The organism is Mucilaginibacter sp. PAMC 26640, from assembly GCA_001596135.1.
Classification (GTDB): Bacteria; Bacteroidota; Bacteroidia; order Sphingobacteriales; family Sphingobacteriaceae; genus Mucilaginibacter.
On record CP014773.1, the window covers coordinates 2,710,559 to 2,768,229 of the forward strand.

The following is a 57,671-nucleotide window of genomic DNA, read 5'->3' on the forward strand; positions in this document are numbered from 1 at the left end:
GCTAAAGTGCACCAGTTTGCATTACCTGCGGTAAACGTTATTGGTACCAATACCATCAACGCAGTTATGGAAACAGCAAAGGCTGTTAACTCTCCTGTAATTATCCAGTTATCAAACGGCGGCGCGCAGTTTTATGCTGGTAAAACTTTAGATAACTCTAAGCTGCAGGCCTGTATCCTTGGTGGTGTATCTGCCGCTAAGCACGTGCATTTACTGGCTGAGCATTACGGTGTTGCGGTTATATTACATACCGACCATGCTGCAAAAAAATTATTGCCTTGGATTGACGGTTTGTTAGAGCATGGTGAAAAATTCTTTGCTGAAACCGGCAAGCCTTTGTTTTCATCGCATATGCTGGATCTTTCTGAAGAATCTATAGAAGAAAATATCGAAATCTCGGCGAAGTATCTGGCCCGCATGGCCAAAATGGGTATGACTATAGAGATTGAACTTGGTGTTACAGGCGGCGAAGAAGACGGTGTAGATAACTCTGATGTGGATAGCTCACGCTTATACACCCAGCCGGAAGAAGTTGCTTATGCTTACGAAGAACTTTCTAAAGTTAGCCCACGCTTTACAATTGCTGCTGCATTTGGAAACGTACACGGCGTTTACAAACCGGGCAACGTTAAATTACAACCGGTTATCTTGCATAACTCACAGGTGTATTTAAAAGAGAAACACAGCCTTACTGCCGAGAAACCGATCAACTTTGTTTTCCATGGCGGTTCGGGTTCTAGCCAGGAAGAAATTCGCGAGGCGATCTCTTACGGTGCAATAAAAATGAACATCGATACCGATATGCAGTTTGCATTTTGGGAAGGGATAAAAGATTACTACCAATCTAAAGAGGGTTATTTGCAGACACAAATCGGTAGCCCTGATGGTGAGGATTCTCCGAACAAAAAATATTACGATCCGCGCGTTTGGTTACGCAAAGCTGAGGAAAGTTTTGTAAAACGTTTAACTGTAGCTTTTGGCGATTTAAATTGTATCGACGCTACCAGCAAGATCTAAGTTAAAGAGCATATAGGAATAAAAAGCGCCAGTGTTAATAACATTGGCGCTTTTTTTAGGTTATAGATAAAAATTATACGGGAACATGGCAAAGAAAAACGATAAAAACCTTTTTGAAAAATTCGCAAACTGGGCAACCATGGCAACAGGAAGCTCTGCTGCTTTTATAATTGCCATGCTAACGATTGTTATTTGGCTGATTACCGGCCCGATTTTTAAATATTCCGACACTTGGCAACTGATCATTAACACAGGCACCACTATTGTCACTTTCCTGATGGTGTTCCTCATCCAAAAGTCGCAAAATAAGGATTCTAAAGCCATTCACTTAAAATTGAACGAGTTGCTTGCGGCTCACCAGGGTGCCAGTAACCGGATGGTTAATATTGAAGCGTTGAGTGAAAAAGAGCTTGATCAGTTGCGGAAATTCTATGTAAAATTGTCGCAGCTTGCGGAGAAAGAGGATGATTTAACATGTACGCACTCAATAGACGCTGCAGAAGAAAATCATAATACCAAGATTACAAATTACAAAACGAAAGCTCATTACAATAATGGACTCAAAAATAGAAGTAAAGCAAATTAGTGCTCCTGCTGATCTATCTGAAGCTTTTTTTATCCGCCACGAAGTATTTGTAGAGGAGCAGGGATGTCCTGCTAGCTTAGAGGTTGAAGGTAATGATATCTCCATCCATTTTTTAGCTACGATTGATGGTAAACCCGCAGCTGCGTGCCGATGGAGAAAAACTGATAAAGGAGTTAAACTAGAACGTTTTGCGGTATTAAAAAAATATCGTGGCCGCGGTTTAGGGCAGGAAATGGTAAAAACTGTTTTAGAAAATTTGCCGGCTAATGCACCACTAATTTATTTACACTCCCAGGTAGATGCGGTAAGCTTATATGAGCGCTTCGGTTTCAAGAAAATAGGAAATGAATTTATGGAAGCTGGTATAAGGCATTTTACAATGGAAATTCCCCCCAGCCCCTGAAGGGGAAGCAAAATTAGAAAATCGTTGCATTCATATACATAATTACCCAATCACTCCTATTTGTTTAGGAGTTGGGCGTTGACACTATGCGCCAAATACCCTTCCCGAATAATCCATCGCTTCCTGTAATTTATCCAAATCTAGCCCTGTGTCGCTATTTTGGTGCAAAAGGTAAGCCAGCAGGTTTTCGGTGGCAATGTTGCCTGTCAGCTCGTCTTTAGCCATTGGGCAGCCACCATAACCTTTCAGCGCAGCATCAAACCGGGTGCAGCCGCTTTCATAAGCAGCGGCAATTTTATCCTGCCAGGTATCAGGTGTTGAATGTAAATGTAAACCGAAGCTGGTTATCGGCGATTGTTGAACCAATGCCGGATAGAGCGTAGTGATCTGTTCAGGCGTACCAACACCAATGGTATCGGAGAGGGCAATATAACCGATTCCCTCGTTAATCAGTTGCTGCGCCCAGTGCTGCACAATTTCCGTGCTCCAGTCATCTCCGTAGGGGTTGCCAAATCCCATCGACAAATAAATTAACAGCGTTTTGTTTTTAGCAGTGCACAGCTCGTTCATCCGCTTTACATCATCAAAAGCATTGGCCATTGAGGTATTTGTATTTCGCTGCTGAAATGTTTCTGATAATGAAAACGGGTAGCCTAAGAACGTGATCTCTTCGTGACTGGCGGCTTCCTCCGCACCACGGTAATTGGCAACGATAGCTAAAAGCTTGGATGGAGTGTTGCTCAGGTCGAGTTTACGCAATACTTCTTTTGTATCCCGCATTTGCGGCACCGCTTTCGGCGATACAAAGCTTCCAAAATCAATCGTATCAAAGCCAACCTGCAGCAACAGATTTATATATTCTGCTTTTACGTTAGTGGGTATAAATTCGGTAAGCCCCTGCATAGCATCGCGGGGGCATTCGGTTATTTTGGTATCAGGCATTAATCTGGTTTTGAAACTTGAGCATTCTTATCTACCAGGGCTTCTCGCTTGAAATTGCGGATGATGAGCCTGCTGCCGCCATTATAGGTAATATAGCTGGAAATCCAGTTAATGAATACGATAACCCGGTTTCGGCCACCCATCAACGAAATCAAATGTATAAACATCCAGATGAGCCATGCAAAAAAGCCCTGAAACTTAATTTTGCCCAAATCTGCAATTGCCTTGTTTCTGCCAATGGTGGCCAGCGATCCTTTATCATTATATTTAAAAGCCTCGGTAGGTTCACCACTAATCAGGCGCGCAATATTTTTACCGGTAAGTTCGCCCATTTGTATAGCTACCTGTGCAACACCAGGGTGGCCCTTTGGAGTTTCGGGCGTTATCATAGCAGATACATCGCCAATGGCAAAGATATTTTCGCTGCCTACCATTTTTAATTTTTCATCCACTTTTACCCGGTTGCCTCTTTCAATCGAATCTTTTGAGACACCTTCTGGTATAACACCCATCACGCCAGCAGACCAGATCACATTTTTTGTACGGATACTTTTACCGCCTTCAAATTTTATCTCCTCGCCATTGTAGGTTTCCACTTTTACGTTTAGCAAAACTTCAACGCCCATCTTTACCAGGAAATCTTGCGCGGCAGCAGAACCTTCGTCAGAAAACGGACCAAGCACCTTCGGCAGGAAATCTACCAGGTAAACCTTCATCTCCTCTTTCGCCAGTTCGGGGTAATCTTTATTAAGTACGTGGTTACGTAGTTCTGCCAGTGCCCCTGCAAGCTCCACACCGGTAGGGCCGGCCCCGACCAATACAAATGATAGGAATGGTGCGCGTTCTTCCTTGGTAGGCTTTAAAATGGCTTCCTCCAGGTTTTGCAGTACCATATAGCGCAAGTTTAATGCCTCCGGGATAGATTTCATCGGCATAGCATAATGCTCAATCTCTTTATTGCCAAAAAAGTTGGTGGTAGAACCAGTGGCAATCACCAGGTAATCATATGCGATATCGCCGATACCGGTTTTTACAATATTGGCTGCTGTATCGATACTTTTAACTTCCGTATGCCTGAACTTAAGATTTTTCTGCCCCTCGAAGTTTTTCCGCAAGGAGAAAGCGATAGACTCCGATTCGAGACTACCTGTAGCTACCTGGTAAAGTAGCGGCTGAAAGGTGTGATAGTTATGCTTATCAATTAATATTACTTCAACCGGTTTCTCTGCAAGGCGTTTTACAACTTCGATACCACCGAAGCCCCCGCCTATGACAACCACGACCGGGAATTTTGAAAGATTATTGCTATTCATATAGAGTAGATTTTTATTATATCCTTAGCTTTTATATTCACGAGGATGAAATGAGTGCTTTTGATTAACGGTAAAAGTTAACCCGTTAGCTACTAAACAAAAAAGGCTCCAAATGTTCTTTGGAGCCTTTTAATTAATTGTTATTTTTTATCTGAGGTCTTTTTTTCCAAAGTCGACAATAACCGGGGTTGCAACGCAGATAGACGAGTAGGTACCAAAAAGTACACCGATCAATAAGGCGAAGGAGAACCCACGTAAAACATCACCACCGAACAAGAATAATACAAGTAATATCAATACGACGGTTAATGCCGTGATGATTGTTCTGCTCAGTGTGTTGTTAATAGCATGGTTGATTACTTCTTTAGGATCATCAGTTTTAGCATGGTGCAGGTTCAGGAACTCGCGGATCCTGTCAAATACAACCACGGTGTCGTTAATGGAGTAACCAATCACGGTTAATAATGCAGCGATGAAGGCCTGGTCGATATCTAAAGAGAATGGTAATACATCTTTAAATAATGAGAAGAAGGATAACACCATTAATGCATCATGAACGGTTGCCACCATTGCGCCAAGGCTAAATTGCCATTTGCGGAACCTAACCAAAATATAAGCTGAGATCACCAGGATAGCAATGATGATGGTCCACTTTGCAGAAGCTTTCAGCTCATTTGCTATCGTAGCTTCCACTTTTTCGTGGCTAAGGATATTTTTAGCTGTGATAGTAGTTGCCGGGCTTGATTTCAACGCATTGATAACAGCATTTTCAACTTTCGAATCTGCATCCGGTTCGGTGCTGTCGATCATATAGTTAGTTGTGATGCTGATCCTGTCAGTACCAAATGTTTTAACCTCAGAACCAAAACCTAAGGATTTATCAAGTTCTTTATGAACGTCATCTGGTGTAACGTTCTTACTGTTGAACTGTACGATATAGGTACGTCCGCCACCAAAATCTACACCGTAGTTAAAGCCGCGGGTAACCATCGATACCAAACCTGCAGCGATAAAAATGCCCGAGAAGGCATAGAATTTAAAACGGTTTTTTACGAAACCGTAGTTAGCATTTTTAAAAGTATGTGAGCTCCATGGGTTAGAAAATTTAATATCCCAGCCTTTTTCCAGCATGAATTCAAATAATAATCTGGAAATCAATAATGAGCAGAACAAAGTAGTGATGATACCGATCATCAATGTAGTAGCGAAACCCTGGATAGGGCCCGAACCGAAGACGAAAAGGATAACACCCGTTAGGAAGGTACTGATGTTGGCATCGAGAATAGATGGTAATGCATGTTTAAAACCATCAGCAATTGCAATTCGGATGGATTTGCCTAAACCGAGCTCTTCGCGCACACGTTCATAAACCAATACGTTGGCATCAACTGCCACACCTAGTATCAAAATGATACCCGCGATACCCGGAAGAGTTAATACAGCACGTAGGCTGATCAATACACCCATCAGGAAAAACACGTTGATCAAAACAGCAACTACTGCAACGGTACCTGCGCGGTTGTAGTAAGCGATCATAAAGATCAGGATAACCACTAAACCAAGAATACATGATAGTAAACCTGCGCTGATAGCCTCCTGGCCTAACGACGGACCTACCACGGCCTCTGTCATGATACGTGCAGGAGCGGGTAAACGCCCTGCTTTGAGGATGTTTGCCAAATCCTTTGTATCTTCAACTTTAAAGTTACCAGAGATAGAGGATACACCGCCTGAGATTTCATTCTGAACGGTAGGTGCAGAATAAACATTATCATCGAGTACGATAGCAATAGATCTTTTATTAGCGCCTGCAGATGCTTCTGCCGTGATATTTTTCCATTTCTGGGCACCTTGTGAAGTCATGTTCATGATAACTTCGTAGCCACCTTTAACAGGATCAACATCGCTGCGTGCATCGCTGATCACGTCGCCTGATAGTACAGGGCCGTTTTCAGCACCGCTCAGTTTGATAGCATACAATTCAAACACCTTTGTGTTTTCAATAGGCTTAACGCTCCACAGGAATTTCATATTCTGTGGAATCACGGATTTTACTTCAGGTGAACGCATTACCTTGTTAACCTTTGCCGTGTCATTAACAGCTGCCCGGCCAACAGTTGGGCCCGGGTATAATTGGCCCTGACCGTTTGCACCCTGGCCAACCATTGGTGCCAATATAGCAAACAAAGGATTTTGAGCAGCCAGCTGGGCTTTGTTATTTAATGACGATGAATCTTTATTGGTGTTATTTTTCAACTTAGCCAATAAGGAGTTTGCAGAATCTTTTAAGCTCGTTGGACTTTTAGCAGTGGCAGCATTTTTTGCGGTGTCTTTTTTAGCAGTAGCTGCTTTATCTTTTGCAGCCAGCAGGCTGTTGATATTACCCAGTAATTGGTAAACCTCACTGTTATCATAGGTTTGGTAAAATTCCAGTTTGGCCGAGCCAGATAATAATTTTCTAACACGTTCCGGTTCTTTAACACCAGGCAACTCAATCAATATCCGGTTGGTGCTTTTTTGCAGCTGGATGTTTGGCTGGGTAACACCAAACTGATCGATACGTGTGTGAAGAACGGTGTAGGACTGCTGAACTGCAGTGCTCGCCTGATCTTTAAGATAGGTTTTAACATCGCCGTTCGACGCATTGAACTTTAAATGGTCCTGGTTGTTGCTGTTTGCGAAGATAGCTGCAAGTTTGCCGTTAGGTGCAATCTTTTCGTAGGCATCAACAAATAGGGTGATGTAATCTTTTTGAGGATAAATTACAGCATCTTTTTGAGCCTGTACCAAGGCCTGTTTAAAAGCAGGGTCCTGGTTGTTGTTGGATAACGACTGTACCAGCTCGCGTAACGAGATTTGCATCGTTACGTTCATGCCACCTTTTAAATCCAAACCAAGCGCAAGCTCGCGGTCTAAACAATATTGATAGGTGTGGCCGAATAGCGGATATACCGGCTGAGTGGAAATAGAATCTAAATAGGCAGTTTCCTTTTCAGCATTTCCCTTTGCGTGTACCTTGGCATCGTTCTCAACTTTATGGGCCACCCATGTAAATGAAAGCTGGTATAAGCATACCACAGCCAGCAGAATGGCGAAAAATTTAATAACCCCTTTACCTTGCATCTCGAATTTATATGTAATTAATTAGTTTATAAGCTTTTTAAAAATAGACGGCAAATCTAATAAAATTTCACAAGCATGAAATTTTTAATTCAAACAAAATAATCGATGTTTTTGTTATCGGCGCTCAAGTTCAATGAATGCGTAAGGGATGGGGTTTTTCTCATCGGCATCAAAATTTTCCCGGTTCACCTCGTTCCATTGGCTGTGGTCAATTTCAGGGAAAAAAGTATCAGCCTCAAAGTCTTTGTGGATAATGGTTAGATAGATGCGGTCGGTCTTTTCCATGGCCTGCCGGTAAATTTCGGCTCCGCCAATAATAAACACTTCTTCGTCCTGCGCACAAAGCTTAAGGCCTTCGTCGATAGATTTGACCACCTCGCAGCCGGTGATTTCAATATCCTGCCGGGTAACTACAATGTTCCTTCGTTTTGGCAAAGGCTTACCCACAGAATCGAATGTTTTTCGCCCCATGATAACGGTGTGTCCCGATGTGATCTCTTTAAAATGTTTCAGATCGTTCGGCATGTGCCAAAGCAACTGGTTGTTTTTACCGATAGCGTAATTTTCGCCAATGGCGACGATTATGGATATGATCATTGGATTTTTATTGAATTTGCCATAATCCAGACTTTTATTTGATCGAAATGGATTTCGCCCATGCTGGCGGCAATTGATATATCATACTTTTCTTTTTGAGATGCAATCATCGTTAAGTTTTCCAGTCGCAAAGTAAGACGCAGCAAAAGATATGCTATCCTTTTATTTCCGTCGACAAAAGGATGATTAATAATGAGGCTCTCGAATATGGCAGCAGCTTTATCCGCAGCAGTTGGATAAAGATCTTGCTGGTCGAATGTCATGAAGGGACGCGCCAACGCCGCTTCTAAACCTGCAATATCCCTGATGCCTTTGCTTCCTCCAAACTGGTCAATTAAGTTGTTGTGGTAAACTTCAACTTCTTGTAAATTTATCATTGCGCAAGCTTTCTGAATACCTCTTCATCTTCCGCAATTATTTCTTTGACATATTCTGCACGCTTCGCTCTCTCTGCAATTTTTGTATTAAGATCTTGGATGTATCCTAATGCTTCTTGCAAGACGATTTCTGGCGCACTGTCCGGAATCAGCTTTACAGCTTTTTCTATTTCTTCTTTTAATTCAGCAGTGCTCATGATTTCAAATTTACGCAATCCTCAATTAAACTGCAACTGCTCCCTTAATGTGCGGCCACGGCTCATAGTTTTCCAAAGTGAAATCTTCGAACTTAAAACCAAAGATATCCTTCACCTCCGGGTTGATTTTCATGGTGGGTAGTGGTTTGGGTTCGCGGCTTAGTTGCAGTTTGGCTTGCTCCAGGTGGTTGTTGTAGATATGGGCATCACCAAAGGTGTGGATGAAGTCGCCATAATCCAGGTCGCATACCTGGGCCATCATCATGGTGAGCAGGGCATAAGATGCAATGTTGAAAGGTACACCCAAAAAGATATCCGCGCTGCGCTGGTATAACTGGCACGACAGCTTGCCCCGGGTTTCGCCTTTGCTTTCATCTGCGGGCTGCACATAGAACTGGAACAGGCTATGGCAGGGGGGGAGGGCCATTTGGTTAACATCAGCCACGTTCCATGCCGATACCATAATGCGGCGCGAATCCGGATTGCTCTTTAGCGTGTTTACCACCTGCGTTATCTGGTCAATGTGCCCGCCATCAGGTTTGGGCCAGCTGCGCCACTGGTAACCATAAACCGGGCCGAGGTTGCCATCGGCGTCTGCCCACTCATCCCAAATGCGTACACCATTATCTTTCAGATATTGGATATTGGTATCACCGCTCAAAAACCAGATCAGTTCATGAATGATTGATTTCAGATGCAGTTTTTTGGTGGTCACCATTGGGAATCCATCCTGAAGGTTAAATCGCATCTGGTAGCCAAACACGCTGAGCGTGCCGGTGCCGGTGCGGTCATGTTTCTGCGCGCCGGTGTCCATCACGTGCTGCATCAGGTCTAGGTATTGTTTCATGGTAATGGGATGTGTAATATGAGTGGGGTGCCCAGTGATGGACAAGTGAACAAATGAACGTTTAAAAAGACAAAGAAAAATAATCTAATTTTGGTATCCTACCGATGTGCAAAAAAACATCGGTTGTTAAACAAATTCTAATGATCGTATTTCCGAACGCAAAGATAAATATTGGCCTCAACATTACCGAACGCCGGTCCGATGGCTTCCACAACCTGGAGACAGTTTTTTACCCCATAAAAATTAATGACGTGCTGGAGGTGATCGTGGCAGAGCGGCTGAGTTTCCACTCTAGCGGTTTAGAAATTCCCGGAGAGGATAACGAAAATCTTTGCATTAAGGGTTACCATTTATTGAAGCGCGATTTTCCGGATTTGCCTGCCGTAAAAATTCACCTTCACAAAAATATTCCTATAGGCGCAGGGCTGGGCGGCGGCTCGTCTGATGCGGCTTTTTTTATCAAACTGATGAACGACAAATTCAGCCTGGGCTTGTCGGTTGATGCCATGATGGATTACGCCCGGGTGCTGGGCGCCGACTGTGCTTTCTTCATCGAAAACAAACCGGTGTTTGCCTTCGAGAAGGGAGATGAGTTTGAGTCGGTAAAATTAGACCTCTCTGCCTATAAAATTGTTTTGGTGATGCCTGATGTCCATGTTTCCACTGGAGAGGCTTACAGAGGCATAAAACCGGCCATGGTTTCCGAATCGTTATACGAGCTGATAAAAACCCCCATTGCGAACTGGAAACGCCATATTAAGAATGATTTTGAAGGGCACATCTTCCGCGACAACCCGGCTATCCGTGGCGTAAAAGCAGAGTTGTACGAATACGGTGCATTATACGCGAGTATGAGCGGGAGCGGAGCATCCGTTTTTGGAATATTTGAACAACTGCCAAACCTTAGCCAAATGGAAGAAAACGGCAACCTGGTTTTCTACAACCTTTAAAAAAAAGAACGCAGTCCAGTTATAACAAACACAATTTATTTAAAATAAAGGCGCGGGTAAAACAGTAAAGTTTTATCCGCTTTTTAATTTAGATAATCGCGGTCATCATCGCTTAGTGTATTGATCTTGGAGTTTCTTGTACTATCGGTCGACGGTTCCTCATCGTAACTCGTGTGACTGAATTTCGACCTGGGTGGACGCCCTGCCAGAAAACCGATGATAAATGCGATAGCCGATACGATAAGCATCACCGTAACTTTTGAGATGTAAATCGTAGCGAACAGGAAGGTGAACTTTACCGCCTCCAAATTTTGCATGAAAATAATGGTAAGCACAATTGTGAAGATAAGGATGATGATAGTTTTAATGCGCATAGTTTTTTTATCGCTAATGATTACTACAAGATGCGATTTTAAAACCTGCTTTTAAAATCGAAGCATAATCCTCTGGCTCTGCAGCAATGCTTCAACTAATAATTTCCTTTCCGCGTTCCGTGATTTTCCGGGACAGCTTTTCTTCCTGCTGCACTCATTAGTTCCTCAAATAAAAGCAGTAGTTGCAGTCTCACTTAGTTTTTTGGTCCAGCAATGAGTTTTGTTTAGGAACGGTTATGGCGCCAACGCGATCATAAATGCAACAGGATTTTTTGCTGCTAACGCCGATAAAAAACTTAGCCCGTATACAAAACTATGCCTGCCGTGATTTTTTGAGCTTGCTTTATTTTTAGTTCGGTACACTTTGTAATTTAATAATCCATTTTCTCTACATTTGTAGTTTATAGTGAGATAAAGCTGTATAGTATGCTCATTAATATAATTATATGCAGTCATTTTTAGACTAAAATTTACCAATGCTAATTAAATTAGTATATCTTAATTTTTTTAAATCAGTTATCTTGAATTTTAACTTTATTTGAAATTTATAAGCTATTGATTATGTGTATTTAGTGTATTTTAGATAAATGTAAAATTTAAAAATTATATTGAATTTAATTGTTTGTAAATGTATTATATTCAAAATGAAACAACCTTAGTGAAGTTTTAATTCAATACACTATCAAAAACGGGGATTTTACCCCTGTTTAAAGTGAAGCTGGTAAGTGATACTAATTGTCGCCCGGGAATCAAGGTGGCTTAAACGAGCTTAAAACGTGTTGTATTATCGCGCGGCGTTACCCCCGCCCTCCTGTTTATTGCAGGGATATTGGCGTGTTGCGGAAAGAAATAAGAGGAGGATTATCTGCTCTTGCGTTTTGCCACTTGTTTTTGGGCAAACGGAAACAGGAAGATAGTGGAGAGAATAATGACGGCGCCGGCCCAAAAACCAGCCGTCATTTTGTTGATGTCGCCAAAGAAAAAGAAAGCCAGTATGATGCCGTATACCGGCTCGAGGTTGGTAATTAGGGCCACACGAAATGCCGAAAGTTCGCGCATTACGGATACCCCCGCAACATAGGCAAGGGAAGTGCACACCGTGCCGAGCAGTACAAGGTAACCAAGATCGGGAGGTTTTGGAAAGTTCAAAGTTTGAAAGCCCCCGGTGATGATGAGGTAAATTGTGATCCAAATAAACGCCCCGGAAAGTTCGTAAAATGAAATTAGCGGTGCTTCATGCTGCTTTACAAAACGGGAGTTAATGATAGAGAAAAGCGCGGCTAATACGGCGCTGGAAAGCCCCGCTATGATACCCTTAGTGTAATGTGATTCGAACTTGAAAATTAGTACTATGCCGGTGATAATGAAAAACCCGGCGATGATCTCCATTTTGGAAACTCTGGTTTTATTAATTATAGGTTCGAAAATTGCCGTAAAAAGTGTGATGGATGAAAGGCAAACCAGCGTTACCGGAACAGTTGAAAGTTTGATGGAAGCAAAGAAAAGTACCCAGTGGCCACCGACAATTGCTCCTGTAAACAGCATTTTTATCAACGCTGCGCTTGAGATTTTAATGGTTTTATTTGCTAATTTGAAGTAAAAAAACAGCGAAATACTGGCAATTAAAACGCGGTACCAGACTAAATTTACCGCAGATATGGTAATCAGCTGACCCAAAATTCCGGTAAATCCCCACACGAAAACAGTAAGATGAAGAATGATAAGGTTCCTCGTAAGCGTGTTACCGGTCTTGATTTCGGGCATTTATTTAGGCGCTTTTAGGAGTAATATCCAGCCTAAAATTCCAAAGAAGATGTTTGGAATCAGTACAGCAATGAGTGGATTGAAACCGCCTTTTACCGCAAAAACCAGCGAGAAACGGTTCACCACAATGTATACGAAACAGATAAAAATACCGATGCCAAGTGGCAATCCAACTCCTCCGCGAACCTTCCTGGAGGAGATGGCGACGCCGATTATAGCAAGTACAAACGAGGATATCGGCTCTACAAATCGGCGGTATTTTTCAAACTGCATATCAATTAATGCACCCGTTCCGCGTATCTTTTCTTTCTCAATCAGCTTGTTTAAAACAGCCAGTGACATACCTCCATATACGTTGCTGTTAACGTTATCATGCACCTCAAAATCTATTGGGCGCATGTCTAAAACGGTATCTATCGGTGGGCCGTTTTGAACAAATTTTTCTTTCAAACCATTAACCCATCGGGTAGATGGACTAATGATTTTCCACTTATTTTTCAGTGTATCAAAGGCAATACTGGGCGCGGTTAGCCTCATTTTTAACTCATCACCATCAAATTTTTCCAGCATAAACTGGTAGCCGGTGTGCACCTGCGGGTCGTAGGATTTAAGAAAAACAAAGGTGTTTTTGTCTAGCTGAATGTGTACTTCGCTCTTAGTTGGGTCCTCTCCTTTAAAAAAGTACTCGCTTTCAAAGTCTACTTTTAGTTTATTTGTGAATGGAATTACGTAGATATTTGCCAGTATTGATACTGAAAATATGACCGAAGCAGACACGATATAGGGTCTTAAAAAGCGGTAAAAACTTGCCTTGCTGGTGAGGATAGGTACTATTTCCGTTTGATTTGCCATCTTGGCGGTAAAGAAAATTACCGACAAAAAGTTAATTAATGGCGATAACATCATCATATAGAACGGCACAAAACCCGCATAATATTTAAAGATGATGTCGTCAAGAGAAGCGTTTTTACTCAAAAAATCGTCGAGGTGTTCTGAGATATCAAACACCACGGAGATGGCCATAAATAGGCCCAGGGTAAAAATAAATGTACCCAGATATTTGTTAATGATGTACCAATCGATGGTTTTTAAGTACTTCTTTAGCAGTCGCTTCATTTATAATCGTTGGCCAAGGCGGTTTACCATAACTTTCTTCCAGTCGTAAAACTCACCGCTAATGATTTTATTGCGTGCTTCCTTAACTAACCACAAGTAAAAGTGCAAGTTATGCAGAGTAGCTATCTGGGCGCCCAGCATTTCGCCGGAATGGATTAAGTGTCTTAAATAGGCCTTTGTGTATTGCGTATCGGCAAAGAGGTCGCTGTCTCCTTCAATGGGCGAAAAGTCGTTTTTCCACTTTTCGTTGCGCATATTCATGATGCCGTTTTTGGTAAAAAGCATCCCGTTACGGGCATTTCTGGTGGGCATTACACAGTCGAACATATCTATCCCGAGTGCAATATTTTCTAAGATATTAACCGGCGTGCCTACGCCCATCAGGTAGCGTGGCTTCTCTTTTGGCAGGATATCGCATACCACCTCGGTCATAGCATACATCTCGTCGGCTGGTTCGCCCACTGATAATCCGCCAATGGCGTTGCCTTCACGCTCGAAAGAAGCAATCACTTCTGCCGATCGCATACGCAGATCTTTATATACAGAGCCCTGCACAATCGGGAACAAAGTTTGGTTGTAACCATACTTTGGCAGGGTGGTATCAAACCTGTCGCAGCAGCGTTTTAGCCAGCGATGCGTCATTTCAATAGAGCGTTTTGCATAGCTGTAGTCGCAGGGGTAGGGGGTGCATTCATCAAACGCCATGATGATATCGGCGCCAATAATGCGTTGAATATCCATCACATTTTCGGGGGTGAACAGGTGTTTTGAGCCGTCCACATGTGAGCGGAATGTAACACCTTCCTCCTTAATTTTACGCACTTCGGTAAGCGAATAAACCTGGTAGCCGCCGCTGTCGGTTAAAATAGGGCCATCCCAACCGTTGAATTTATGAAGTCCACCGGCGCCTTCTATGGTGTTTAAGCCAGGTCTAAGGTATAGGTGGTAAGTGTTTCCTAAAATAATATCGGCCTTAATATCGTCTTTAAGCTCGCGCTGATGCACAGCTTTGACTGTGCCGGCGGTACCCACAGGCATAAAAATTGGCGTTTGTATAATGCCGTGATCGGTAACCAGTTCACCCGCGCGGGCTTTAGAAAAGGGATCTTGTGCTTTTAAAGTAAATTCCATTAATCCCGCAAAATTAGTGATTTAGGTTGACAATGCTTATGGTGCTAATTAATACATATAGGTATAAAATTGCTATCATCATTGTTGCGTTGACAAAGCAATGGCAATAAATTGAATAGAATTTTGCTTCCACTAGCGGAATCTAAAACGCAGTTGAGGTGGGATGGTTCGATACCTTCATAAGCAATTAAAATACACTTATAGCTTTAATGCCCTTCAATGGACTTCACGCTGATGCTTAAGAAATTTACTAGGTGATTAGTTTTTTGATTTGAATCTCAAAGATTGTAGCACAAAGGCAGTTTGCAAATTTTGCTATGATGCAAAGCTAATCTTGCCTCCAGGTGTATATTTATTCACAAATCTTTTACTCTTTCCTTTAAAACCGAACGCTGTGTCATTAATATCGTCACCAAAAGTGCGATGATTAAGTACATCATAATTGTTTGCCAGAGGCTTCCCACAGATAATTGTGTCTCGATAAAGTGTAGGAGGTAAGCTTTCATAGTTTTTTGCGGATGGTAAAATTTATTGCTATCAGCCCGTTTTTATTGATGTTTAATTTGCAGTAACTCTTGGTTAGTTGATTAGGTTTAATAAAACTTTGCCGCTTAGACAATAGCTAACCGGTTGTTCTCTTGGTGCCTATCGTCAATTTAACCGGTAGTGTTTTTTAAAGCATTTTCCGCAGATATAGCGCTTTAAAGAAAGCCAGCTAAACATCAGTTTTGCTACTTTGCCTCTTGATATTCTGTCAGTGCAAGTAGAGCTGCAGTATGGGCATTTTCTCCGGATCGTATTGTGTAAAATTGGTATTTCAACTGTTTCTGTTGTTTGCATGTATTAGTTATTATTAGTGAAAATGTTTTCGATTAGTCTGTTTGTGAGCGGCTTATTTACAAATCCAATCACTGTGTTGTAGGTAAAACTCTTAGCCCTTTCCATAGGATCTATTGAAGAGGAGACGATAATAACCTTAGTTTTAAAAGGTAATTTTTTTAATTCGTCAAGGAAATTCCAGCCATTAATTTCTGGCATATTTATATCCAGTAATACCAGGTCTGGTTTATGGATAGTGATATAATTTAATGCTAGTTCGGGGTTGTTGAAAGCTTGAATTAATGTTTTTGACTGGTGCTTTATGAGTAACTTTTTATGTATCATGTTTACCAACGGGTCATCGTCAACCAGTACTACATGGTTAGCAGTAATCTTTCCGTCGATTATACTTTCGTCAAAAAAGCATTTATCTTTATTAATCAGTTCGTTAAGTATTGTTATATTATTGTTTAATTTTTCAGCCTGATGATAAATGTTTTTTAGTACTTCCTTTATTTTTATACCATCGGAAGATTCTAACTGGGCATAGTTTTCATAATTAGAAAGGCTAAGGATATTACTTACTGGTGCCCGCAAATCATGTGATGTAAACTTTGAAAAATCGTAATGGTGCGGTGAATTGTCTCGTTTTTCGGTTTGTGGAATTACGAAGCAAACCGCATAGGTAAGATTTTCGTTTATTGGTAACAAAATAAGAATGATTTGGACTTTTATAGACGACTTTACAATTTGTCCTGAAATAGCCCCATCGATTATTACATTATCGCCATCCAGGCATTTTTGGATATTATTTTCGAAATATTTTGCCTGTTCTTGAGGAAAAATATCTACAATAGATTGACCAATCTGGGGTGATTTGTCCAATGAGAGCTTAAAGCCGTGCAAATCAGTCAAATTGAAAGATACAATGTCTTTTAATTCATTTATTATCAAGTATGTAATGTTTTGCCAGTTATTGTTGTTAATATTTTCCAAGACCATCGATATACCAGTAAGTGTGTAAAGGATATAATTAGAAAAACATCGCTATAAATAGTGGATTCATATTTGCTTTATACACTGTATTCACGATTGTAAAATAAATAAAAAAAATGCCTAAATGCAAGAAATACTGTCAAAAGAAAATATCGGGAAGAGGATTAAGTTGCTAAGAATAGAAAGTGGTCATTCTCAGTTGTATATAGCAAAAATATTGAATATATCACGGAGTAATTACTCGCAGATAGAATTAGGAAACCAGTATCCGGCTTATGAAACGTTGAATTTAATTGCCAGTTATTATAGCAAAACCTACGATTGGTTGTTACACGGCACCGAACACGATGCGGAAAATAATTTTGTGCAGCCTACAAAAATCTGTACTGAACTGCCTCAGGCGATAGTGCTTGGTGATGGCCGTATTCGGCAGGTTGTCAATTTTTACGATTATGTGAGCCGGCTAAATAATGTGGATTATTTGAGGAGTTTACCCATTTTCGGCGCATCTGAACCAGCAGTTGAAGAATCAAATAATTGTCGCGCATTCGTAGCAGACAAAACTGTTTCACTTAGTCAGATTTATATCGGCGACGTCCTGCTAGGGAGGCAACTTAAAAATTTATGCGGCGTTACTGTTGATAATATTTATATTATAGTTACACTAAGTGGCTTATTGTTTTGCCGAATTAAAGATATAATTCCTGAAAATAACCTGTTAATTTGCCAAAATGACAAATTAACTAACGGTATCATCACTTTGGCAATTAGCTCTATTGTTGAAATATGGGGTGTTATCGGGAAATTTTCAACTACGATACAGCCTGCAATTCAAAATTTTGATAAGATACTCTTAGAACTTGGGCAAACTATTGGCAAGCTTGAAGCGGAACTAAATAGGTTAAATAACAAGTTTAAATAGTAACATTTAAACTTATTGCTACACTATGTTTGTACTGGAACTTTGCCTGATAAAAAAAATTCCATCATTATTTCAGCGCATGGATAGTGTTATTAGTTACCTTTAGTTGTTGCCTGGTTGTTAACTGCCAAAATTAAATGACCATATTAATTAGTAAGTCACTAAACAGCTGTATATTGTCAACACGATTTGAAATTTAAGAAATAAGTTTAAGGAGTGCCTAACAAACTTTAGAACCAATTTTAGCTGATATAAGTTATTCCGATGTTCTAAACTATGTTAACACAATCAGGCAATACAACTTCTCCCATTAATTGTAGTACTTTATCAACCTTTTTTACCAAATTTGCACCTTATTATCAAGGGGTTTGGAAGCTTATATTCAAGAGGCATTATTTGTTATATTTCAGCTTTGTTTTATTGTTCAACTGTATTATTTAGTAGGCAACCATAGCAGGCTTGCGGGTTACGTACCTTTAAAAGTTTTACCCGAACCGAGCGTACCTGTTTCTGTGATCATTAGTGCTCGGAACGAGGCGCGTAATCTTACCGAGAACCTTCCTTATATACTTCAGCAAAAGTATCCTGATTATGAAGTGGTAGTGATCAATGACTGCTCAACCGATAATTCAGATGAAGTATTGCTGGACATTCAGCGCGAGTTTCCGCACCTTAAAATTGTTACCATTACCGAGCATGCCCGATATAAAACAGGTAAAAAGTTTGCGCTTACCCTGGGTATAAAGGCTGCAAAGAACGAATACTTATTATTTACAGATGCAGATTGTAAGCCGGCCACCCTATATTGGATCACCCGGATGGCAGCAAATTTTACCAATTCCGCACAAATCGTGTTAGGCTATTCACCCTATTACCGCACTGCTAACTTTTTGAATCCGTTTATCAGGTTCGAGACTCTTAAAACTGGTATCAATTACCTTTCTTCGGCATTAAAGGGCGACGCTTATATGGGAATTGGCCGTAACCTCGGCTATACTAAATCTTTGTTTTTTAGGTCGAAAGGCTTTGCGGCCCACATGCACCTCATGAGCGGAGATGATGATCTCTTCGTAAACCAAAATGCAACTGCTGAAAATACAGTTATTGAGATACACCCGGATACCTTTACTCATACTGAAGCAAAGACAACGCTAAGCAGCTGGTTTCGCCAGAAAAGACGGCATATGGGAGTTGGTAAAGAATATAGTAACGAGCACCGCCGTATGTTAAGTTTTGATGCGGTTAGTGGCCTTTTGTTTTATGTTTTATTTATATTGTGCCTGGTATTTAAATTTGAACCATTATTAGCCGCCGGGATGCTCGCATTCAGATTGCTATTACAGATTATAATTTACCGTAAAATATTTAATAAGCTGGAAGCCAGCGACATGTTATGGTGGTTGCTGTTTTTTGACGCGATTTACTATATTTATTTAAATGTGTTTGGATTGATAGGAACTTTTATAAAAACCACCCGATGGAAGTAAACGCAAATTTCACCGAAAACGCCAAGAACGATTTTCACCTGGTGGTGAAGGCAAGAGATGGTAGCCAAAAAGCATACGCCGACCTGATGCACCGATATAAAGATTCGATTTACTTTATGGTGCTGAAGATGGTGAATAACAAGGAGGATGCTATGGACCTTACTGTTGAAACCTTTGCTAAAGCCTTTGAGAAACTTGACAAATACCAGCCGGAGTACGCTTTTAGTACCTGGTTATTTAGAGTTGCTACCAATAATTGTATCGATTTTATCCGTAAAAAGAAGCTAAACACCCAATCTATCCACGGTATGCTGGATGAGGATGGTGAGGAAATGCCTTTGCAGATTAAAGCGGATGTACTAAACCCCGAAGAAAGTTCGATCAAAAAGCAGCAAACTGAGGAACTTAAATTGCTGATAGAAAGTTTACCATTGCGATACCGTAACCTCATTACCCTGCGCTATTTCGACGAGCTATCGTACGAGGAAATTGCCCAGCAGCTGGACTTGCCACTCGGTACTGTAAAAGCGCAATTGTTTAGGGGCAGGTATCTTTTAGGCAATATCATCAACCGTTATAACAAGGATGACATCTGATCTGGTCCTGAAATATTTCCCGGAAATTACCCCGGTACAGCAGGAGCAGTTTGCCCGCCTGCAGGAACTTTATACCTTTTGGAACGCGCAGATCAATGTGGTATCCCGCAAAGATATCGACTTGCTTTACGAGCGCCACGTTTTGCATTCCCTCGGGATTGCCAAAGTAATATCGTTTGCGCACGGTAGCCATGTGCTGGATGTTGGTACTGGCGGTGGTTTCCCCGGAATACCGTTGGCGATTTTATTTCCAGAAACCACATTCCACCTTGTAGACTCTATAGGAAAGAAGATAAAAGTAGTCAACGAAGTGGCCATGGCTTTGGGTTTGCAAAACGTTATGGGCACTCATTCGCGGGCCGAAGACATAAAAGATAAATTTGATTTTGTGGTTTCGCGGGCCGTAACCCAGTTAAAAGACTTTTATCCCTGGGTAAAAGGCAAATTCCGTAAAGAACAAAGTAACGAATTGCCTAACGGAATACTCTATTTAAAAGGTGGGGACCTTACACAAGAAATTGCCGACGCGGGTTTAGCCGTTCAGCAATTCTATCTCAAAAACTATTTTGAGGAGGAATTTTTCGACACCAAGCAGGTGATCTACGTAAAGGGATAATAGTTTTATAAATAACTCATCAACACAACTTCGCTTAGCATAATTTTGTGGTTATTGATAACTGATTTGTCAACAAATTCTTTGTCAATACCGGCAAGGGTGTTAAACACAATTTTGCCATCTGCTTTAGTGATTTTAAAAGCAATAGGAATTTCGTAGCTGCCTGCTTTTAATCTTACTGTTGGGGAGTAGTCTACCAGTGCCCTTTTTGCTTCTGCATCTAAAGCATTACTTACACCTCTTGTTACCGCCACGTTACCTATCTTGTTGTATTTTACAGTAAATGCGATGAATAGCTTCCCGGTTGTTTGGTTGTCGTGTTCTCTTGCTGGATATCTGATAGTTCTGGCCAATTCCTTATTAAAACTACTTATAAAAGTTTGATTGTTGGCACCTATTGGCAAGGGTGGTTTAACTGCTGGTGGCGGAAATTTAATGACTTTAACTTTTGGTGGCGCCACGCCAACTTTTGGGGGTGCCGGTGGAGGAGGGGGCTGGTTATAGATTTTTCGCTGTGCTGCAATTATCCCTATCACTTGCATTTCTCCTATATAATTTGCTGTTTTTAAGCTTTTGGGCGTTGCGAAGAATACGGAATTTTCGCCAAGGATAAAAAACTTGACCCCCATTTTATGATACCCGGCTTTGTCTTTAATCGGATACGCAAATTTTTCAAGTTCTGCTTTCAAAACGTCGCCAAATATATTTGCATTGTTACCGGCTACTGCTACATCGCTAATACGGCCATTTTCATTCAGTTTAAAATTAACTATCAATGAGGCCTTTAATTTTTTACTTAGTGCCACGGTAGGATACTTTACCGACCGACTAATAAACTGGGCCAGTTGCAAATATGGTTCATTAAGGGGTACAGGGGGCGGTGGTGGAGGTAATTGTGGGTTGTTACTAAAGGCTTCGTTAGATTTTGATGTCATTTTAAGATATGCCATCATCTCCGCTTTTTTAAATTGATAGCCGTATTTATCCTTTAGTAATTTACGGTCGGCATTGGTTGCTGAACTACTGTTGAAAAGTTGCTGATGACCGCTTTTACTGGTGATAGTTACTGTAATGTAAGGGGCTTTTTTATCTATAAGGTAGCAGTTTTCCTGTAAGGAGAAGTCTTTACCGAACACGGTGGGAGGTCGCATGGCAAAAGCAGTGTCTCTCAACTCTGCAACGGGTCGCTTTGGCGACAGATCGATTAATGCATAATCTTTACTAAACACGAGTGTGGATGCGCACAGCATACCCGCACATAGCGGTACTGCGGCCAGGTATTTTAGCCTTGCTAATCTGCCTGATCTTTTTTGGTTTAACATGATAATTCTCTTTTTTAGAAGGTTATAATTAAAGAAAGAATGTGCAATAGGCGATCCCTGAATGCCGTAAGCGTTACTAAGCAAAAAGGATGAGTAAGTAAGTGCATCGCTCTCTTTAGCCGCTGTTTGCTCATCGGCTATATATTCGTGAATGGTGCGCAGACTGCGTTGCAGCAGGTAAATGAAGGGGTTAAACCAGCTGACTACCTTGATCAGTTCTATAAAAATGATATCCGCAGAATGCTTTTGGCGAATGTGTACCAATTCGTGCGCAATGATGGTTTCCGACTGTGGTACCGCCGTGCCAATGAAAAGGTAATTAAAGAAAGAAAAAGCGGTATTTTCCCCGTTGAGCTGAATTATTTTATAATTGGAATTGGTTAGTGTACTTTCTGTACGGGTTAATAAAAATAAGCGGAATAAACGATAACAAAGAACAATCAAAGATAATACCGCCCCTATGATATAGATGTAGAGCAGTGCATCCTGTAAGGTAAATTGGGGAGCAGGTTCCTCAATAATGATCTCGGGTATTGGCGCATTATGATAAACCGGGGCTGTATATGCCACCTGTTGAATTTGCGGTTCGGCATGCTTTAAAATGCTCAGTTGTGTTACCGGCAAAACAAATGCTGCCAGGCAGCTAAAAAGCAGGTAGGCGCGGCCCAGCACGTAGTACGTTTCGTTATTTAAAAACAAGCAATAGCATAAATAAAATACCCCCAGGTAAATATTCGCTTCAACAAGGTAGTGTAGCCAGTTCATTGTTTTTTGTTTTTAAGGTTATTTATGAAGTCAGTAAGCTCGTCGAGTTCCTTTAGTCCAAGGTTTTTTTCGTCGGCTATGAACGATACCAGGCTTTTGTACGAATCGCTGAAGTAGTTCTTCATCAGTTTATCGAAAGTGAATTTCTTATAGTCGTCCTCGCTAATAACCGGGAAGTATACGTGCGAATTCCCGTAAGCCTTGTGATCGATGAATCCCTTACCTTCCAACACCCTTACCACAGTAGATACCGTATTGTAAGCAGGCTTAGGTTCGGGGATTTTTTCAAGAATGTCCTTTATTATACCCTTGTTTAACTGCCAGAGGATCTGCATGATCTGCTCTTCAGCTTTCGTCAGCTCTTTAACTTTCATAGTAAACTATTTTTATAGTTAGGCTAAGGTATAACTATTTTAATAGTTTGCAAACTATTTTTGTAGTTTGTTAAAAAAATTTGATGGGTGTTCAAAATGAGCTAATCGACAATTTAACTTGACACGAATTTTAGCTTCGTCATGGCGGTGAAGAAAGGTGACCGGTAAAGAAAAATTGGTACTACTTCAATTTATTCGTGCCGACTCAATACTAAAGGCTTTTTAAGTTCCCGCTGATAAGCGTACGGTAGGGATTGTAAACCAAGGACTAACCATCACGATTTGTTTTCTATTCGTTTTATCAGTGCAATTCGTGTTTACTCAACACTAATCCATAATAGTCTCCATAATTCATAATAATTGCTAATAATTTTGGTATTTATTTATATTTTAGGGCCACAATATTATGGCCTTACAACACCAGATCGCATTAACATTCATTAAAAAAATAGGCCCCGTGCTGGCAAAATCTATGCTGCGCGAATTTGGAGACGCGGAACAGATCTTTCGCCTATCCAAAACTGCCCTCACCAGGGCAAGGGGTATAGGCGTAAAGAGATTAGATCTGGCCGATTTTGATGAGGCGCTCCGCCGTGCAGAAACCGAATTGACATTCATCGAAAAGAATAATATCGACGTGTTTTTTTATACCGATCCGCGCTATCCTAAACGACTAAAAAATTGCCACGACTCGCCATTACTGTTGTATTCCAGGGGGAATGCTAACTTAAACATGCAGAGGGTTATCAGTATTGTTGGCACCCGCAATGCTACCGAATATGGCCGGCACTTATGCAAGCAACTGGTAGAAGAGTTGCAGGAATACAATATCTTAATAGCAAGCGGTTTGGCCCTGGGCATTGATGTTGCCGCACACAAGGAGTGCATTAGGGTGGGGGTACCTACTATAGGAGTGCTTGGTCATGGGTTCGACAGGATGTATCCAAGCCAGAACCGAGGCACGGCAGAAAAGATGCTGGAAAACGGCGGCCTGCTCACAGAATATCCATCGGGCACCAATCCGGATAGGGAAAATTTTCCGCAGCGTAACCGAATCGTTGCCGGCATGGCTGATGCGACAGTGGTGGTGGAAGCAGGTTTAAAAGGAGGCGCTTTGATTACCGCGGAAATTGCCAATAGCTATAACCGTGATGTGTTTGCTTTCCCTGGCAGGCTAAATGATGAATATTCGGAAGGTTGCAACTTTCTGATCAGGAACAACAAGGCTTCGCTGCTTACGTGCATGGCAGATCTTGCTTATAGCCTTGGTTGGGAAAAAACTACTGAATTAAAAAACACACCCGAGCAATTGATCATGCCAATAGATCTTTCGGATGGAGAGCGGGCAATTTATGATATAATAAGGGAGCATAAAATGCCATTGGCTATTGATGATCTCAGCATAAAAACCAATATGCCCACGAGTCAGTTGGCTATGACTTTATTGGATATGGAATTACAGGGTTTTATCCGGTCGTTGCCGGGTAAAACCTACTGTATCAATTAAAGCTTTGGGTTATCATAATAAATTAACTTGCCGGAGTCCTCATAAATCTCCTGCCAGCTATTCAGTTCAAATTCTATTAAGGATACCGTACCGGGCGGCACTTCTTTTATTTGGCCACTTAGCAGGTACAATACTTGCGCTACAGCCGGGTTGTGGCCTACAACTGCTACAAAATCTCGATCATCGGGCAGCTCATTTATTACCCTGACCAGCGTGGGTTCGCCCGCATCGTAAATGGCTTTGTTGATATCGGCGGGAGGCAAAGCCAGTGTGTCCGCGAAAATATTCGCTGTAGTATGGGTGCGTAATGCCGGGCTGCTCACAAATAGTTGTGGCACAATGCCTTGTTCTTTTAAATGTTGGGCCATAGTGGTGGCATCAGCAATACCCGTCTCGGTTAAAGGGCGTTCAAAATCAGAATAGCCGGATTCTTGCGTGGCTTTTGCGTGGCGAATGAGGAGCAGTTTTTTCATCGGTTTAATTAAAGCAAAGAGGAAGCAAAAACTGCTCCGTCTTTGTTTTGAACAGCTTTTTTGTTAAAATGTGAATCCAACAGAAATGCCGAATACACGAGTTTTGATATCCCCCTCAGTCGTGTTGTTTGAAATGTCTGTTAAACAAAACGGTATTTAACTTTTATTGATAAACGCAGTAACCAATTCTTCGGGTAATTCGGTCATACATTTAAAATGGCCTAGCGGGCATTTTTCCAAGCCAAATTTCGAGCAGGGTCTGCAAGAAATATCGCTGCCGACAACCGAAAACTCCTTAACCATGTAGGGTTTTACACCAAGCAGTTCGGGTACGGTGCCGCCCCAGATAGATAAAATAGGTTTGTCAAATGCTTCAGCGATGTGTGTAAGCCCTGTATCGAAACCAATAATACTTTGCGCCTTTGATACCAGAAAAACTGATTCATCCAACGTTGTTATTCCGCATGCATTATAGATTTTGTCGCCTAAAGCATTAGATACATTTTCCCCATTGGCTTTAACATCCTTACCCCCCAGGAGCACAACAGGTAAATTCAATTTACGGCAAATGCTAATGATCTTGTCATTCGGCAGCCGTTTGGTAAAGTGAGTGGCACCTATAATAAAAGCAACAAAGCCATTTTGGTGTGATACCGGGAGTAATTTATTGAGTTGATATCCGGCATTTACGTAATAATCTATTGGTTGCCCGTCATTTGTAACCCCCAGGAATTCTACAGCTTTTAAGTATCGGTCTACCAAATGCGTGTTGAGCACCAGCTTTAAATTGAATTTTAAGCTCAGCCATTTGCGAATAGTATATTTTTTATAGCTAGATGCTTTGACGCCCGTTCGCAGCTTAATTATACTGGTGCGCAGGTTGTTATGCAGATCAATAATGCAGTCGTAATTTTCAGCTTTAATGTCGGATATGGTGTCCGAAAGGCTGGGCTTAAGCAATATTAATTTATCTAGATGCGGGTTATTATTGTAAATATATTGAAACGCAGGTTTGGTTAAAAAGTGCACCTCTGCGTTGGCTACCTGCATTTTTAAACAGCGCACAACAGGGGTTGTATAAATAATATCACCCATGGAACTGAACCGGATAACCAATATTTTCATTGGGCGATCTGTCCGTTTCAGGATATTTGTCCCCGTATTTTGTTGATAATGGATGTAGAGGAGTAGCCATCCACCAGCGTAATCGTTTTCACTTCGCCGCCATTGGCTAAAACCTCTTTGGCACCAGCAATTTGATCTACGGTATAATCGGCACCTTTAACCAGCACATCCGGCATCAGGGTAACGATCAGATCGCGGGGGGTATCATCTTCAAAAATCACCACCCCATCTATAAAAAACAAGGCGGCCAGCAAGGCTGCACGATTGCTTTGGTCATTAACAGGGCGACTTTCGCCTTTCAACCTTTTAACAGATGCATCCGAATTTAAGCCGATCACCAGTTTGTCACCCAATTCTGCGGCTTTGGCCATATAGGTAATATGCCCTAAATGCAGCAGATCGAAAACACCGTTAGTGAATACGATCTTTTTACCTTCCGATTTCCATTCACGGATTTTTTCCGCCAGGGTGGGCGTGTCGGCTATTTTATTTAAAAGGGTTTGTTCGAGATTATTTCGCATATTATAAAATTAAAATTCCTTTATCGGGAGGTAAGGGCCGAATCGAGCGCCTAGGGCTTTTTTACTTTGGCCTTTTCTTTTCAAAAACTTTGGTAATGTCCTCCAAAGATAAGGCATTCAAACACATTTCTTTTGTTAAGCCGCCTTTACGGGCAATATTTACGCCATACTCCATATCCAGAAATCCACTTTTGCGGTGGGCATCCGGGTTTATTGAGAGCATTACACCTTTTTCCAGGGCGTACTGATGCCAGCGCCAGTCGAGGTCCAATCGTACTGGGTTGGCGTTGATCTCTATAACCACGTTATTAGCGGCGCAAGCATCTATTACCATTTTATAGTCGATATCGTAGCCTTTTCTGCTTAGAAGTAAACGGCCGGTTGGGTGCCCCAGTATGGTAGTGTAAGGGTTTTCTATTGCCTTTATCAACCTCGCGGTAGCTTTCTCTTCAGGCATTTTCAGGTTTGAGTGTACCGAAGCCACTATAAAATCAAATTTCTTAAGGATCTCGTCGGGGTAATCCAATGCACCGTCATTCAATATATCTGATTCAATCCCTTTAAACACCTTAAACCCGTTGAGTTTTTTATTGAGATGGTCTATTTCTTCCTGCTGCTGTAACACCCTTTCGATGCTGAGTCCTTTGGCGTAAAATGCACTTTTACTGTGATCGCACATGCCTAAATATTCCAATTTGAGGTCATCGCGGCAGTAAAGGGCCATATCCTCAACCGAATGCACACCATCGCTCCAGGTGCTGTGATTATGTAGTGTGCCCTTCAAATCGTGGTAGGAGATTAGCGTTGGAAGGTTATTGTTAGTAGCACGCTCAATAAATGTATCACCTTCCCGTAGTTCGGGTTGTATCCAGCTGAGATTGGCTTTTGAGTAGATCAGTTCCTCGCTGCTTGGCTGCTCCAGCCCGTTACCTATGCGCTCCATCACTTCAGCTACATGTTCGTCGTTACCGGTTTGCACAAATAGTTCCTGATAATAATCGGCTTTGCTTACGCAGATGATATCAACAAGCAGCCCGTTCGTTAGCTCGCCGCCAATATGATGGCCATTGAGGCTTACATTTTGCAGGATCTGCGAATTGGCCAGCGCATTGAAGGCAATATCCTGATCAAGACTGCCGATAACGATGACAATCTCCGATATGATCTCACACATCCGGCGATATTCACCAGCCACATGTTTCAATGCATCCGGGAATACTCCCCTTATCTCTTCCATCAGCGCCTTTACTTCTTCCTCCACTTGTGCGTAAAGGAATTTACCGTTACCCGCCATCCGGAATTCAATTAGCTTGCGGATCTCGTCCTGTGTTTTTAATCCGAAACCCTTAGCTTCCACCAGGCGGTTCTCGTTACAGGCATAATACAGCTCGCCAATGTTTTCTATTCCGAGTTCCTTCCATATTACAGCAACCTTTTTAGCACCGATTCCCTTGATGCCCATCATCTCCACTACACCTTCAGGGGTTTTGTCAAGCATATCCTGAAGATCGGTCATTGTGCCGGTTTCAAGCAGTTCAGCAATTTTAAATGCAAGGCTCTTGCCGATGCCGTCGATCTTTTCCAATTCCTCCACCGTTTTACCGGCAATAGGGAAGGGGAGTTTATCTACCTTTAAGGCAGCATTGGCTATCGCTTTTATTTTGAACGGGTTAACGTTGTGCAATTCCATCAATTGCGAGAGCAGGCGAAGCGTACGGGATATGGGCTTGTTTTCCATAAATTGGTTTGCAGTAAAAGTACAAAAGGCGGGGGTATTTCGCCGGTTTATTTGTAATGCAACAAGGCGAGGGATGAAGTGTTTTTTAGCCGCAGAGAAAACGGAGCAGAAGCGGAGGGGCACAGAGCGTGAAAAATTAAAGAAGATTTGATAAGGAAGTTTCATATTTAGAACCGTAATTGCAAAATGTTTATTATCGATAACGAAGAATTTGAACGAAACCTGTTCTTGACGCAGGCTTATCGCGAAATACAGCTGGCGAACACCTACAAATCTTCTGCTGAGATTTTGAGGGATTTTAATCCGATGTATAATGAGCAGCTTATCTTTTCTTTTATTAAAGGACAATATTCGAATACGGAATTCAACTTCAAGTCGGCTGGTTGGAATATTTATCCTTTTCCCTACCATGGGTAAGGAGAATAATTGTAATTATACTATTTTGGCTGGCGTATTCCTGTTATAAATACTGATACAAAAAAAGCCGCCTTTTTCAAGGCAGCTTTCAAACCTATCAAGGTTATGCTTTTTATTGCTGATTATTTTGTGTTTACAATCAATGGTTTCGATGTAGTTAGGCTATTCGGTAAAGGATATTTCCATTTTTCGTCACCGGATACACTGTTAAGTACATAAAAGAGGCTCGAACCTCCTCCACCTGCAAAGATATTCTCCTTAAACACCGTGGGTACCGCACCGTTGGCAATGATAGGTTTCTGCCATAATGTTTCACCTGTTAATGCATTAACCGCGTATAAATTATTATCATCTGCATTGATAAAAAGCTTACCATTTGCATAAGCGGGTCCGGACGAGAATCCCTTTTCTTGTAACCCCGTCCAAATAGCTGTACCATCGGTTTCTTTAATGGCATAAAGGTTTCCAACTGCCTTGGTATCTAAATTATACCAGCTCGAAAAATAGATCACTCCGTTATTCACGATAAGTTTTGACTGCTCTAAAGATATGCCGTCGATATTTATTTTCCATTTAAGTTTCCCGGTAAATTGGTTAACAGCGATAAGATCACCTTGGCGATTACCTATAAATACTACTTGATTGGAGATGACTGGGCTGGATTGCACAATAACGGCACCAGTATAGTATTTCCATTCTAAAGTACCGCTGTTAGCATTTAAAGCGTACAGGTATCCGTCGGTGCTGCCGAAATATACTATACCATTTGCTACAACCGGGCTGCTATCTATATTGGAACTGGTTACATATTTCCATTTTAATAAGCCGGTATTGCTATCGATAGCGTAAAAGTTATGATCATCGCTACCGAAATAAATAATTTTACCAGTCACCGCCGGGCTGGATATGATGGTACTGGCAGCGGTAAATTTCCATTTTAAAATTCCGGAACTGGCATTAACTGCGTACAAATTATTGTCGGTATTGGTTGAGTAAATTGTTCCATCGGCGTAAACTGGTGTAGAATAAGCAAAATCTCCGTTGGCCTCAAACTTCCAATTTAATATCCCCTCATTGGTAAAAGAATATAAATTTTTGTCATTTGCACCCACATATACATTGTAACCTTCGGGAGCAGGATTGTCGTTTTTCTTGCAAGATGTACTGACAATGACGAGCAAGATGGTGCCAATTTTCAGTAAATTTCGCATAGTAATAAAGTTAGATTTATGCATGTGATATATGGTTTGAGAGATTTTTGCTTTTCGACTCACTATTAAGTAACAGGTTTAATTTCAAAAAATAAAAAAGCCGCCTTTTCCAAGGCGGCTTTTCAAAATATTCAAAATCAAATTATCTGATCACAATATCATAAGGCATCCGTGCCTGCGGGGTGCGCATCATTTGCGTTACGCCTTTTATTTGCTGGTAGTACTTGTAGTTTTCGCCAAGTTCTGATTTTAAAAACTGCGCTTTTATTTGTGCCGAAAATCCCTGGCCAAATTTGCTTAAAATGCTTTTTTGCTCGGGATAACTCACTAATTGATACTCTTTCAAGTTCGCTTTTCTAGCGGCAGATGCTACAGCATCGCTAATGTTGCCCAATTTATCTACCAGGCCGATTTTTATCGCTTGTTCGCCTGTCCACACCCGGCCCTGGCCAATAGAATTGATGTAGGCCCGGGTTTTATGGCGGCCTTCGGCAACTGCTTTGGTAAAGGTATCATAGCCGTGGTCAACACTCTTTTGCAAAATAGCGCGTTCCTCTGGTGTTAACGGTCTGCTGACATCTCCCAAATCGGCATACTTCCCGGTTTTCACACCATCGAAGGTTACGCCTAGTTTATCGTTGAAAAATTTCTGCATGTTCGGCAGGATAGCAAAGATGCCAATCGAGCCGGTGATGGTATTTGGTTCAGCATAAATGCTGTCGGCCGCACAGGCAATATAATACCCGCCAGATGCTGCAACATCGCCCATTGAAACGATTACCGGCTTCGCTTTTTTAGCCAGCACCACTTCGCGCCAGATAATGGCAGAGGCCAGGGAACCACCACCCGGTGAATTCACTCTTAAAACAATGGCTTTAACTTTATCGTCTGTACGTGCCTTGCGGATAGCTTTCGAGATCTTTTCAGATCCGATGGTATTATCGTCGCCGTCTCCGCCGGCAATGTCTCCCGATGCATAAATTACTGCGATACGGTTTTTTGAATATGATTTGCTGTCGTCATCATTATCCTTATCGTCTTTCGGCGCACTTTTAACATAATCAGCCAGTTCAACGCTTTGAAGGTCGTCTTTCTGATTTGTATTGGTGCGGTTCTTTAGATCGCTCAGTATTTCGTCTTTATACTTCAATCCGTCAACCAATTTATACTTCACGGCATCTTCCGGCTCCTGGATCAAACCGTTGTTGGCGTAATTAAACAATGAGTCTTTACTGATATGGCGCTGCGCGCTGATCCCGGTTAAAAAGTGATTGTATAACGAACCAAGGTAGGAGGTAACCTGCAGGCGGTTAGGGTCGCTCATTTTGGTAAGTGTGTATTGTTCTGCATAGCTTTTGTAGGTGCCTACTTTTATAACCTGTGCCTCTATCCCCAATTTATCCAAAGCACCTTTCAGGAACATGGTTTCGGAACTAAACCCCTTAAACTCAATGATACCTTTTGGGTTAAGGTAAACTTTATTGGCAACGGAAGCGAGGTAATAAAACCCCTGCGTGTAGATCTCTGAGTAAGCAACTACAAATTTGCCCGATTTTTTAAAATCGATAAGCGCATTGCGCACCTCTTCAGTTGTCGCCTGGCCGGCTAACATATAGCTTTCATCCAAAAAAATACCTTTAATGTTGCTGTCGCTTTTAGCCTTTTTAATGCTTGCCAAAATTTGATTGAGTCCGATAGCCTTTTCACCATCCAGGCCTAAAAAGCTTAAACCTGCAAAAGGATTATTTGCGGTACGTTCGGCAATGTTATAGTCTATTTTAATATGTAAAATGGAATTAGCTTCAACGTCAGCGCCTTTGTCCGAACCTGCTGATGCGACGATGCCGGCGATGAGTGCGAAAAATAATAGGCCAAGAACGACGGTAGAAAGCACGATGCCAACTATTGTGGCCAGAACATATTTGAAGAATTGTTTCATTAACTGTTATAAATCATTTATATATGCAAACTTACTAAATAGGGGCGGTTTATATGTTATTAAGAGCCCTAACCCCGATATTTGTTACAACATGATTAACGTTTTTTTGCTGTTAGGAAGTAACCTGGGAAACCGGCAACTGTTTTTGCAGGAAGCTATCCGGCAGATTCAAAAAGAGATTACGCCGGTATTGAAATTATCATCGGTTTACGAGACGCAGTCATGGGGTAAAACCAATCTGCCCGATTACCTGAACCAGGTTATATTACTGCAAACAAGTCTAACCGCTCGCGCACTATTAAATAAGATACTGGCTATTGAGACTGAACTTGGCCGGCTGCGCGAAGAAAAATGGGGATCGCGCACGATAGATATCGATATATTATTTTACGGTGATGACGTGGTTAACGAGCCCGGCCTCATTATACCGCATCCTGAATTACATAACAGGAGCTTTACATTGGCACCACTTGCAGAAATTGCGCCTGAATTAGTTCACCCACTATTAAACAGCAGTATTTTAACCCTCAAATTAGCTTTAAAAGACGATTTGATGGTAAAAAAGTTATAATTTTGACGTATAACCCGATACGATGGCTGATAGCATACCTGCACAAGACCTTGATCTTGCTTTTTTATACGAAATTGCCGATGGCAGTGATGAATTCATTGTGGATTCTATAGGCATGTTTTTAGACCAAACGCCGCAGTTGCTGGCCAGTATCAACACTGCTATCAACGCACAGGATTGGGTAACGGCTGCACAGGCAGCGCACAAACTGAAACCAAATCTTGGCTTTTTTGGAATGCCCTGGAGCCAGGCAACTATACAGGACGTAGAAATTGCCTGCAAGACAGAAGGACAAGATCAGGCCGCCATCATCGAGAAATTTATGCAGGTACAAACCATGGTCAGTAATAACCTGGTAGCGCTTCAAAAAATTAAAATTGAAAAGGAAGGAAATCTATAGGAAATTGATCCGTATGAACGACCGGGTGACTGAATAGCTGGTAAATCCGAAAAAGTATAAAAGCAGAAAGCAATCCCTTGGGATTGCTTTCTGCTTTTATATCGTACGATAGTCGGGCGTTTCTTTCAGACTTTCCTTCTATCCGGACTTACAGACTAAGCAACTTCTTCCAACTTGAAGCTATAGCTTTCCATAATCAGGTTAGCTAAAAGATTTTTACAGGCTTCATCAACTTTGGCGCTGGCGGCCTCTGTACTGTCGGCTTCTATTTCCAAAGAAATATGCTTTCCGATGCGTACGTTTTGAATTTCGGCGAGGCCAAGATTTTTCATACTGCCGGTTACGGCTTTACCCTGCGGATCAAGGATTTCTTTTTTTGGCATTACATCTATTTCGGCCAGGAATTTTTTCATTACTCTTTTTGTGTTAGGTACGATAGCGTATTGACGGACTATTTTCTGTGAGAACCGCTGATTACCGTATCGTTTGCGAATTTTAGTTGAATTAATGACAAGGTGATATACATTATGATAACCACCGGAACTGCCGCAAATTTAAAAAATAGTATGAGTATTGCAGAAACCAGCAATAATAAATAGCGGTAAAAGTTTTTGTTAAAGTCGCTGTTCTTAAATTTAAGAGACATTAATGGAATCTCTGCTACGAGTAGGATACACATCACAATGATGAAGCAAACCAAACCATAAGGATTTAAAATAAAACGTTTCAGGTCCTCGTACTGCAATAGTATTAAGGGGATAGAAGCGATCAATATCGCATTTGCAGGTGTTGGCAGGCCAATAAAGCTTTCAGCCTGGCGGGTATCAGTGTTGAACTTAGCCAACCTTAAAGCAGAGAATACCGGGATGAGAAAGGCAACAAAGTTGAGCCATTCGCTAACACCGCTGATCTGGGGTGCCTCCAGTAACAATTCATACATGATTGCCGAAGGCAGTACGCCAAAGCTTACCATATCGGCAAGTGAATCCAGATCTTTACCTATACATGATTGTGAATTTAATACCCTTGATGCAAAGCCATCAAAAAAATCAAAAATGGCAGCTAAAAAAATGGCATAAGCAGCTACGATCAGGTTGCCCTGAAACGCAAAAAGAATTCCGATACATCCGCTAAACAAGTTTGCGCAGGTAATGGCATTTGGAAGGTGTTTTCTAACTCGCCGCCTCATAATGGGTATGAAGGTATTAATATTTTTATAAAAAAACGGAGTTATAAAATAACCGCTGTTAAATTATAACTCCGCATATCTAAATATATTATGAGTTCATCGAGATAAGGAACTCCTCGTTGGTTTTCGTGCCGCGGATCTGTGCCTGCAAAAATTCCATACTTTCCTGTGAATTCATATCCGCCAGGTGATTACGAAGAATCCAGATTCTTTGTAAAGTTTCACGATCAAGCAACAAGTCATCACGACGGGTGCTTGATGCAGTAATATCGATAGCAGGGAAGATTCTTTTGTTGGATAATTTACGATCCAGTTGCAGCTCCATATTACCGGTACCCTTAAATTCTTCAAAGATCACCTCATCCATTTTAGAACCGGTTTCTGTTAATGCAGTTGCGATAATGGTTAAGCTGCCGCCATCCTCAATGTTACGGGCCGCACCAAAAAAGCGTTTTGGTTTGTGCAATGCGTTGGCATCAACACCACCCGATAAGATCTTACCGGATGCAGGTGCCACCGTATTGTAAGCACGTGCTAAACGGGTTATAGAATCCAGCAGAATAACCACGTCATGACCACACTCTACCATGCGTTTGGCTTTCTCTAAAACGATATTGGCGATTTTTACGTGGCGCTCTGCAGGCTCATCAAAAGTAGATGAAACCACTTCGGCGCGTACGCTGCGTGCCATATCGGTCACCTCTTCCGGGCGCTCATCAATCAGTAAGATAATGAGGTAAACTTCCGGGTGGTTTTTAGCTATCGCGTTTGCAACATCTTTAAGCAGCATGGTTTTACCTGTTTTAGGCTGAGCCACAATTAAACCACGCTGGCCTTTACCTATCGGCGAAAACAGGTCCATAATACGGGTAGAGTAGTTACCGGCATCCGTAAACAGGTTCAGTTTCTCCGATGGGAACAGCGGAGTTAAGTGATCGAAAGGTACACGGTCGCGCACTTCTGCCGGGATGCGGCCGTTGATTGCTTCCACGCGTACCAGCGGGAAATATTTTTCACCTTCCTTTGGCGGGCGGATACTACCGCGAACGGTGTCGCCAGTTTTTAAGCCGAAAAGTTTAATCTGGCTCTGAGATACATAAATGTCATCAGGAGATGTTAAATAGTTATAGTCAGATGAGCGCAGAAATCCGTAACCATCGGGCATGATTTCTAATACGCCTTCGTTTACAATAACGTTATCAAAATCAAGGTTGATAGCAGGCTCCTGATTTTTTTGCTGTTTTTCATTTCCGTTACCGGTATTGTTTACGCGGCGCTCAAATTTTTGCGGGCGGCTTTCGGCTGGTAATTGTTCTGCCCTTATGGCCTGCTCTTCTTCGGTAGGGTTGCTGCTTGCAGAAACCGCTTCGGTATTGTTACCGCGGTTATTATTTTCTGCTTCGTCTTCTTCCTGCTCAAATAAGTTGGTATCTCTTAAAGGTACTTCAACCCTTGGTTCGTTCTTAGCGGCTTTGGTTACGCGGGTTCTTTTGCGTGTTTTTTCGCCATCGGCGGCTGGGGCAGCTTCTTCTGTTTCTGCGGGAGCAGTTTTAGGAGCGTAGTTGCTTTCTACGATGCTCTGTTGGGTCCTGGCGGCTTCAATTAGCTGTTGCTGCTCGGTAATGGTGGTGATCAGTTGTGCTTTTCTTAGCTCATCCGCCGCCGCAATACCTAAACTTTTAGCAATTTCACGCAACTCAGACACGAGCTTGTCGTTCAATTCGATTGTATCAGACATGATATGAATTATAGTTCAAAAGGATTTTTTAGTTGAAAGATGTTCTGCAACCTGCATATGCAATATTTAAGCCAGGTAAGTATTAGAAATAAATGCGTGGTGATAAAAATTGTTCTTGTGTTCAAGAACATGCAAGGGAAAACAATGCAATTTTAATGAAAATATTGTAAAATGCAAATTTAATAAAAAAATAACACTAAGTGTTTAATTTTTTAGATTTTTGGGGCTAAATTAAACACCCCGCTATGATATCCCGCCAGCAACTGATCGGTCAGATAAAACAAAAAAAATCTTTTTTATGCGTTGGACTGGATACCGATATAGATAAAATCCCCGGGTTTTTAAAGGCATATCCTGATCCTGTTTTTGAATTTAATAAACGAATCATTGATGCTACCAAAGATTTGTGTATAGCTTATAAACCCAATGCTGCGTTTTACGAATGCCGCGGGTTAAAAGGATTACAAAGCCTTATTTCCACCTATGAATACCTCCCGAAAGATGTTCTTAGTATTATAGATGCGAAGCGTGGCGATATTGGAAATACATCGGATAATTATGCAAGGGCATTTTTTGATGAAGAAAACAGCGGTATGGGCTTCGATGCGATCACAGTGACACCTTATATGGGGCACGATAGTGTTACTCCTTATTTAAAGTATGCTGGTAAGTGGATCATTATATTGGCATTAACCTCATCTGTGGGCAGTAAAGACTTCCAGTATCTGGAAAACGGCGAAGGTTACCTTTACGAAACCGTGATACAGAAAGCGAATACCTGGGCGGGGGCCGACAGGCTGATGTTTGTCGTCGGGGCAACAAAAAGCACCGAATTCACTAATATCCGTAAGTATGCACCAGACAACTTTTTACTGGTCCCCGGCGTTGGTGCACAGGGTGGCAGTTTGGAAGAAGTTTGCAAATACGGCATGACGCCGGATTGCGGCCTTATCATTAACGCCTCCCGTTCTATCATCTATGCCAGTAACGGCGAAGATTTTGCAGAAGCGGCCAGGGCTGAGGCGCTGAGTTTGCAGCAGCAGATGCAAGCCGAGTTGGAAAAGGCAGGAGTGCTTTAATTATCATGAAAACAAAGCATATCACAGATTTTATTTAGATCTTTCATGGTGCCGATAGCAGATTTGCAGGCGGGGTTTTTACAGATGTAAAACTGGCAGACGAGTGGATTAATAAGCATAAGTTGACAGGACTATTATCAAAATATCCTGTTAATAAAGGCGTATATGACTGGGCAATTGAAAATAGTCTTTTTGAAATGAAAAGGGAAAATCAAAAAGAGCCGTTGTTTATTTAAAATTTCAGCACAGCCAGTCAAGATCATTTTCATTATGAAGACGGAGAAAAAGACTATTAAAGTCGATCTGTTTAATGGCTTGCATCTTCAAACAAACATAGGTCCTTAGCAGTTGCAATTAAATGAAGTTACAAAAGTGGCAAATAGGGCTTGCCGGGATAGCAGCGGCGGCTTTTATAGTGGGTTTCTCTTCCTGTGTATCTATCCCAAAAGGTGCAAAAGCAGTTAGTCCCTTTAATAAAGACAAATACCTGGGCAAATGGTACGAGATCTGCCGGATGGATTTTAAATTCGAAAAGAACTTAAATAACGTTACCGCCAACTATACCCTTAAAAATAACGGCTCTATCCGCGTGGATAACCGGGGTTACAACTACGTTAAGAAAGAATGGAAGCAGAGCATAGGTAAAGCAAAGTTTGTTGATGGGGATGATGTTGCAAGGTTAAAGGTTTCATTCTTTGGTCCATTTTATGCCGGTTATAATGTGATCGCGATTGATAAAGACTATAAGTATGCCATGATTGCCGGAAACGATCTGGATTTTCTTTGGCTGTTGTCACGGGAAACTTCAATACCTCCGGCCATTGTTACCGATTACCTAAAACAGGCCCAGGCACTGGGCTACAACGTTAATAAATTAGTTTGGACAAAGCACGATCATTGAAATCAGTCCAGCACGACGGATATTAATCACCTCAAATAATGCAATCAAAAAAAGTATTGATATCCGGTGCCAGCATTGCTGGGCCCACGTTGGCTTATTGGCTACATAAATACGGCTTTGAAGTAACTGTAATTGAGCGGTCGCCGGAATTGCGGATGGGTGGCCAAAATATAGATATCAGGGATGCCGCCAGAAAGGTAACTGAAAAGATGGGCATCACCAATCAAATATTAGCTGCCAATACCGGGGAATTAGGGATTCAGTTTATTGATGACAAGAATGTAGTGCGCGCCTCCTTTCCGGCTACTGGTGCCGATAGCTTTACCAGCGAAATGGAGATCATCAGGGGCGACCTTGTCAATATCTTGTACCAGCAAACTAAAGACAATGTTAATTACATCTTCGGCAAATATATTACCGCAATTGATGATCAGGTAAAAGGTGTAACGGTTACTTTCAGCGATGGGCAGCAGGCCGAGTTCCACCTGGTTATCGCTGCGGATGGGGTACGTTCTAAAACAAGGGAACTGATGTTTGGTACCGAAGCCGAACTAAAGTACATCGGTTTATACAATGCCTATCTCACCATCCCCAAAACAAAAACGGATACTAACTGGGCTCGCTGGTACAATGCGCCCGGATCTCGGGTCATACTGTTGCGCCCGGATAACGAGGGCAACACAAGGGCATCGTTCAGCTTTTTAGCCAAGGATGCCAATTATCGGAACTTATCCCGCGAAGATCAAAAAAAGTTTTTAATAATGAAGCTGACAGGCGCAGGCTGGGAAGCTCCCCGCCTCAGCGAGGCAATTGCCGATAGCAAAGATGTGTACTTTGATGCCGTAAGCCAGGTGAAAGCCCCGCGATGGTCAAAGGGCAGGCTGGCTATGATAGGGGATGCTGCATATTGCCCAACGCCTATTAGCGGCATGGGTACATCGCTAGCTATACTTGGCGCCTATATGCTGGCAGGTGAACTAGCACAAAATGTGGATCATAGCAAAGCGTTCGAAGCATTTGAAACCAAACTGAGGCCCTACGTTACTACCGTACAAAAACTTCCGCCGGGAGCACCATGGATAGTTCATCCGAAATCGGCATTTGGGGTGAAAGTAGTGAATATGATAGCAAGTATTGCTGCAAGCGAATTTGTAAAGCAGATTGGTAAGATCTTCAAAAGCAAAACGGAAAAACCAAAGAAGGAAGAATTTTTGCTACCGGATTACGATAGTTTAGTTTCGGTAAAATATCGTTACTAAAATTACGCAGCGGTTAACATCATCTTTTATGTAACTCCATTGAAAATTTCATAACTATTGGCATAATTGACTCGTATTTTACTAAATTACCGCCCAATTAATGCTGTACTTATGAAAAAATGCCTTACTCTGCTTGTTGTTACGTCGTTTGTCGCCACAGCTTTCGCCCAAAGCGATAAAAAACATTTTCAGCCCAAAGATTTTTATAAGATACCAACTGTAAGCGACCCACAGGTTTCACCGGATGGTAAATGGGTGGCTTATGGCGTATCTGAAGTAGATACAGCTAAGGATAAGCGGGTATCGCACCTGTGGATGCAAAGCTGGGATGGCAAAACTTCCATCCAACTAACCCACGGCCCAGAAGCCGCAGCTAAAGCACGCTGGAGCCCCGATGGCCTGTACCTGGCCTTCTTATCATCGCGCGAATCAAAAAACGGGTCGCAGGTATGGCTCCTGGACCGCCGGGGCGGGGAAGCCAAAAAGCTAACCGACATAAAAGGTGATCTGAGTGATTATGATTGGAGCCCCGACGGTAAAAAGATGGTGCTGGTGATCCAGGATCCGGAAAATAAGGGGAAGGAAGCACCTAAAACGCCCAAGCCTATTGTTGTTGACCGTTACCATTTTAAGCAGGATTATGAGGGTTACCTGGAACACCTGCGCAACCACTTATATGTATTGGATATTAATACTAAAAAACTGGATACGTTAACCAAAGGGGAGTTCGAAGAAAAATCGCCTGTATGGTCGCCTAATGGTACGCGCATAGCATTTGTAAGCAACCACGACCAGGATCCCGACCGGAGCGAGAACAGCGATATATTCACTATGGAACCAAAAGCAAATGCTACAGTAACTCAGCTCACTACCTGGAAAGGTCATGATGTTAGCCCGCAATGGAGCCCTGATGGAAAGCAAATAGCCTACCTGCGCCAGGATAGTGAAGGTTATAATATGTATGCCGAAAATATTGTGTGTTTGATGAATGCTGATGGCAATAACAATAAACTGCTGACCAAAGAGCTGGACCGCACCGCAGACAACCTTGCCTGGGGCAAAGACGGAAAAGCGCTAGCTTTTACTGTTGATGATGACAGGGAACGATATTTGGCCACTTACAGTCTGCAAAATAAAAAGATCAGTATCATACCAGCTACCCGCGGTAAAAGAAGCATGAACGATATCGTTGCGCAGGGGAAAAATAACTGGGCCGTAACCATGAGTACGCCTTATTTGCCTCATGAGATCTACGCGCTGGAAGATGGAAAGCTACGCCGCCTTACATTTCAGCAGCAGGATTGGGTAAGCAAAGTCACTCTATCCCAGGTAACGGGCTTTCGTTCTGTAAGTAAGGATGGGACGAAGATCTCGGGTGTGTTGTACCGCCCGGATAGTTCCAGTACCAAAAAGATGCCCTTCATCCTGTTTGTGCATGGGGGGCCTGTTGGGCAGGATGATTATAGTTTCGATCCAACCTGCCAGGCTTTGGCTAACGCCGGATATGCGGTGGCTACGGTAAACTACAGGGGCAGCTCTGGCAGGGGCATCGCCTTTACCAAGAGCATTGCAGCCGACTGGGGAAACCGCGAAGTTATTGATCTTCATGGCGCGGTGGATGAGTTGGTGAAGCAAGGAATTGCGGACCCGGATAAATTGGGCGTAGGCGGCTGGAGCTACGGCGGTATCACTACCGATTTTCTAATCGCCAGCGATACCCGTTTCAAAGCAGCAGCAAGCGGTGCGGGCAGCGCACTGCAAATGGCCAATTACGGTATCGATCAATATATTTTGCAGTACGATAATGAACTGGGACAGCCCTGGAAGAATCCGGATATATATACCAAAATCTCTTACCCTTTTCTGCACGCCGACAGGATAAAAACGCCGGTGCTGTTTATGTCGGGATTGAAGGATTTTAACGTACCTACTGCCGGCAGCGAGCAAATGTACCAGGCACTAAAATCGCTGGGTGTACCTACAGAACTGATCCTTTATCCCAACCAGAATCATGGCATCAGTATCCCAAGCTACCAGGTGGATAGGGTGGAGCGGTATATCAAATGGTATGATAAGTATTTAAAGCAATAGAGCCTTATTGCTGCTTATAACAGACAAAGGCCAACTTACGATTCAAGTTGGCCTTTGCTGTAAAATTGAACAGCGCCAGACAGGTCATCAGAACCTGTCTGATCTGCGATACCCCGGCCGGATTGTTCAATAAAATTTATACCTCTAGTTTACCCTCGATTGAATCATCTAAGGTTTTCCCTAGAGCTGCACCTGCCAATTGTTTTACAAAGGCTACTGCATTGCCATGTTTGTTATCCCAATAATAAGCCTGGGTCGGTTCAACCTTTACAACGGCTATGCGGTGGTCATCTTCACCTTCGGTAAACCAGGTTTTAAGGATAGGTTTCCAAAATTCTTTGATCTTTTCTTTGTCATCGCTTAATGTTACTACGCCGTATACGTCCAGATAATCTGAATATTTGGAGCCCTGGAAGAAAAGCTGCGCCAACGGTTCGGCTTGCAATTCGCTGTAGGTATGGCTATCATTAGCGATTAAAAACCATAAGTTACCTTCATCATCAACGTCCTGAACGGTCATTGGTCGTGCGGAGGCAGGTAAACCAGTTTTTATATTACTCAGGAAAAAGCAGGTTTTTGCATCTTCAGCAAGGCTTTTTAGCTTTTCTACAGCCTCAGTCCCGGCCAGGTTTTTAAAGTTATCTTCGGGTTGGTTTTGATTGATACTGTTCATGATAGATTATGTTATAATGATAATCTATTAACTTTTGGGAAAAGGAAATGTTTTTAATATTTACATTGTCATCCTGAAGAACGAAGGATCTATTAAGGGCATACATTACGTGCCATTTCTGTCGGTTAACAGATGCTTCCTTCGTCAGCATGACACAGGCTGTTTGTAGTTATTTTACATTGTCATCCTAAGGAACGAAGGATCTATTACGCGCCATGTATTTCGCGCCATTTCTGTCGGTTAACAGATGCTTCCTTCGTCAGCATGACACAGGCTGTTTTTAATATTTACATTGTCATCCTGAGAAACGAAGGATCTATTAAGGGCCATACATTACGTGCCATTTCTGTCGGTTAACAGATGCTTCCTTCGTCAGCATGACACAGGCTGTTTGTAGTTATTTTACATTGTCATCCTGAGGAACGAAGAATCTATTACGCGCCATGTATTTCGCGCCATTCCATCGGTTAACAGATGGTTCCTACGTAGGTATGATTGTCATCCCGAAGAAGGAAGGATCTACTCAGGTTCATGCAATACGCGCGAATTCTGTCGGTTCTTTCAATTAACAGATGCATCTTTCGTCAGCATGACAATTTTTACACAGCGAAACTTACCTTCCGCTCGGGGAACTTCGCAGCATAGCCGGTAACGATATTTTTGATATAGTCATTGCCGGGATAGGGGGTAAGGTAGTTCTTTAATTGCTGAATGTTATTGGCATCAAAGTAATGGGATATATAGCCCATGCCATAAAAGCGGCCTTCTTCTATCAGGATGCAGCTATGCTCATCGCCGGTGCGGCCTTCATCACGGATAGCAAAAGTAGGCAGGGCTTTCTTTAGTTCATCGATAGCTGCGGTTACTTTGATATTGTAATCATCGGGTGTTTCATGGCCCTCGCAGGCGCATGAATTTAAATTATTACCTGTGCAGGGCTGGTCGTTCTTTTGGATGAAACACATTTTTGGGCACAGGCTGAAGGTCTCTATCAGGCTATTGAGCAGATTGTAGCCCTCCAGCAGCGAATTGCAGGCATATACCGCGGGCATATGTTTCCGGTGCTTATCCACCGCCAGGCGAAGGTAACCACGCTGGTCCTCATAAGCATAAAGTCCGTAGGTATTCTCAAAGCGCTTTAAAGAGCGGTTGTATTTAGGCCACAAGCGTTTGATCTCCACTGCCTCCAGCACAAAAGCAATCAACTCGGTACCGCAAACCTGGTGACTAACGCGGTGAATGGTTTTCAAAAACTCCTGCCGCTGCGAGCCTGGGTTGTTACCCGAGAAATGACTGCAAACCCTTTTTTTAATATTCTTGGCCTTACCTACATATACCACTTTGCCTTTGTTATCATGGAAGTAGTATACCCCCGGTGCATTTGGCAAAGCTTCTATATCCGCCTTTGGCAGGTTGGCCGGCAGACGCTGTTCTTTTGAATTTTGTTTTAAGGCCTGGCCAATGTGGTTGACAGTATCATTTTTTAGATATAGACTAAATAATTGAGCGGTTGCTTCCGCATCGCCCATAGCACGGTGGCGGCTGTTGTTGCCTATACCTAAGTGACTACACAATTTCCCCAGACTGTATGATAGCAGCCCGGGCATGATCTTGCGGCCCAGCCGAACTGTACAAAGTTTATTGGCATTAAGTTCGTAACCGGCGGCGTTTAAATGATAACGTAAAAAAGAATAATCGAAGTTTACATTGTGTGCTACAAAGATCTGCCCTTTAAGCAGGTGATAGATCTCGTGCGCCACATCCTCAAATAAGGGGGCTGTGCTCACCATCTCGTTAGTGATGCCGGTTAAAGCACGGATATATACCGGGATATCGCGCTGCGGATTCACGAGCGTTTCAAAACGGCGCGTTACCTTTTTGCCATCGTGAATGCATATAGCAATCTCTGTAATGCCATTAGCGCTGGCATGCCCTCCCGTCGTCTCGATATCCACTATGGCGTACATAATTCAAATGTACTATATTTTTGCTAATTATTTTAGTTAAAAAATGAAAAAAAAATCAGGGTTGTGATAGGTTGGAAGGGCTGAGTTGTAAGAAATCTTGTCCAATTATTATTCGCATGTAATAAACCTTTTTTAACATCTTTTCCCTCTCGGGGGGGCATTAATTCACAAAAAAAGCCTGGCAGTAAAACTACCAGGCTTAAAATCTATCTTTCGGGCTTTCGGTCATCCGACTGTCGGACTCCCAAAAACCTACTTTTTCTTCGTCTGCACTTGTTGCTGCTGGCGCATCATTTCTTCCAGCTTTGCGCTGAAACCGGTTTTCTTTTTAGTATCCTCAGGTTTCTTTTTGTTCTCCTGGATCTGGGCGTGGATCTTTTTATCATCTACCATGAACTTGATCAGGTACTGCTGTAAAAAGGTTAGCATATTGGCCAGGAAGTAGTAATAGTTCAAACCTGAAGGGTAGTTGTTCAGCGTGATGAGGAAAATCAGCGGGGTAATGTACCCTATGTATTTCATCTGCCCGGTTGCACCCGAGATCTGGTTATTGAAGTACGTATAGATCAACGTAGAGATCGTCATCAACAAACACATCAAGCTGATGTGCGATACACCAAATATAGGAGAGAACGTAATTACCGCATCGTAAGTCGACAAATCATGCATCCATAAAAAACTCTGTCCGCGCAGTTCAAACAAACTTGGGAAAAAACGGAAGAATGCAATTACAATTGGCATCTGTATCACCAGTGGCAAACAGCCTCCCAGTGGGTTTACACCGGCTTTTTTGTAAAGCTTCAGGTACTCCTGTTGTAACAGGGTAGGATTATCTTCGCCAACCTTAGTTTTGATCTCATCCATCTCCGGCTTTAGCACCCGCATCTTAGCCATAGATAAGTACGACTTATAAGTAAGCGGCGATAACACCAGTTTAAGAATAATGGTCAATACCAGGATGATAATCCCGTAGTTCCAGTTAAATTTATTCAGGATATTAAAAATGGGTAACGTGGCAAACTGGTTAATATATTTTAACGGACCCGGGCCCAGGTTAACAATCTTTTGCAGATCATAACCCTGATCTTTTAAAGTAGAATAACGGTTTGGGCCGAAGTAAAACTGCAAAGGTGTTGCACCGGCAGCATCGCGGCCAAAGGCTAAATTAGCCTTCATTTGTTTTACGTCTGTAGTATCATTTACATCAACACTTACCGCCAGGCTCGATTTGCTGATGCCGCTGGTAGCGATTAATCCGTTAGAGAAGAAGTGCTGTTTAAACACTACCCACTGCAGTTTTTTGTCATTAATGTCTTTAGCATCGTCTTTACCTTCGCTCAGGTAATCAACATCGTTCTCTGTGTTTTTATAGTAAACAGTAGAATACTGGCGCTCTTGCTTGATATCTTTTTCCTGTTTGTGAAGGCTTGCAGACCAGCTTACGTTTACCGTGCCGCTGTTAGCTATCACCTGGTCTAACCCTACCGGTTTAATGGTGAGACCCAGTTTAAATCCGGTACCTTTTAAGGTATAAATATAATCAATGTATTGGGTAGGGCTGTAACTAAGGCGCATGGTAAGCGATGATGAATCGCTGCCGGTAACTTTAAGTGTTTGTGTGCTTGGCTTAAAGTACAGGTCGTTGGTATTGATCTGCTTGCCGGCTGCATTAAAGTTGAGGCCAAAGCTATTGTTGGCACCACTAAACAAGATCAGTGGTTTTTTATCGAAGGTTTTAAATTTCTTCAGTTCAGCCTCAGCAACGCGGCCGCCTTTTGTTGAAATTTTTAGGCTAAGCTCATCGTTTTCGATGGTCACAAACTGATCGGCACCTACGGTTGCAGCGCCAAACGGGCTTTTTAAAACAGCCGAATCAACAGTAGCAGTCTTTTTTGTGGTATCAAATTTGGCTGTTGTGGCAGCTGCGGCAGGTTTGACGCCTGCTTTTTTCATCGAATCCAGGTGAACTCTTTCTTTCTCTTTTTTTATGTCAGCCTCGCTCGGCTTCATAAAGTATATAGAGGCGCCCATGATGAGCATGATCAGGAATAATCCTGTAAACGTATTTCTATCCATTATCTAATATATCGTATGACCAAAGCCTGCAGGTTTTGTTACAACCGTAGGAGGGGTCAGCACACTTTTTTTATTGTTTTTACCGTACTAATTCTTGCGGGCATAAGCCATCGAAGCGGCGACAAAGTTAATAAAAAGTGGATGCGGATTAGCAACTGTTGATTTTAATTCCGGGTGGAACTGTGCGCCCACAAAAAACGGGTGATTTTTCAACTCAACTACCTCAACCAAACCGTTTTCCGGGTTGATGCCCGATGGCAGCAGGCCAGCCGTTTCGTATTGTTTCAGGTACTCGTTATTAAACTCGTAACGGTGGCGGTGCCGTTCGGTGATATGCGTGGTACCGTAAGCCAGTGCCGCTTTGCTGCCTTTTCTTAAATCGCATGGGTAAGATCCCAAACGCATGGTGCCACCTTTATTCACTACATGTTTTTGGTCCTCCATCATGGCGATAACCGGGTTAGGGGTATCAGGATTCATCTCTGTACTGCTCGCATCCTTTAAACTCAGCACATGGCGGCCAAATTCTACAACTGCGCATTGCATGCCCAGGCAGATGCCGAAGAATGGAATATTATTTTCGCGCACATAGCGGATCGCCTCAATTTTACCCTCAAAACCGCGCTCGCCAAAACCAGGTGCAACCAGTACGCCGTGCAGGCCTTTCAGTTTTTCAACCGCATTCTCCACTGTTAAGGCTTCGGATGGGATGTATTGTACTTTTACCTTGCACTCGTTTTTAGCGCCGGCATGGATAAAAGATTCGATGATAGACTTGTAAGCGTCCGGCAGTTCCACATATTTACCTACCAGGCCAATGCGTACCTCTGAGGTAGGGTTTTTTAAACGACCAAGAAAATCTTTCCAGTTATCCAGGTTTGGCTCATTCTTGTGCGAGAGTTTCAATTTGGTTAATACCGTTTTATCCAGCTGTTCTTTCAGCATTAGCAACGGCACATCATATATAGTTGATGCATCCATGCTTTCGATCACTGCATTGATATTCACGTTACAAAACAGCGCAATTTTCTTTCTAATGTCGGCGTTGATATGGTGCTCGGTACGGCAAACCAAAATATCCGGCTGAATACCATACTCCAAAAGCATTTTTACCGAGTGCTGCGTAGGCTTGGTTTTCAATTCGCCTGCAGCAGCTAAATAAGGGATCAGCGTAAGGTGGATAACCAGTGCATTACCGCTGCCGGCTTCCCATTTAAACTGACGTACAGCTTCCACAAAGGGAAGGGACTCGATATCGCCCACCGTACCGCCAATTTCTGTAATTACGATGTCGTAGTCGCCGGTTTCGCCCAGGATACGCATATTGCGTTTGATCTCGTCGGTAATATGGGGTACAACCTGTACGGTTTTACCTAAAAAAGCGCCTTCGCGTTCGCGGTTGATCACATTCTGGTAAATACGACCGGTTGTGATGTTATTGGCTTTTGAGGTTGGGGTGTTTAAAAACCGCTCGTAATGACCAAGGTCCAGGTCGGTTTCTGCACCATCTTCAGTAACATAGCATTCGCCATGCTCGTAAGGGTTAAGCGTTCCCGGGTCAATGTTAATATAAGGGTCGAACTTTTGGATGGTAACGCGGTAACCGCGGGCCTGGAGGAGTTTAGCTAATGAGGCAGAAATAATGCCCTTGCCTAATGACGAGGTAACGCCACCCGTAACAAAAATGTATTTAGTCATGAGATTTTTTGAAATCCCGGCAGTGCAAATGCGCCCCTTGCCGATGTTTGTGTACGGGGTACAAAAGTAGGAAAAAAAGCGGGATTTGCAGCCTAGAAATGTAAATGTGGAAAAGCAGGAGACGTGGACTGGCCTTACCTTAATAAACCGCTAGTAGGATGAACATTTAGCCCCTGTTTAGCATTTTCACTGTGCCATTATCGTAAAATGCCTGAACCAATATAAGAATCTTCTGCTAAATTATCTGTTCTGCGATGAACACCGACTGTAAACTCACACTGCGTGCGAGGCGCGGTAAAAGCAAATGTTTACACGTTTTAGGATACAATTTTAAAATGTGCTTATGAGTGTTGAAGGCATGTTATAACTTGGTGCTATTCAGTACCATACCTGCCAGGGTGTAGTTGCCTATATAATTGCTCACATACCGATTACTACTCATATGAAAAAAGCTATTTACAAATCAATTGCCGTGTTGTTGATAACAAGCATCATCTTAATTTACCCGGCATGCAGAAAAGATGAATTGATTAAGCCCGCCAGCACAGAAGTTGCAGACCCGGTACTGAAGAATGCGAAGCAGGCATCGCTTATCATCAGTAATCCAATCATTGTAAGCACGTTTGTAAAAAATGCATTTGGTAACAGGATCTGTAGCGATGGAACTGGTAATTTGTATACTACTATATCTAATGAAGGTGTATTTAAAATTAGCCCAACAGGCGTAGTAACTCCTTTTTATATTAAAAGAGCAAATTTTTTCGGTATTAAGGCAGCAAAGAACGGCGATATCTACGTAACAATGGGGGCCGAAAATATGGTAGCAAAAATATCACAGAAGGGTGTTTTTACCCCTATCAATGTAAGTGTGGGGCTGCAATCGCCGTATGATTTGGCAGTGGCGCCTGACAATACTTTGTACATAGCGGATACAGGCCATAACAGAATTGTCAAAGTTACCCCAGACGGTATATCATCTGTGCTTGCCGGAGCCGGCGTTGAAGGCTTACGCGATGGTTTAGGCACTGCCGCAACCTTTAATAATTTAACCACCATAAAGCTTTCTGCAGATGGTTTTCTTTGGGTAATAAACGGAAATGTCACCAGGCCGTACAAAAGTGTAAGGCGGGTAACACTGCAGGGTGCAGTAACTACCATTAAAGTGATTCCCTTTGTATTTGGTAATGACGAAATTCAAAATACGCTCATAACTGATGTGGCGATTGCAAAAAGGGACAAAAATTTTAACAGGTCGCCTCAGGAGAACTTGTTTTTGACTTACCTGATTGCCAAAGTAACGCACATGACCACAACTGGCGTGGAGACACCGATATCTCAAAATACTGTTTTTCAAGTTACGGATGGCCCAATTGAAACGGCAGAATTCGGCGGTAGTTCGGGCATTTGTCTTAACGATAATAAAATGTATATTCTTGACAATCATTTCAATGTGATTAGAAAATTAATCAAAACCGATAAGTAAGGCGGATTTAAGCAATTAGTCGGTGCAGTGGAAATATCAACCAGATGCCGGTTTCAGAGTTTTACAGTGAAACACCGGATATATGCCAACACAATCAGGAGTGGTGCGGTGAAAACACCGACCACAGGCTGGAAACGGGATTTGCGGCCTATAAATGTGAATGTGGAAATGCAGGGGACGTGGATCTGCCTTGCCTGGAAAACCAATCATAGGCTTATAGAATTGCTTAGTTAATAACTATATTGCTGATCAATAAGCCACCACTATGAGCAAACATATTTTTGATCGGCTAAAGGCCGGAGAGCTGGTCATGCTGGATGATCCGGAAATACATAAGGTTAATGCGATTTTTACGCGGACCCTAGCCTTAATACCATCACTAAATGCAGCAACCAGTAATGAAGAAGTTCGGAATAAGTTTAGCGGGATAATTTGCAGCGATATAGATGAAAGTACGGTATTGATTGCTCCGATATATACCAATTTCGGCCGTTTTATTAAGCTTGGCAAGGATGTATTTATTAATCATGCCTGCTCATTTCTCGATCTGGGCAGCATCACGCTGGAAGACCACGTTCTGATCGGCCCCAAAGTGAACTTGATCACTGAAAACCATCCCATGGACCCCGCAACAAGAAGAGGCTTAGTTTGCAAACCTATATTGATCAAAAGAAAAGCCTGGATTGGGGCCGGTGCTACAATACTGCCGGGAGTCACGGTTGGCGAAAATGCCATTGTTGCCGCAGGGGCGGTAGTAAGTAAAGATGTGCCCGATAACACGGTGGTTGGCGGGGTTCCTGCGAAAGTTATTAAGGTAATTGATGCCTAACGTGATCGATCAAAGCTTCAAATATTAGCAGGATGGTGCGTGAAATGCGGTATGAAAAATTTAATGCCGCATTTCATTACGCTACTGTTCTATCCAACCCGTTTCCTCCTTATTTTTCACCAAGGCATATTTTCCATAGGTAGCTAGAAGGCTTACTTTTTCACCAGCATTTAATGTTTTTTTGCTTGGTGCGTTGGCGCTGTCGGGTGCATCATAGAGCTGCTGATTGCCTTTAAGGGTGATGATGCGAATATTACTTGCTTCGGTAACCAGTTTGCTGCTGATGAAGCCCATTTGTCCGTCGGGCAGGGCAATTTTATACCAACCCGCTGTGGCGGCATCTACTTTTAAGGCAGTGTTAAGTGCAAGCGTTTGCAAGACTACGGCCTTGTCGGATGGTATGCTATACAGCCTGGTGCTTTTAGCGTTGGTACGTACGGTGGCATTCAGGTTTTCCAGGTTGGCAGCTATTGGGAGCGGTTGCCTGGTTTCTTTATTTATAAACACGAACGGGTCGATAGCGCCACCGTTTGTATAAATCCCGAAATGCAGGTGCGGCGGCGTAGTGCGGGCATTCCCGGTATTACCCACCAGGCCAAGCGTATCACCAATGGAAACTGTTTGTCCGTTTTGCACCAGCTGCACATCCAGATGGGCGTAATACAAATTGTAGTCGGCATTGTCTGGCCGCATGAATACTACATTACCACCAAGGTTGTTAACGCCAACATTGGTCACCGTTCCATTTGCGGCTGCAATGGCCGGTGTGCGTTTGGGGGCAAAAATGTCTATCCCTTCATGCTTGCGGCCGCCTTCGTCGCGGCCGTCGCCCCAAAAACTGCCGATGTTTGGCTTGCCGGATGCCGCTACCGGGAAACCCAACGAAGGACCGGCAGTCACGGTGAGCGTATACTCCCCGCTGCGCAACAACTCCGGCTGGAGGCGCAGGATGTACTTACTGGTTTGCTTTACTTCAAATTCAAGCACAGCGCCAAGGGTATCTGCCGATGTTGCCAATTTTGACTGATCGGGCAGGTTTTCCAGGAACAGATCGAGATAGATGTTGAAATTGGTAGCTGGTTTTTTGGTGATGGCGATGCGCAGTTTTTGCCCCCTTTTGGCTTCGAAGCGTAATGCCGTGCCACCTGCTTTTTCATCAGAGAAGTAGCCGGTCTCTTTGTAAGGGATATTGATATTAAGCGGCTTGCTGATAACTGCATCCGCATACTGCAGCCAGGCGTTGCCCAATGCAGTATTGGCTAATCCAGCATCTTTAAGCTTTTGGCCATACGCATCATGTGGCGAAAGTTTTTTAAATAAGGCCAATGGGCCACGTTTGCTGCAGGAGCTTGCCACGACAGATAAAAGGAAGATGGCTGCGAGTTTGCTTTTTAACATAATGGTTTGTTATTTAAGCAAACCTGTTGTAGGGTGGAAAGTTTTAGCGGATAGAACATTGGGGGCAGTCTTGAACCTTCTCAATAAGCTGTAATGCATCAAACGCATATTTGCAACCTGGTTTGAGTTGCTGCCGGGTCAGCAGTATGCCTGATTTTTTTGCGTTGTTTGGATTTATTTCTACAGTTGCGTTCGAACAATCAGATCATGCTATCGGCGAGCAGTCTGGCAGGGTTAACGTGTTTACTTTTGATTGTAATTAGTTTACTTATTATCAACTGTTTATGAAAGGTTAATATTAAATTAGGTTAAGTTGTTAATCCTGTTGTCGGTTTAATATGATATTATATTGCTCCGGACGGCCAGAGGTGCAGCCACGGGCTGGACCCATATTCAGGAAAATGTTTATATTTATCCCGGGCTCAATGCAAGCCGAAATTCACATCCGTTATTTGCAACAATGGCCAAAATTGGTTTAGTTACCGTTTTATTTAAAAGCGACGATGTTTTAAAGGATTTTCTGGAGAGCTTGTCGATCCAGTCGTTTAAAGATTACCACCTCTACATTATTGATAACTCTGTAAGTGCCGGCACGGACAGCTTATTAAGCGTGCTATTAAAGCAATACCCTATTCCGGCATACACCCATATTAAGAATGAAGGGAACGCCGGTGTGGCTGCTGCCAATAACCAGGGTATGCGCTTAAGCATGCAGCAGGGTGACGATTTTGTTTTGTTGTTGAATAATGATATTGCCTTTTCGCAATCGTTCCTGTTGGAGCGGCTGGTGGGGTATGCTGCGGAGCGAAAGGAGGACATGGTGATCCCCAAAATACTTTATTACGGCACCCGGAAGATCTGGCTGGCCGGAGGTGAGTTTATCCATTGGAAAGGCACTTCTATCACGATAGGCGATAAGGAGGAGGATGCGGAGATCTATAACCGGGAACATTATTTCGATTATGCACCAACCTGTTTTATGCTGTTGAGCCGAAAGGTGATAGCAGCAGTTGGCTATATGGATGAGGCCTATTTTGTGTATTATGATGACAATGACTACGTGATGCGGGCCATTCGTAAAGGCTTCAGGATATTTTACATGCCGGATATCGAGGTGTTCCACAAGGTCTCATTCAGCACGGGTGGCTCGGAATCTTTGTTCTCCATTTATTACCTCAACCGTAACCGCATCTACTTTATCCGTAAGTTTTATAAGTTCCCTATCCGGCAGATCGCATTAGGGCAGATGATCCTCAGCAAGTTCATCCGGTATGTGTTCTATTACAATAAAGATAGAAAGCAACAATTGGCCAGGGCGGTGAAAGAAGGCTTTTCGATCACAGTGCCAGGCAAATAATTTCCGCCATAGTTAACATTTTGTTCCCCTTCAGGGGCAGGGAGCTAAAATAATCCGTTGATCTCGCGCTCAATTTTTTCTACAATGCTGGCCATATCTTCCGTGTTGTTAGCAAAATCAAGGTTGTCTTTATCGAGCACCAGCAGTTTACCCAGCTTATAACCTTTTATCCACTTGTCGTATTTCTCGTTAAGTTTAGAAAGGTAATCTATCCGGATACCAATCTCATATTCCCGGCCCCGACGCTGAATATTATTGACCAGGGTGGGAACCGATGCTTTCAGATAAACCAGCAAATCCGGCGGTTTGATGAACTCGGTGATGTTATCGAACATGGCCTCATAATTTTCATAATCGCGGGTAGTCATCAGTCCCATATCATGAAGGTTTTCCGCAAAGATGTAGGCATCCTCGTAAATGGTACGGTCCTGGATAATGTTGCGGCCGCTGCGCTGAATTTCCACAATCTGGCGGTATCGGCTATTTAAGAAATAGATCTGGAGGTTAAAGCTCCACCGTTTCATTTCGCTATAAAAATCTTCCAGATAGGGGTTATTATCCACCGCCTCGTACAGGGGTTCCCATCCGTAATTTTTCGCCAGCATCTCGGTAAGTGTAGTTTTACCAGCGCCAATATTTCCTACAATAGCTATGTGCATGTGATATTTTGTCTGAATCAGAATTTTCCGAATTTACAGAATTAGCAGAATGTTTTGTGAAGCCTTGCCTGAATTCTGAAAATTTTCTAATTCTGAAAATTCCGAATCAGACTTCCGACCTTTAAAACTTCCTGAAACCAATAATTTCCCTTATTTCCCTAATGGTTTTTTGTGCGCTTTCGCGGGCTTTGGCGGCACCATAAATGGCAACCTGCCTCAGATATGGGGCATCATTGGCAATATCATTTATCTTTTCGCGAATAGGGGTAGTAGCGATGATCATGTCTTCTGCCAGCTGCTTTTTCAGATCTCCGTAACGGATAGCCATGGTGTTATACAGGTTGTCGAAATGAACCAGCGTATCGGGTGCTGATACCACTTTCATCAAATCGAACAGATTCTGGATCTCCTGTGGTTTGGTTTGGTTTTCTTCGGTTGGCCCGCCATCGCTAACAGCGCGCATTACTTTTTTACGGATAACTTCCGGCGAATCTGAAAGGAAGATGGCATTGCCTTCACTTTCGCTTTTGCCCATTTTGCCTTTACCGTCTAACCCGGGGATCTTTATCAAACTTTCGCCCATGCTAAAAGCATAAGGCTCTGGGAAATACTCGTTGTTGTACAGTCTGTTGAAGCGGTTGCCAAACGTTCGCGCCATTTCCAAATGTTGCTCCTGGTCTTTGCCCACGGGCACCTTGGTTGCCTTGTGGATCAGGATATCGGCAGCCATCAGCACAGGGTAGGTCAACAGACCCGCATTTACGTTATCGGGATTCGCGCGTACTTTATCTTTAAAGGACGTACTGCGTTCCAATTCGCCCATGTAGGCATTCATGTTGAGGTACAGGTACAATTCGGCAATTTCGGGTACATCACTCTGTACGTAAATAGTAGCTTTCTCCGGGTCGATGCCGGCGGCTAAGTACTCCACCAAAACCTGTTTTACCGCACCGTGCAGATTGGCGGGGGTAGGGTGGGTAGTTAGGGAATGCAGATCGGCAATAAAAAAATAGCAGTTATATTCACTCTGCATTTTTACGAAATTTTGTATAGCTCCGTAATAATTACCCAGGTGCAGATTTCCGGTAGATCTGATACCACTAACAACAGTTTCCATATAGGGGGCGAAAGTAAGGATTTTTTATATTTTTGATGCGGATGAAAATGATATTGAGAAAACTGCACCTGTACCTTTATGTGTTTAGTGTTGCGTTCTCATATGCCGTACTTTACCCTTTTTTTTACTTCTTTTCGCGTAAAACATCGCGATATAAATATATGAATGCCCTTCGGCGGGTTTGGGGCTTCATTAGTTCTTTGTTAGTGGGGATTATCTACAGGTTTGATATCGAGCAGCCTATCGACTGGAGTAAAACCTATATTATTTGCCCAAACCATACCTCCAACCTTGATATTACAGCCATGAGCATCTTTGTTAAAACCAATGATTGCTGTTTTATGGGCAAGCAGGAACTGGCTGATTTTTTTGTGACGGCCCTTTTTTTCCGCACAGTTGATGTTCCGGTTGACCGGCAGAGTAAAATAGCTTCTTTCCGGGCGTTTAAAAAGGTAATGGAACGTTTGGCAAGCGGCGTTACCACTATCATTTTTCCGGAGGCTACTATCCAGGATGTCTACCCACCGCAATTAAAAGATTTTAAAAACGGGCCGTTTCGTATGGCTATCGAATTGAAGGTCCCTATTATTCCAGTTACTTCCCTCAATACCTGGAAAGTTTTATGGGACGATGGATTAAAATACGGCTCTAAGCCAGGGATATGTAATATATTTGTACATAAGCCGATTGAGACGGCACACTTAACCCTTGATGATGCCGATGCCCTGCGTGATGAAGTGCACGCCATCATCAGCCAAAAATTAGCAGAACATGACCATTGATGAGCAAACAGTTGATAAAATAGCCCATTTGGCCCGCCTGGAACTCAACGCCGGCGAAAAGGCGGAAATGATAGTTGATATGAACAAAATCCTCGGCTTTATGGATAAGCTGAACGAGGTGGATACTACCGGTGTAGAACCATTGGTGTACATGACTGATGAACCCAATACCCTGCGCGAAGACGTAGTTAAGCAACTCATTACTACCGAAGAAGCGCTTGAAAATGCTCCGGAGCACGATGGTAGTCATTTTTTGGTGGCGAAGGTGATCAAGTAACTCCTTTTTAAAATTTCTCTTTTTGGGAAGGCTCAAAAGCAGGTCAAGGCATATTTCTTATATTTAATAAGATTTGTAAATTTGTTATTATGACTACACTCACTGTAAATATAAATAATAAAAAATCTGAGAAAGCCGTCAAGGCTGTTTTGGATGCCTTGGGTTTAGATTATAGTCTCCAGACCAATAAAGACGAAACCCGGCCTTTGAATAGAGCAGAGCAGCGTGTCTATAAAAATTTAAAAAGCTCACTTGAGGATATAAAGAAACATCAACGTGGCGAAATTGAATTGAAAGACGCAAGCAAATTACTTGATGAATTATAGGATAGTAGCAACCCCGGATTTTGACCGGGAACTTAAGAAAATTGTAAAAAAACATAAAGGAATTAAGGCTGATCTCGCCAAGCTTATAAATTTGTTAAAAACAGAACCCACTATGGGCGATGATCTCGGCGGGAATCTTTACAAAATCCGACTTTCAATTGCAAATACCAATAAAGGAAAATCAGGTGGTGCACGAGTAATTACATTCGTTGTTTTTGTTGAAGAAGTAGTATACCTGGCAGATATATATTTAAAAAGTGATGTAGATACCGTTGACGTAAAAGTTATCAATCAACATTTGAAAAATGATGGATTAAGATAGTTTCTTTCATGTAATCTTTTCTACCTTCCTAATGTAACATTTCTTACCTCCTTACTGTCAAAGTAACAAAAACGGATGATACCACTTACCAAGACTAAGGAAGAGCCTTTAATAACGATAAAAGACATCGGCCGCAAATATGTTATCGGCTCGGAAATTATCCATGCCATTAAATCGGTATCGCTTATCATTAATAAAGGTGAATTTGTTGCATTGATGGGGCCTTCCGGTTCGGGCAAATCCACTCTTATGAACATCCTTGGCTGTTTGGATACGCCCACTAAAGGTGAATATATCCTCAACGGTATCAACGTAAGCCACATGACGGATAATGAACTGGCCGAAGTGCGTAATTCTGAGATCGGTTTCGTTTTCCAAACCTTTAACCTTTTACCACGCAACAGTGCGCTGGATAATGTGGCCCTGCCGCTGGTTTATGCCGGCATTAGCAAGGAGAAAAGACAGGCACGCGCCAAAGCCGCTTTAGAAAATGTGGGTTTGGGTAACCGTACCGATCACCGCCCTAACGAGCTATCCGGCGGGCAGCGCCAGCGTGTGGCTGTAGCCCGGGCGCTGATCAATGATCCATCCATCATACTGGCCGATGAGCCGACAGGTAACCTGGATACCAAAACCTCTATAGAAATTATGGGCCTGATGGAAGATATCCACGCCAAAGGCAACACCATCATATTAGTTACGCACGAGGAAGATATTGCCATGCATGCTCACCGTATTGTGCGCATGCGCGACGGCCTGGTAGAGAATGATTATGTTAATACGAATATCCAAACCGTACGCCAGCACAGCGCCGCTGCAGGCATCAATTTGGAGAAGTAACGCAACGATATAGCACACGGTATAATAAGGCCATAGCCTCACGGATGGAAAATTTAACAACCGGCACGTTTTATGGCCAAACAAATACAACCATTCACCTGGATTTTGCAACACTTACCGATACTGAGTATACGCATGACAAGGTTGACTGGCACTACCATGATAACGCTTACTTCACGTTTATTTTGGATGGCCGGGTAACCGAGGGAAATAAAAAAGAAGTATACAATTGCACGCCAGGTAGCTTGCTTTTCCATAACTGGCAGGAAGCGCATTACAATATCAAACCAAAAGGCTTTACGCGCGGCTTCCATATTGAGCTGAAAGAAGACTGGTTTAAGCAGATGCCACTGAAATACCAAAACCTACAAGGCAGTTTTGCCGTTACAAATCCCGATATTATATTCCTGTTTTACCATCTCTTTAAGGAATCAAAAATAAATGACAACTTAACTTCATTATGTGCCGAAACATTTCTGTTAAAGGCTTTGGCGCAAATGCATGAGGAGCAAATACCAGCAAGAGGCGCATCTCCCTTGTGGGTCAATGAGTTGCGATCTGTGCTTAACGATGACGTTGGCCATAAATTCACGCTTACCCAACTGGCAACGCTGCTAAATATTCATCCCGCGCATTTATCCAGGGATTTCTCCAAATACTTCCATTGTAATTTAGGCGAATACATCCGCAAGCTTCGGGTGCAAAAGGCGCTTACTTTACTGCCGGATAAAGACCGCTCGTTAACAGGTATTGCCCTGGAATGCGGTTTTGCAGATCAAAGCCATTTCCTGCGCTGCTTCAAAAGCTTTAATGAGGGCAATCCTTCATTGTATCGTAAGCTTTTAATTAACGCATGTTAATTCTGTTCTATTTTGCCGTTTGGCGTTAGTGCATCTTTGCTTTTCGAAATCAAATAAGAAAATGCATCTCCATAAAATAAAATACTTTTTACTAGCCTTAGCTATTTTTTGCCGTTTTACCGTAACTGCACAAACAACCGATATTGTAAAAGCTAACCCGGTTACCTCCCCAATAGAAATGGAAAACGTTGGCCGCATCGTTTTTATGCCGGAT

56 protein-coding genes and 1 pseudogene (2 of these 57 running past the window's edge) are annotated in these 57,671 nt (G+C 42.5%); 26 read left to right on the forward strand and 31 right to left on the reverse strand.

Annotated elements, in window-relative coordinates:
* From A0256_11820 to A0256_11830, 3 genes are all read left to right on the forward strand, one after another.
* On the forward strand, positions 1 to 1,017 hold the 3' portion of the coding sequence (locus A0256_11820; protein ID AMR32059.1) for a class II fructose-bisphosphate aldolase. 63 nt of this gene lie to the left of the window's left edge; the window shows 1,017 of its 1,080 coding nt (coding positions 64-1,080); its start codon lies beyond the left edge, outside the window; it ends in the stop codon at positions 1,015 to 1,017.
* 85 nt (positions 1,018 to 1,102) lie between these two features.
* The gene (locus tag A0256_11825; GenBank protein ID AMR32060.1) at positions 1,103 to 1,603 is read left to right on the forward strand and encodes a hypothetical protein; all 501 of its coding nucleotides are present in this window, start codon (positions 1,103 to 1,105) and stop codon (positions 1,601 to 1,603) included.
* On the forward strand, positions 1,572 to 2,006 hold the full coding sequence (locus A0256_11830; protein ID AMR32061.1) for a GNAT family acetyltransferase: 435 nt from the start codon (positions 1,572 to 1,574) through the stop codon (positions 2,004 to 2,006). The genes A0256_11825 and A0256_11830 overlap by 32 nt, the downstream gene beginning before the upstream one ends.
* A gap of 84 nt (positions 2,007 to 2,090) precedes the next feature.
* Here the strand turns inward: A0256_11830 and A0256_11835 are convergent, their stop codons facing one another.
* From A0256_11835 to A0256_11865, 7 genes are all read right to left on the reverse strand, one after another.
* Positions 2,091 to 2,948 (reverse strand): hydroxymethylglutaryl-CoA lyase, encoded by an 858-nt coding sequence (locus A0256_11835; GenBank protein AMR32062.1) that lies wholly within the window; start codon positions 2,946 to 2,948, stop codon positions 2,091 to 2,093.
* A complete protein-coding gene (locus tag A0256_11840) occupies positions 2,948 to 4,261 on the reverse strand; it encodes an NADH dehydrogenase (GenBank protein AMR32063.1) in 1,314 nt (437 codons plus the stop codon). The genes A0256_11835 and A0256_11840 overlap by 1 nt, the downstream gene beginning before the upstream one ends.
* A 147-nt stretch (positions 4,262 to 4,408) precedes the next feature.
* Positions 4,409 to 7,384 carry a protein translocase subunit SecDF gene (locus tag A0256_11845; protein ID AMR32064.1) on the reverse strand — a complete coding sequence of 992 codons (2,976 nt, stop codon included), beginning with the start codon at positions 7,382 to 7,384 and terminating at the stop codon, positions 4,409 to 4,411.
* Between the two features lie 114 nt (positions 7,385 to 7,498).
* Positions 7,499 to 7,978 carry a dihydrofolate reductase gene (locus tag A0256_11850; protein AMR34521.1) on the reverse strand — a complete coding sequence of 160 codons (480 nt, stop codon included), beginning with the start codon at positions 7,976 to 7,978 and terminating at the stop codon, positions 7,499 to 7,501.
* Positions 7,978 to 8,358 (reverse strand): hypothetical protein, encoded by a 381-nt coding sequence (locus A0256_11855; protein ID AMR32065.1) that lies wholly within the window; start codon positions 8,356 to 8,358, stop codon positions 7,978 to 7,980. The genes A0256_11850 and A0256_11855 overlap by 1 nt, the downstream gene beginning before the upstream one ends.
* On the reverse strand, positions 8,355 to 8,555 hold the full coding sequence (locus tag A0256_11860; protein AMR32066.1) for a hypothetical protein: 201 nt from the start codon (positions 8,553 to 8,555) through the stop codon (positions 8,355 to 8,357). Before A0256_11860 ends, A0256_11855 begins: the two co-directional genes overlap by 4 nt.
* A 25-nt stretch (positions 8,556 to 8,580) precedes the next feature.
* Positions 8,581 to 9,402 carry a thymidylate synthase gene (locus A0256_11865; protein AMR32067.1) on the reverse strand — a complete coding sequence of 274 codons (822 nt, stop codon included), beginning with the start codon at positions 9,400 to 9,402 and terminating at the stop codon, positions 8,581 to 8,583.
* Between the two features lie 140 nt (positions 9,403 to 9,542).
* Here A0256_11865 and A0256_11870 point away from each other — a divergent pair, with 140 nt between their 5' ends.
* Positions 9,543 to 10,352, forward strand: coding sequence for a 4-(cytidine 5'-diphospho)-2-C-methyl-D-erythritol kinase (locus A0256_11870; protein ID AMR34522.1), 810 nt, complete (start codon positions 9,543 to 9,545; stop codon positions 10,350 to 10,352).
* 83 nt (positions 10,353 to 10,435) lie between these two features.
* Here the strand turns inward: A0256_11870 and A0256_11875 are convergent, their stop codons facing one another.
* The 6 genes from A0256_11875 to A0256_11900 form a co-directional block, all read right to left on the reverse strand.
* On the reverse strand, positions 10,436 to 10,726 hold the full coding sequence (locus A0256_11875) for a hypothetical protein (protein AMR32068.1): 291 nt from the start codon (positions 10,724 to 10,726) through the stop codon (positions 10,436 to 10,438).
* A 234-nt stretch (positions 10,727 to 10,960) separates the two neighbouring features.
* Positions 10,961 to 11,182 (reverse strand): hypothetical protein, encoded by a 222-nt coding sequence (locus tag A0256_11880; GenBank protein AMR32069.1) that lies wholly within the window; start codon positions 11,180 to 11,182, stop codon positions 10,961 to 10,963.
* 405 nt (positions 11,183 to 11,587) lie between these two features.
* Complete coding sequence (locus A0256_11885; protein AMR32070.1) at positions 11,588 to 12,490, reverse strand: permease; 903 nt, start codon at positions 12,488 to 12,490, stop codon at positions 11,588 to 11,590.
* Entirely contained in the window at positions 12,491 to 13,606 is a 1,116-nt protein-coding gene (locus tag A0256_11890) for a permease (protein ID AMR32071.1), read from the reverse strand. It abuts the gene before it with no gap.
* Positions 13,607 to 14,737: a tRNA-guanine(34) transglycosylase gene (tgt, locus tag A0256_11895; protein AMR32072.1), complete on the reverse strand. Its 1,131-nt coding sequence runs from the start codon at positions 14,735 to 14,737 to the stop codon at positions 13,607 to 13,609.
* An 843-nt stretch (positions 14,738 to 15,580) separates the two neighbouring features.
* Positions 15,581 to 16,558 (reverse strand): hypothetical protein, encoded by a 978-nt coding sequence (locus tag A0256_11900; protein ID AMR32073.1) that lies wholly within the window; start codon positions 16,556 to 16,558, stop codon positions 15,581 to 15,583.
* Positions 16,559 to 16,676: 118 nt separating this feature from the next.
* Here A0256_11900 and A0256_11905 point away from each other — a divergent pair.
* From A0256_11905 to A0256_11920, 4 genes and pseudogenes are all read left to right on the forward strand, one after another.
* Positions 16,677 to 16,895, forward strand: a pseudogene (locus tag A0256_11905) (DNA-binding protein).
* Between the two features lie 947 nt (positions 16,896 to 17,842).
* Positions 17,843 to 18,961 (forward strand): transmembrane glycosyltransferase, encoded by a 1,119-nt coding sequence (locus tag A0256_11910; GenBank protein ID AMR32074.1) that lies wholly within the window; start codon positions 17,843 to 17,845, stop codon positions 18,959 to 18,961.
* Positions 18,952 to 19,557, forward strand: coding sequence for an RNA polymerase subunit sigma-24 (locus A0256_11915; protein AMR32075.1), 606 nt, complete (start codon positions 18,952 to 18,954; stop codon positions 19,555 to 19,557). The genes A0256_11910 and A0256_11915 overlap by 10 nt, the downstream gene beginning before the upstream one ends.
* Positions 19,547 to 20,173 (forward strand): 16S rRNA methyltransferase G, encoded by a 627-nt coding sequence (locus A0256_11920; GenBank protein AMR32076.1) that lies wholly within the window; start codon positions 19,547 to 19,549, stop codon positions 20,171 to 20,173. Before A0256_11915 ends, A0256_11920 begins: the two co-directional genes overlap by 11 nt.
* 5 nt (positions 20,174 to 20,178) lie before the next feature.
* Here A0256_11920 and A0256_11925 read toward each other — a convergent pair whose 3' ends face one another.
* Together A0256_11925 and A0256_11930 are read right to left on the reverse strand one after the other, a co-directional pair.
* Positions 20,179 to 22,260: a hypothetical protein gene (locus A0256_11925; GenBank protein AMR32077.1), complete on the reverse strand. Its 2,082-nt coding sequence runs from the start codon at positions 22,258 to 22,260 to the stop codon at positions 20,179 to 20,181.
* Positions 22,257 to 22,634 (reverse strand): transcriptional regulator, encoded by a 378-nt coding sequence (locus A0256_11930; GenBank protein AMR32078.1) that lies wholly within the window; start codon positions 22,632 to 22,634, stop codon positions 22,257 to 22,259. Before A0256_11930 ends, A0256_11925 begins: the two co-directional genes overlap by 4 nt.
* A 406-nt stretch (positions 22,635 to 23,040) precedes the next feature.
* On the opposite strand from A0256_11930, the gene A0256_11935 reads away from it, so the two are divergent.
* Positions 23,041 to 24,141 (forward strand): DNA processing protein DprA, encoded by a 1,101-nt coding sequence (locus A0256_11935; protein ID AMR32079.1) that lies wholly within the window; start codon positions 23,041 to 23,043, stop codon positions 24,139 to 24,141.
* Here the strand turns inward: A0256_11935 and A0256_11940 are convergent.
* The 4 genes from A0256_11940 to A0256_11955 form a co-directional block, all read right to left on the reverse strand.
* Positions 24,138 to 24,614, reverse strand: coding sequence for a hypothetical protein (locus A0256_11940; protein AMR32080.1), 477 nt, complete (start codon positions 24,612 to 24,614; stop codon positions 24,138 to 24,140). The genes A0256_11935 and A0256_11940 overlap by 4 nt on opposite strands.
* A 156-nt stretch (positions 24,615 to 24,770) precedes the next feature.
* Complete coding sequence (locus tag A0256_11945; GenBank protein AMR32081.1) at positions 24,771 to 25,739, reverse strand: glycosyl transferase; 969 nt, start codon at positions 25,737 to 25,739, stop codon at positions 24,771 to 24,773.
* A gap of 17 nt (positions 25,740 to 25,756) precedes the next feature.
* Positions 25,757 to 26,260, reverse strand: a complete 504-nt coding sequence (locus A0256_11950; protein ID AMR32082.1) for a D-beta-D-heptose 1-phosphate adenosyltransferase — start codon at positions 26,258 to 26,260, stop codon at positions 25,757 to 25,759.
* 61 nt (positions 26,261 to 26,321) lie between these two features.
* A complete protein-coding gene (locus A0256_11955) occupies positions 26,322 to 27,998 on the reverse strand; it encodes a DNA polymerase IV (protein ID AMR34523.1) in 1,677 nt (558 codons plus the stop codon).
* 186 nt (positions 27,999 to 28,184) lie between these two features.
* Here A0256_11955 and A0256_11960 point away from each other — a divergent pair, with 186 nt between their 5' ends.
* Entirely contained in the window at positions 28,185 to 28,415 is a 231-nt protein-coding gene (locus tag A0256_11960) for a hypothetical protein (GenBank protein AMR32083.1), read from the forward strand.
* A gap of 122 nt (positions 28,416 to 28,537) precedes the next feature.
* Here A0256_11960 and A0256_11965 read toward each other — a convergent pair whose 3' ends face one another.
* Positions 28,538 to 29,626 (reverse strand): hypothetical protein, encoded by a 1,089-nt coding sequence (locus tag A0256_11965; GenBank protein AMR32084.1) that lies wholly within the window; start codon positions 29,624 to 29,626, stop codon positions 28,538 to 28,540.
* A 142-nt stretch (positions 29,627 to 29,768) separates the two neighbouring features.
* Positions 29,769 to 31,565, reverse strand: coding sequence for a signal peptide peptidase SppA (locus A0256_11970; GenBank protein ID AMR32085.1), 1,797 nt, complete (start codon positions 31,563 to 31,565; stop codon positions 29,769 to 29,771).
* A gap of 91 nt (positions 31,566 to 31,656) precedes the next feature.
* On the opposite strand from A0256_11970, the gene A0256_11975 reads away from it, so the two are divergent.
* Both A0256_11975 and A0256_11980 read left to right on the forward strand, forming a co-directional pair.
* Entirely contained in the window at positions 31,657 to 32,136 is a 480-nt protein-coding gene (locus A0256_11975) for a 2-amino-4-hydroxy-6-hydroxymethyldihydropteridine pyrophosphokinase (GenBank protein ID AMR32086.1), read from the forward strand.
* 22 nt (positions 32,137 to 32,158) lie between these two features.
* Positions 32,159 to 32,536, forward strand: a complete 378-nt coding sequence (locus A0256_11980; protein AMR32087.1) for a hypothetical protein — start codon at positions 32,159 to 32,161, stop codon at positions 32,534 to 32,536.
* Positions 32,537 to 32,691: 155 nt separating this feature from the next.
* Here A0256_11980 and A0256_11985 read toward each other — a convergent pair whose 3' ends face one another.
* From A0256_11985 to A0256_11995, 3 genes are all read right to left on the reverse strand, one after another.
* Entirely contained in the window at positions 32,692 to 32,949 is a 258-nt protein-coding gene (locus A0256_11985; GenBank protein ID AMR32088.1) for a phosphoribosylformylglycinamidine synthase, read from the reverse strand.
* Between the two features lie 38 nt (positions 32,950 to 32,987).
* Positions 32,988 to 33,725 carry a CDP-diacylglycerol--serine O-phosphatidyltransferase gene (locus A0256_11990; protein AMR32089.1) on the reverse strand — a complete coding sequence of 246 codons (738 nt, stop codon included), beginning with the start codon at positions 33,723 to 33,725 and terminating at the stop codon, positions 32,988 to 32,990.
* A gap of 88 nt (positions 33,726 to 33,813) precedes the next feature.
* Positions 33,814 to 35,463 (reverse strand): transcription termination factor Rho, encoded by a 1,650-nt coding sequence (locus A0256_11995; protein AMR32090.1) that lies wholly within the window; start codon positions 35,461 to 35,463, stop codon positions 33,814 to 33,816.
* A gap of 248 nt (positions 35,464 to 35,711) precedes the next feature.
* Here A0256_11995 and A0256_12000 point away from each other — a divergent pair, with 248 nt between their 5' ends.
* The 4 genes from A0256_12000 (at position 35,712) to A0256_12015 (ending at position 40,793) form a co-directional block, all read left to right on the forward strand.
* Positions 35,712 to 36,542: an orotidine 5'-phosphate decarboxylase gene (locus tag A0256_12000; GenBank protein ID AMR34524.1), complete on the forward strand. Its 831-nt coding sequence runs from the start codon at positions 35,712 to 35,714 to the stop codon at positions 36,540 to 36,542.
* A gap of 358 nt (positions 36,543 to 36,900) precedes the next feature.
* Entirely contained in the window at positions 36,901 to 37,443 is a 543-nt protein-coding gene (locus A0256_12005) for a lipocalin (protein ID AMR32091.1), read from the forward strand.
* A 38-nt stretch (positions 37,444 to 37,481) separates the two neighbouring features.
* A complete protein-coding gene (locus A0256_12010; protein AMR32092.1) occupies positions 37,482 to 38,702 on the forward strand; it encodes an FAD-binding monooxygenase in 1,221 nt (406 codons plus the stop codon).
* 111 nt (positions 38,703 to 38,813) lie between these two features.
* Positions 38,814 to 40,793, forward strand: a complete 1,980-nt coding sequence (locus A0256_12015; GenBank protein AMR32093.1) for a peptidase S9 — start codon at positions 38,814 to 38,816, stop codon at positions 40,791 to 40,793.
* Positions 40,794 to 40,929: 136 nt separating this feature from the next.
* Here A0256_12015 and A0256_12020 read toward each other — a convergent pair whose 3' ends face one another.
* The 4 genes from A0256_12020 to A0256_12035 form a co-directional block, all read right to left on the reverse strand.
* Entirely contained in the window at positions 40,930 to 41,466 is a 537-nt protein-coding gene (locus A0256_12020; protein ID AMR32094.1) for a general stress protein, read from the reverse strand.
* Positions 41,467 to 42,065: 599 nt separating this feature from the next.
* Positions 42,066 to 43,433, reverse strand: a complete 1,368-nt coding sequence (locus A0256_12025) for a DNA polymerase III subunit epsilon (protein AMR32095.1) — start codon at positions 43,431 to 43,433, stop codon at positions 42,066 to 42,068.
* Positions 43,434 to 43,685: 252 nt separating this feature from the next.
* Positions 43,686 to 45,509, reverse strand: a complete 1,824-nt coding sequence (locus A0256_12030; protein AMR32096.1) for a preprotein translocase YidC — start codon at positions 45,507 to 45,509, stop codon at positions 43,686 to 43,688.
* A gap of 87 nt (positions 45,510 to 45,596) precedes the next feature.
* The gene (locus tag A0256_12035; protein AMR32097.1) at positions 45,597 to 47,207 is read right to left on the reverse strand and encodes a CTP synthetase; all 1,611 of its coding nucleotides are present in this window, start codon (positions 47,205 to 47,207) and stop codon (positions 45,597 to 45,599) included.
* Positions 47,208 to 47,649: 442 nt separating this feature from the next.
* Between A0256_12035 and A0256_12040 the strand changes: the two genes are divergently transcribed.
* Positions 47,650 to 48,690, forward strand: a complete 1,041-nt coding sequence (locus A0256_12040) for a hypothetical protein (protein AMR32098.1) — start codon at positions 47,650 to 47,652, stop codon at positions 48,688 to 48,690.
* A gap of 265 nt (positions 48,691 to 48,955) precedes the next feature.
* Positions 48,956 to 49,519, forward strand: coding sequence for an acetyltransferase (locus tag A0256_12045; GenBank protein AMR32099.1), 564 nt, complete (start codon positions 48,956 to 48,958; stop codon positions 49,517 to 49,519).
* Positions 49,520 to 49,600: 81 nt separating this feature from the next.
* On the opposite strand, the gene A0256_12050 is transcribed toward A0256_12045, so the two are convergent.
* Positions 49,601 to 50,917, reverse strand: coding sequence for a hypothetical protein (locus tag A0256_12050; protein AMR32100.1), 1,317 nt, complete (start codon positions 50,915 to 50,917; stop codon positions 49,601 to 49,603).
* Positions 50,918 to 51,377: 460 nt separating this feature from the next.
* Between A0256_12050 and A0256_12055 the strand changes: the two genes are divergently transcribed.
* A complete protein-coding gene (locus A0256_12055) occupies positions 51,378 to 52,274 on the forward strand; it encodes a hypothetical protein (GenBank protein ID AMR32101.1) in 897 nt (298 codons plus the stop codon).
* Between the two features lie 44 nt (positions 52,275 to 52,318).
* Here A0256_12055 and A0256_12060 read toward each other — a convergent pair whose 3' ends face one another.
* Both A0256_12060 and A0256_12065 read right to left on the reverse strand, forming a co-directional pair.
* Entirely contained in the window at positions 52,319 to 52,933 is a 615-nt protein-coding gene (locus A0256_12060) for a deoxynucleoside kinase (GenBank protein AMR32102.1), read from the reverse strand.
* A 121-nt stretch (positions 52,934 to 53,054) separates the two neighbouring features.
* On the reverse strand, positions 53,055 to 54,050 hold the full coding sequence (locus A0256_12065; GenBank protein ID AMR32103.1) for a tryptophan--tRNA ligase: 996 nt from the start codon (positions 54,048 to 54,050) through the stop codon (positions 53,055 to 53,057).
* Positions 54,051 to 54,091: 41 nt separating this feature from the next.
* Here A0256_12065 and A0256_12070 point away from each other — a divergent pair, with 41 nt between their 5' ends.
* The 7 genes from A0256_12070 to A0256_12100 form a co-directional block, all read left to right on the forward strand.
* A complete protein-coding gene (locus A0256_12070; protein ID AMR32104.1) occupies positions 54,092 to 54,832 on the forward strand; it encodes an acyl-phosphate glycerol 3-phosphate acyltransferase in 741 nt (246 codons plus the stop codon).
* Positions 54,822 to 55,109 (forward strand): glutamyl-tRNA amidotransferase, encoded by a 288-nt coding sequence (locus A0256_12075; GenBank protein AMR32105.1) that lies wholly within the window; start codon positions 54,822 to 54,824, stop codon positions 55,107 to 55,109. Before A0256_12070 ends, A0256_12075 begins: the two co-directional genes overlap by 11 nt.
* Before the next feature lie 89 nt (positions 55,110 to 55,198).
* Positions 55,199 to 55,435, forward strand: coding sequence for a hypothetical protein (locus tag A0256_12080; GenBank protein ID AMR32106.1), 237 nt, complete (start codon positions 55,199 to 55,201; stop codon positions 55,433 to 55,435).
* Positions 55,425 to 55,757, forward strand: coding sequence for a hypothetical protein (locus A0256_12085; GenBank protein AMR32107.1), 333 nt, complete (start codon positions 55,425 to 55,427; stop codon positions 55,755 to 55,757). The genes A0256_12080 and A0256_12085 overlap by 11 nt, the downstream gene beginning before the upstream one ends.
* A 75-nt stretch (positions 55,758 to 55,832) precedes the next feature.
* Positions 55,833 to 56,597 carry a macrolide ABC transporter ATP-binding protein gene (locus tag A0256_12090; protein AMR32108.1) on the forward strand — a complete coding sequence of 255 codons (765 nt, stop codon included), beginning with the start codon at positions 55,833 to 55,835 and terminating at the stop codon, positions 56,595 to 56,597.
* 44 nt (positions 56,598 to 56,641) lie between these two features.
* Positions 56,642 to 57,457, forward strand: coding sequence for an AraC family transcriptional regulator (locus tag A0256_12095; GenBank protein ID AMR32109.1), 816 nt, complete (start codon positions 56,642 to 56,644; stop codon positions 57,455 to 57,457).
* A gap of 61 nt (positions 57,458 to 57,518) precedes the next feature.
* On the forward strand, positions 57,519 to 57,671 hold the beginning of the coding sequence (locus A0256_12100) for a serine hydrolase (protein AMR32110.1). Its footprint extends 1,506 nt past the window's final position; 153 of the gene's 1,659 nt are visible here — the first part of the coding sequence; the start codon lies at positions 57,519 to 57,521; its stop codon lies beyond the right edge, outside the window.

What these genes read in the sequence shown, in the direction of transcription:
- A0256_12080 (AMR32106.1), top strand. Translation starts at nt 55,199, where the DNA reads ATGACTACACTCACTGTAAATATAAATAATAAAAAATCTGAGAAAGCC.
- A0256_11870 (AMR34522.1), top strand. Translation starts at nt 9,543, where the DNA reads ATGATCGTATTTCCGAACGCAAAGATAAATATTGGCCTCAACATTACC.
- A0256_11940 (AMR32080.1), bottom strand. Translation starts at nt 24,614, where the DNA reads ATGAAAAAACTGCTCCTCATTCGCCACGCAAAAGCCACGCAAGAATCC.
- A0256_12025 (AMR32095.1), bottom strand. Translation starts at nt 43,433, where the DNA reads ATGTACGCCATAGTGGATATCGAGACGACGGGAGGGCATGCCAGCGCT.
- A0256_11995 (AMR32090.1), bottom strand. Translation starts at nt 35,463, where the DNA reads ATGTCTGATACAATCGAATTGAACGACAAGCTCGTGTCTGAGTTGCGT.
- A0256_11835 (AMR32062.1), bottom strand. Translation starts at nt 2,948, where the DNA reads ATGCCTGATACCAAAATAACCGAATGCCCCCGCGATGCTATGCAGGGG.
- tgt (AMR32072.1), bottom strand. Translation starts at nt 14,737, where the DNA reads ATGGAATTTACTTTAAAAGCACAAGATCCCTTTTCTAAAGCCCGCGCG.
- A0256_11920 (AMR32076.1), top strand. Translation starts at nt 19,547, where the DNA reads ATGACATCTGATCTGGTCCTGAAATATTTCCCGGAAATTACCCCGGTA.
- A0256_11965 (AMR32084.1), bottom strand. Translation starts at nt 29,626, where the DNA reads ATGCGAAATTTACTGAAAATTGGCACCATCTTGCTCGTCATTGTCAGT.
- A0256_11865 (AMR32067.1), bottom strand. Translation starts at nt 9,402, where the DNA reads ATGAAACAATACCTAGACCTGATGCAGCACGTGATGGACACCGGCGCG.
- A0256_12075 (AMR32105.1), top strand. Translation starts at nt 54,822, where the DNA reads ATGACCATTGATGAGCAAACAGTTGATAAAATAGCCCATTTGGCCCGC.
- A0256_12010 (AMR32092.1), top strand. Translation starts at nt 37,482, where the DNA reads ATGCAATCAAAAAAAGTATTGATATCCGGTGCCAGCATTGCTGGGCCC.
- A0256_11845 (AMR32064.1), bottom strand. Translation starts at nt 7,384, where the DNA reads ATGCAAGGTAAAGGGGTTATTAAATTTTTCGCCATTCTGCTGGCTGTG.
- A0256_11840 (AMR32063.1), bottom strand. Translation starts at nt 4,261, where the DNA reads ATGAATAGCAATAATCTTTCAAAATTCCCGGTCGTGGTTGTCATAGGC.
- A0256_11955 (AMR34523.1), bottom strand. Translation starts at nt 27,998, where the DNA reads ATGGAAAACAAGCCCATATCCCGTACGCTTCGCCTGCTCTCGCAATTG.
- A0256_12070 (AMR32104.1), top strand. Translation starts at nt 54,092, where the DNA reads ATGAAAATGATATTGAGAAAACTGCACCTGTACCTTTATGTGTTTAGT.
- A0256_11975 (AMR32086.1), top strand. Translation starts at nt 31,657, where the DNA reads ATGATTAACGTTTTTTTGCTGTTAGGAAGTAACCTGGGAAACCGGCAA.
- A0256_12055 (AMR32101.1), top strand. Translation starts at nt 51,378, where the DNA reads ATGGCCAAAATTGGTTTAGTTACCGTTTTATTTAAAAGCGACGATGTT.
- A0256_11985 (AMR32088.1), bottom strand. Translation starts at nt 32,949, where the DNA reads ATGAAAAAATTCCTGGCCGAAATAGATGTAATGCCAAAAAAAGAAATC.
- A0256_12095 (AMR32109.1), top strand. Translation starts at nt 56,642, where the DNA reads ATGGAAAATTTAACAACCGGCACGTTTTATGGCCAAACAAATACAACC.
- A0256_11825 (AMR32060.1), top strand. Translation starts at nt 1,103, where the DNA reads ATGGCAAAGAAAAACGATAAAAACCTTTTTGAAAAATTCGCAAACTGG.
- A0256_12005 (AMR32091.1), top strand. Translation starts at nt 36,901, where the DNA reads ATGAAGTTACAAAAGTGGCAAATAGGGCTTGCCGGGATAGCAGCGGCG.
- A0256_12090 (AMR32108.1), top strand. Translation starts at nt 55,833, where the DNA reads ATGATACCACTTACCAAGACTAAGGAAGAGCCTTTAATAACGATAAAA.
- A0256_12030 (AMR32096.1), bottom strand. Translation starts at nt 45,509, where the DNA reads ATGGATAGAAATACGTTTACAGGATTATTCCTGATCATGCTCATCATG.
- A0256_11890 (AMR32071.1), bottom strand. Translation starts at nt 13,606, where the DNA reads ATGAAGCGACTGCTAAAGAAGTACTTAAAAACCATCGATTGGTACATC.
- A0256_11960 (AMR32083.1), top strand. Translation starts at nt 28,185, where the DNA reads ATGTTTATTATCGATAACGAAGAATTTGAACGAAACCTGTTCTTGACG.
- A0256_12065 (AMR32103.1), bottom strand. Translation starts at nt 54,050, where the DNA reads ATGGAAACTGTTGTTAGTGGTATCAGATCTACCGGAAATCTGCACCTG.
- A0256_12020 (AMR32094.1), bottom strand. Translation starts at nt 41,466, where the DNA reads ATGAACAGTATCAATCAAAACCAACCCGAAGATAACTTTAAAAACCTG.
- A0256_11935 (AMR32079.1), top strand. Translation starts at nt 23,041, where the DNA reads ATGGCCTTACAACACCAGATCGCATTAACATTCATTAAAAAAATAGGC.
- A0256_11860 (AMR32066.1), bottom strand. Translation starts at nt 8,555, where the DNA reads ATGAGCACTGCTGAATTAAAAGAAGAAATAGAAAAAGCTGTAAAGCTG.
- A0256_11915 (AMR32075.1), top strand. Translation starts at nt 18,952, where the DNA reads ATGGAAGTAAACGCAAATTTCACCGAAAACGCCAAGAACGATTTTCAC.
- A0256_12050 (AMR32100.1), bottom strand. Translation starts at nt 50,917, where the DNA reads ATGTTAAAAAGCAAACTCGCAGCCATCTTCCTTTTATCTGTCGTGGCA.
- A0256_11900 (AMR32073.1), bottom strand. Translation starts at nt 16,558, where the DNA reads ATGGTCTTGGAAAATATTAACAACAATAACTGGCAAAACATTACATAC.
- A0256_11880 (AMR32069.1), bottom strand. Translation starts at nt 11,182, where the DNA reads ATGACTGCATATAATTATATTAATGAGCATACTATACAGCTTTATCTC.
- A0256_12085 (AMR32107.1), top strand. Translation starts at nt 55,425, where the DNA reads ATGAATTATAGGATAGTAGCAACCCCGGATTTTGACCGGGAACTTAAG.
- A0256_11885 (AMR32070.1), bottom strand. Translation starts at nt 12,490, where the DNA reads ATGCCCGAAATCAAGACCGGTAACACGCTTACGAGGAACCTTATCATT.
- A0256_11970 (AMR32085.1), bottom strand. Translation starts at nt 31,565, where the DNA reads ATGAAACAATTCTTCAAATATGTTCTGGCCACAATAGTTGGCATCGTG.
- A0256_11855 (AMR32065.1), bottom strand. Translation starts at nt 8,358, where the DNA reads ATGATAAATTTACAAGAAGTTGAAGTTTACCACAACAACTTAATTGAC.
- A0256_12035 (AMR32097.1), bottom strand. Translation starts at nt 47,207, where the DNA reads ATGACTAAATACATTTTTGTTACGGGTGGCGTTACCTCGTCATTAGGC.
- A0256_11875 (AMR32068.1), bottom strand. Translation starts at nt 10,726, where the DNA reads ATGCGCATTAAAACTATCATCATCCTTATCTTCACAATTGTGCTTACC.
- A0256_11830 (AMR32061.1), top strand. Translation starts at nt 1,572, where the DNA reads ATGGACTCAAAAATAGAAGTAAAGCAAATTAGTGCTCCTGCTGATCTA.
- A0256_11950 (AMR32082.1), bottom strand. Translation starts at nt 26,260, where the DNA reads ATGCGAAATAATCTCGAACAAACCCTTTTAAATAAAATAGCCGACACG.
- A0256_12045 (AMR32099.1), top strand. Translation starts at nt 48,956, where the DNA reads ATGAGCAAACATATTTTTGATCGGCTAAAGGCCGGAGAGCTGGTCATG.
- A0256_11945 (AMR32081.1), bottom strand. Translation starts at nt 25,739, where the DNA reads ATGAAAATATTGGTTATCCGGTTCAGTTCCATGGGTGATATTATTTAT.
- A0256_12060 (AMR32102.1), bottom strand. Translation starts at nt 52,933, where the DNA reads ATGCACATAGCTATTGTAGGAAATATTGGCGCTGGTAAAACTACACTT.
- A0256_11925 (AMR32077.1), bottom strand. Translation starts at nt 22,260, where the DNA reads ATGAACTGGCTACACTACCTTGTTGAAGCGAATATTTACCTGGGGGTA.
- A0256_11930 (AMR32078.1), bottom strand. Translation starts at nt 22,634, where the DNA reads ATGAAAGTTAAAGAGCTGACGAAAGCTGAAGAGCAGATCATGCAGATC.
- A0256_11980 (AMR32087.1), top strand. Translation starts at nt 32,159, where the DNA reads ATGGCTGATAGCATACCTGCACAAGACCTTGATCTTGCTTTTTTATAC.
- A0256_12015 (AMR32093.1), top strand. Translation starts at nt 38,814, where the DNA reads ATGAAAAAATGCCTTACTCTGCTTGTTGTTACGTCGTTTGTCGCCACA.
- A0256_11990 (AMR32089.1), bottom strand. Translation starts at nt 33,725, where the DNA reads ATGAGGCGGCGAGTTAGAAAACACCTTCCAAATGCCATTACCTGCGCA.
- A0256_12040 (AMR32098.1), top strand. Translation starts at nt 47,650, where the DNA reads ATGAAAAAAGCTATTTACAAATCAATTGCCGTGTTGTTGATAACAAGC.